This window comes from Phaeodactylibacter xiamenensis (assembly GCF_000759025.1).
GTDB classification, from domain to species: domain Bacteria; phylum Bacteroidota; class Bacteroidia; order Chitinophagales; family Saprospiraceae; genus Phaeodactylibacter; species Phaeodactylibacter xiamenensis.
Genome location: NZ_JPOS01000010.1, coordinates 173014 through 230684, shown reverse-complemented (window position 1 = coordinate 230684; position 57671 = coordinate 173014). Strand labels below are relative to the sequence as shown.

Genomic DNA, 57671 nt, shown 5'->3' with positions numbered 1-57671 from the left:
CGGGTGAATGCCCCGGCAGTGGCTTGGATTAGTGCACCCGGTGAGCCTGCCCTGAAGCCCTTTACCCTTTAGCTCCGCAACTCCTGGCACTGCGGGCAGTAATAAGTCGAGCGCCCCGCCACTTTGTCGCGTTGCAGTTCCGTGCCATCTTTGGGGCAGGTGCCGCCTTTATCGCGGTGGTTCCATAGCCACTCTTCGGGGTAATCCGGGTAGACGGCATCGAGGGCGACGGCTTTCTGGAGGATGGCCTGCATATTTTGGAACATCGCCCGCTGCTCTTCTTCACTCAGTAAGCCTATAACGGAAGCCGGGTGGATGCCCTGCTGCCAGCACACCTCATCCACGTAGAGGTTGCCCATGCCAGCCAGGTACTTTTGGTTGAGCAGGAAGCCTTTGATGGTGCCCTTGCGGCCTTTAGCCATTTCTAAAAAGTCGGCTTCTTTGAGGACAAGGGCATCTTCTCCCAGGTTCTTTTTGGCAATAAAGGCGTCGAGGTCCTCCACATAATGAATGCGCGCCAGTTTGCGGGGACAGTCGAAGCCGAGGCGGCCACCCTCTTCAAAATCGAAGGCAAATCGCTCGTATTTGGGCTGGTCGGCGGGGTCATCGTAATAACGGAAGCGGCCGCTCATCCCAAAGTGGAAGAGGACATGGTCGCCATTGTCCATTTCTGCGAAAAAGTACTTGCCCCGGCGGTAGGACCCGGTGAAGGTGCGGCCCGTCAGCTTTTCGGCGAAAGCCGGCCCACTGATCTCCTTGAGGATGTAGCTCGTATCAATCAGGTCGACCGCCTCAATTTTCTGGTGGAGAGCCACCTGGTCGAAGTGGTTTTTCTTGGCGTTGACTTCTGGTAATTCCGGCATGTTTTTATGGCTTTGAAAATTCGGAACTCCAAAAAGCGGGCAATTGTTGCGATTTTGTACCTTCACAGGCAGAAGTGTAGCTCAGACCACTCTATGAAAGCGATTATTGACCGGTACCGGGACTCCATTATTCAGATTGCCACGCCGTACAGCACGGGCACGGGCTTCCTGCTGCCTGATAAGCAGCTGGTGGTGACCAATAACCACATCGTGCAGGACAATCGCGAGGTGGTGGTCCGGGGCGACCGCCTCCCCAAGCAACTGGCTACGGTGGTCTACGCCGACCCCAGGTATGATCTGGCTTTTTTGCGTATGCAGGACCCCTTTGAGGTGGCGCCCGAATCGGTGACCCTGGGCAATGATGAGGAGCTGACGGAGGGGGATGTTGTCGTGTCCATCGGGCACCCCTTTGGGCTGGAGTTTTCGATCACGCAGGGTATCATTTCCAATGCCAACCGGGAGGTGGAAAATGTGCGTTACCTGCAGCACGATGCGGCCCTCAACCCCGGGAATAGCGGTGGCCCGCTGATTGACCGGCAGGGGACCATTGTCGGGATCAATACGCTAGGCGTGGAACAGGGGGACAACATCGGATTTTCCCTGCCGGTCCGCTACCTGAAGCAGGCGCTGTTGGATTATCAGGCAGCCCTGCCGGGTGTGAAAGCGCGTTGTGAAGCCTGTGATAACGTGGTGGCAGAACAGGAAGTGGAAAACGATCAGTATTGCCCGCACTGTGGGGCGAAGGTATACCTGCCATCGTTTGCGGAAGTGTACGAGCCTGTGGGCGTGGCCGAAAGCATTGAGGAGTTACTGGTGGAAATCGGGCAGGACGTCCGTCTGTCCCGCCGTGGGCCTAACAACTGGGAAATCATTGAGGGCAGCGCCCGGATCAATATCACCTATCACGAAGATACAGGGCTCATTATGGGCGACGCTTATTTGTGTGCCCTGCCAAAGACGGATATCAAGCCCATCTATGAGTTTCTGCTGCGCGAAAATTACGAAACCGAGGGCCTGTCCTTTAGCATCAAAGACCAGGATGTGGTGCTCTCGCTGCTGATTTTCGACCGCTACCTCAACCTGAGCACCGGTATGAAATTGTTCCGCCACCTCTTTGAGCGGGCCGACTATTACGATAACGTGCTGGTCGAGAAATACGGAGCCATATGGCGGAAAGAGGAAGAAAATTAGGCCCTGACCAAACGGAAAGGCCATTAATCAACGTTAGGGTTATTGTTGGCTGTTTTCTGACCGGACTTTGACGTTAGCAGTCATTTAACAGAAAAAATGTTCAACCTTTGCTTAACATTCGCTATTATTGTGATTCATTAGCAAATACATCTACGCGGTTGTCCCAAAAGCGCCGCTTTAACAGCCCTACTCCAGCTTCTGGAATTAAGGAACCGAAAACACCAGTTTAAACAAAGCGATCACAAAGATCTACGATTCAATCACTTTGACTCATTGAAGCAATTTTACAAATAACCGCCTGTATGAAAAATTTCAAGTCGATTCTCGTCACTTGTATGCTGGCCCTGGGCGCACTTTCCATTAGCGCACAGGATATCCACTTCTCACAGTTCTACCTCTCGCCGCTCAATCTGAACCCGGCTATGACTGGTGTGATGAACTGTAATATCCGAATGGTTGCCAACTACCGCAATCAGTGGGCAAGTGTCCTGAGGTCCAATGCTTACAATACGTATTCCTTTTCTTACGATCAGCGTATCCCCGTGGGCCGCTACGATTACTTCGGTATCGGTGGTACTTTCTGGGGCGATGAAGCGGGCGAAGCTAACTTTTCTACCCTGACGGGTAAGCTTTCTGCCTCCTACAGCAAGCGCATGGGCGGTTACCGCAAACAGGCCAACTACCTTGTGGTAGGGGCTGAAGCGGGGGTAGCTCAGCGCAGTATCGACTTCCTTCAGCTACGCTGGGGGCTGCAACACGATGGTTTCGGTGGTTTTGATGGCACTGCTCCGTCCGGAGAAGAGCTGGTCTTTGACCGGGACAACTTCATCTTTGCGGACCTGGCTGCCGGTCTGCTGTGGTTCAGCGTTTTTGACGAGAACAACAGCCTTTATTTTGGCGGTGCCTTCCACCACCTCAACCGTTCCAATCAGTCGTTCAACTCTGATGACGAGGACCTGCTCTACAGCCGCTTTACTTTCCACGCTGGTGGTGAGTTTATGATGGGTCGCCGGTTTGGCCTGGTGCCAGGCGTGATTGTAATGAGTCAGGGGCCTTCTTTCCAGGTGAATGCGGGTACAAGCTTTAAATTCCTGTTAGGCAATGGCAGTTCCAATCAGTCTTTCCAGTTCGGATTGTGGACGCGCGTTTCCAATAAAATCGAGAGCGGTGTGCTGAACGACGCAGCTATTCTTTCCACCCGTTTCGATTACGAAAACTTCAGCCTCGGCTTCAGCTATGATATTAATGTATCACCCCTGCGGGAGGCGAGTAACGCCAACGGCGGCTTCGAGTTCGCCCTGGCGTATAAAATCTGCGGTATCGAACGCCGTGGGGTATACTGTCCGAACTTCTAACCGGACAGTTGCCTGACTCTTGCATGCCAGTAAAATCGCCCCGTGCTACCTAAGCCTGGGGCGATTTTATTTGTAAAGCTTTGCAAAACCCGGTCATCGGCGTTATCTTCGTTGTTGACCTACGATAATAAACCCTTCATCTGCCCCCGGTTTTATCCCATTAACTAATTATATCACGCTTTAAACAGCAGGACTATGTTCGGAGGTAATAACAAGAAAGAAAACACCAATACGAAAAGCAATAGTGCATCAACCGTTTCAAGCGGGCTCAACAGCCTGGTCAAAGGTACGGTTGTGGAAGGTACCGTAAAGTCAGAAAGTGACATCCGCATTGATGGCACGATCAAAGGCAAGCTGGTCTGTGACGCCAAGGTTATCATTGGGCCTACAGGCTATGTTGAAGGCGAAATCCGCTGTCAGAATGCGGTAGTGGAAGGTAAATTTGAAGGTACCCTCGAAGTGAGTGAGCTCCTGAATGTCCGTGAATCTGCGGTAGTCAGTGGTGAAGTATCTACAGAGAAGCTAATTGTGCAGTCTGGCGCAACCTTTAATGTCACGTGCTCTATGGGAGCAGGTACCGCCCGCAGAAACGGCTCCGGCGTTAGACCTGATGGCAAAACTGCAGACCGTAAATCCTCCAGCAACGTAAAAGAAAACAAGGCAGCAGGTGCCCAATCCTAAAAAAGACCAGGACCGTGAAGATGCCCCCCGTAAACAGGTGGATGCCTACCTCAAGTACTCTGGAATGGCCATCCAAATGGGCGTTATCATCCTGATAGGGACGTTCGCCGGGCAGAAACTTGATGCCCGGTTGCAAACCGAACGTCCCTATCTGACGGTCCTTTTGGCTTTACTCTCTATCTTTGCAGCGCTTTACCTTACCCTTAAGGACATTCTTTTCCAAAACAACAAAGATCAGTGACTGCAAAAGCGTTTTATCTCCAACTGGCACTCGTTACCCTCATCGCTGCCGCTACAGCCTTCGGTATCAATACCTTCCCTCAGTTTGCCGATGTACAGCCGATTGCCTGGATTAGCCTGGGTATCTTCGTACTGCTGAGTGTGGTGATGTACTACGCCGGCCGCAAAGCCGCCTTTAGTGATAATAAGCACGACTTCACAAATGTGTCTCTGGGCGTCACTATCGGTAAAATATTTATCGCGATCCTGTTCATTTTGGGGTACAATCAACTTATGCAGCCGGATTCCCGCTTTTTTATCATCCCTTTCTTCCTGATGTACCTGATATACACTATATTCGAGACTTATATTATGATGAAATTAGGCCGATTGAACACACCAACAGACCAAAAAGAATAACTATAGTTCTCCAAGGCAGGATTTGTGCAAAGTTGACGCAGGTATTTTTTTCGCTCGCAAGGCGAAAAACGCAGTCATAGCCTCAGCTACGGCGAGGCTTTTCAACGCAGCGAGCGGAAAAAAGAGCAAGTCAAAATGCATTAATCTCGCCTTGGAGAACTATAAAACCAACAAACAAGAAATATGGTCAACGGCAAAACCTTCCGCGCCACCGTCAATGAAAAACACACCTTTGACGAAATCAAGGGTGAACTGGATATTATTCCTACCGCAGACGGCAACTTCCACATTATTCAGGACAATCTGTCTTACAATGCTGAAGTGCTGGGCACGAACTACAACGAAAAAGTTTTCGAACTGAAGATCAACGGCGTCATCTACGAAGTTAAGCTCGAAGATGAGTACGATCAGCTGGTGAAGCGGCTGGGGTTGTCCGTGGTCACGCATCAGGTCGTGAAAGACATTAACGCACCTATGCCCGGACTGGTCCTGGAAGTAAGTATAGAGGCAGGGCAGGAAGTGGAAGAAGGCACGCCGCTGCTGATACTGGAAGCAATGAAGATGGAGAACGTCATCAAGGCTCCGGGCACAGGCGTGGTCAAAAAAGTCAATGTCTCTAAAGGCGAAGCAGTGGAGAAAAACCACCTGCTGATCGAAATGGAGTAAGTATTTGAGGCTAACCCACAAGCTTCTGTAGTCTTACCGAGCAAATAGCGGCTATTATGCGTTTATATTCTGAGCCTTCTTTTCTAGCTCAAAAAACGTTGTATGCCGGTATCCCGAAGCACACGCACTGTACTACACTACTTCCTGGTCTTCCTGGGGAGTAGTGTGGTATTGTTCCTGCTCTTCACGGGGCTGGTGTACTACCTCGCTGTATCGGATCAGGAGCGGGTGCCGCGCATTATTCAGCAGGTGTCTGAACAGGAACTGGGCGTTCAGACCAACTTTGATCACTATCAGTTCCGGTACTTCGATCACTTCCCATTTCTCTCTTTATCTCTCTACAACCTTACCCTGCGGGACACCGCTTTCGATCAGCACCACCGGGAGCTGCTCCGGATCCGGGAACTTGACCTCGTTTTCCGCCCCTGGTCCCTGTTGCAGCAACAAGTGGAAGTCCGCTCCGTTAGCGTAGACAGTGCCCGCATTCAGCTGTACAAGGATACTTCCGGGTATACCAACCTGGACTTTCTTAAGCAAAAATCCCCGTCCGGCCCTCTGCTGGACAGTGCGCAAATGAGGACTTCTCAGCAGCTGAACGACCTGAGCCTGAATGGCGTGTTTTTCAGCTACGAAGACGACAGCCTGCACAAGCAGCATCGCTTTGTGCTGGAAGAAAGTACCCTGGATTTTGAACAGCAAGACACGCTGCTGCTCGCGCATTTGCAAGGCAGGGCTTTTGCTCATGGGCTTACCTTTAAGCCCCGCAACGGGCCATTTTTAGAAAATCAAGCGGTTGATCTTGACCTAAAAGTGGGAGTTCCCCTTGTCAGTCGCCGTTTACACCTGATGGAAGCCTCCCGAGTGTCAGTTTTGGATAATGACCTACAGGTGCAGGGCTATCTTGAGCCTGGAAAGCCGGGTTTGCTGCACCTCGAAATCCGAACGCCCGGCATTAGCCTGGCTGATGGGCAGCAAATTGTCGCCCAAAATATACGGAAGGCGACAGAGCGGTTTGACGTTCAGGGCGAACTGCCGGTGGAAGTTATTGTTCACGGGCCTACCATTCCGGGGCAGCCCACGCCTCTGGAGGTCCGCATTGATGCCCACGACCTGACGCTTTCAGCTGCCAATATGGACTTTACGGAAGTGCAGCTGCGCGCTCATTTTCAGAATGACTGTGATACGGCCCGCCTCATCACACCCCAAACCGGTTGCCTGAGGGTGGAAGTTGATTCTGCGCTCTTGTTCGGTCAACTCCCGGTGCAGTTCTCTTATTTCAACCACAACCTGCAGTCACCCGAAATCATCCTAAACGGTAGTTTGAGCACACCATTAAAGCGCCTCAAGCCCTACTTATCAGACCCTGGCTGGGACATCAAAGCCGGGCATCTGGAGCTGGGCTTTGAGCTGGAAGGCAATGCCACTGCCCTGATGGACTCCACTGTGGCGAACCCACAGGTACAGCTAAGGGGGTATGGGGAATTGCGGAAAGCTACTTTCTGGCATCGGTCGCTCAATACACCAGTTGAGGATCTGTATACCAGCTTCCGGTTTGATTCCCGGGATTTGGACTTAAGGGGTGGCACGCTGGTATTTGACGATCAGCAAGTGGCCTTTTCGGGCCGTGTACACGATTTGCTCCGACTGGCTTTTCAGAAGCCCGCCCGTTTATGGGCGGATATGCAGTTACAGCTGCCAACAATCCATTTGGAGCAATGGATAGGCGAGTGGCCGGCTTCCGGGAGTACGCAACCGGCAACTCAGGCACCCCCCGGGCAACGCCTGGGGCAGACCATTCAGGAGCTTGCCTCCCGTCTGCAGGGCAGGGTAGCGGTACAGGCGCAGGCGCTCCACTACCGGCAGCTTCGGGCCACAGATATCGCCTTTGAGGCTACTTTGCGCCGATGGTGTGCCGGTGGGCAAGCCTGTGTCGAGATAGACCGCCTTCAGCTAACCGCCTTCGGTGCCGTGCCGCTTAGGGGTAATGCTCATCTTTCCAACCTGAGTGACCCGCGGCTCCGCTTTCAGCTTCAGGCCGATGCGCCTCTGAGTGACCTGCAGCCGCTCATGCCCCAAAAGTTGCTGTCGCTTAAAGCGGGCCATTATCAGCTGCAACTGTCGTACGAAGGCAGCCTGCGCAGTTACGGCAGCCTCAATCAGGCCGTACTGCAAGCTGGCCTTAACGGGCGGGTTCAGCTTCAGGATGCCGCCTTTGACTATTTGCCACAAGGCTATAAATTCGGGGGCGTTAACGCTGCGGTTCACTTTGATGCGTCTCACGTTTACTTGGACTCCCTGCAGGTAAATGTCAATGGCAACCGGGGGCAGGTCCGTGGTCGGATCGATGATGTACTGCCTTTTGTTTTTGGTCAAAACACCCCCCGCCTGCGCGCCAAACTTGAGGTAGACAGCCGGGGGATAGACCTCAATGCTTTTAATTTTATCAGGCAAAACCCGGAAGTGCAGGAGGAAGGCAACACCGTTGGGCGTACCATTGCGCGCGCGCTGCAACGCATAGAAGGAGCGCTGCAGGTCCGGACAGACACTTTGCAGTATCAGTCCCTGCGGCTGTCAAAAGTATATTTTGAAAGCCGTTTTATCGGGGCTTGTGAAGAAGGGGGCAGCTGTGTGGTGCTGGATACAGTACAGGCTGAGCTTTTTGGGAATACGCCTATGCATGCCCGTGCCCGGCTGACCCAATTGCACGACCCCTTCCTTGAGGCTCAGGCAGCGGTGGATATGCCACTTGAAGAGCTGGACCGCATGTTCTCCTCTGCTCAGCTCCGTTTCCGGGGCGGGCGGGCGAGCGTACAGTTTGACTACGCCGGGCAGCCCCACCGGCATGTGGATGTGCAGGAGGCGCTGCTGAAGGCGGACCTCAAAGGGTATGGGCAGATTACCAACGGGCAATTTACCTTCGTGCCCCGGGGCTACGACTTCAAAGCGGTAGACACCCGGTTTTCCTTTGATGGGGCTGATCTGCACCTGGAAGAGGTGGGCCTGCTGCTCAATCAGAACAAAATCAGCGGGCACGGTACCATCTGCAACTTCCTGCCTTTCCTTTTCCTGCCCGACCGTACGCTGAAGGCCAGCTTTGAGGTGCAGAGCCCCCGCTTCAACCTGGACCGGTTCAAAGCACCGGAAAAATTCCAGGTCCAGCAGGCAGAACAAGCCGAGTCGCCAACCGTTATCACCCGGCTGGTCAATGCCGGGCTGGAAAATATTGAGGCCGATTTCCGTATGCAATTTGATACCGTCAATTACCGGGTCTTTGTTGCCCGGGCCGTTGGCGGGCGGGTGGAGATGGGCAAGGGCAGGGTTGCCTTCGATGATGCTGTCATGGATTTGGCAGACGGCACCTTTCGGCTTTCCGGTGAGGTGACCGGTATGGAAGAGAATGCACCGGTGCTCAACCTGCAGGCCGACCTTCAAAACACCGATGTGCGCAAAGCCTTCCGTGCTTTTGACAACTTCGGGCAGTCGGCGCTACGGCATCAGAACCTTGAGGGAAAGCTTACCGCCGGCATCAAATTTCAGGCCCGTGCCAATGCTAATTACGAATTGGATACCAACAGCCTGCGGGGGCACTTCGACCTTTACCTCACCGATGGCGCCCTTTTGGAGCTGCCCGCTTTGGATTCGGTACGCAACCTGCTCTTTGCCCGCCGTGACCTCAGCCACATCGACTTTGCTACCCTGGAGAACCGCTTTCAGCTCAATGGGCAGCTGCTGGGCATTGAGCGTATGGAAGTCCGCTCCTCTGTACTGACTTTCGCCGTTTCGGGCCAGTACGACCTAAGCGATCAACGACGCACAGATATGCTTCTGGAAATCCCCATGGCGAACCTGTTCCGCCGCGACCTCAACCGTGCCGCTTTGGAGCAAATTGAAGAAGGGCTCAGTGGTCCCAACATTCTTCTTCGCCTGATCCCGGATGACCGGGGTGCCGGCTTGCGGGTAAAGTGGGTGTTGTCGAGAGAGTGAATGCTTCCGCCCGGCGCACTTTCCGTCCGACGTAGTTTTACACGTAGTCGGTCCCTTCGCCGGGCGCTCTTAGAGTCGGTCCTTTCGCCCGGCGCCCTGCTCCCGGGCCCAAGTACACCGTTCAAATGCCCCGCTGCAGCTGGTGTAGAGCTTAAGCCTGGTACTTCCCAAGAGCTCTGCCCCAGCTTCTTCCATGGAAACCTGCCGGAGAGCGGGAAGCTCCCCGACAGGAGTCTTTGGCTGCTCGCATAGCGTGTGTACCCTTGACCAGGCACAGCACACCGGGTGAATGCCCTGGCAATGGCTTGGCTTACTGCACCCGGTGAGAAAAAAGTAAAAAAACCTCCGTTTTTTGAGTACAACTCTCCGCCCTCCTGCCTTATTTTACAAACTGAAAGACTGTCATGAAGCGAATCCCTGCAATTATCGTATTTTTATCGGTGCTGGCCGGCTGCCAAAAAGCGGAGGAGGCAACGCCTGCAATCACTGTGGATGCGGCCTTTCAGCCTTACTTTGAACGCTTTGAAGCCGAAGGAGCGCTGCGGGGGCTGCATATTCAGCTGGCTGCCGAGCAGATTGGTGCCGTTTTTTCGGATGAACTGGCTGCCGGGCAGGTGGGTTTATGTACCCAGTACACTTCGGGCATCAGCATCATTGAAATCAGGGCTACGACCTGGTCGGCTGCCGATGACCTGGAGCGGGAACACCTGATCTTCCACGAGCTGGGGCATTGTTATCTGGGCCGGTCGCACGATGATACGAAGGATGCAGCGGGTTTTTGCCTCAGCATCATGCAGAGTGGGGATGGCAGCTGCCGGTACAACTACCGGAACGCCACCCGGGCTGCTTATCTGGACGAACTGTTCGGACAAAACTAAAAAACATGAAAGCACAATACGTCAATTACGATGCAGTGGCCCTGGCCCAGGAGACGGACTTTATCCACTGGGTGCGCCGGGGCGACCATGATGCCGATTGGTCGGAATGGCTTGAAGAGCACCCGGAAGCGAAGCCGGAAGTCGAAAAGGCCCGGGACCTGGTGCTTGCTATGGAATTTGACACGCAGGAGCCCACGCAGGCGCAGGTGGATAAGTTATGGTCCACAATTGATCGCGCCACCCGGGACGAAGCTAAGGTGGTGCCCCTCTGGCAGCGTAGGCGGATGAGTATACTGGCGGCAGTCGTGGCTACGCTGTTGATACTGGCAGGCTGGTGGGCCTTGCCCGAGCCTCCGGAAATACGACTTGTGACCACTACTGCTGACCAGGACATCTACGAACTGCCCGATGGTTCAACGGTGACGCTCAACGCACAGTCCTCCATCTCCTACGAGCCTCAGGAGTGGCTGCGTGCCCGGCATGTCGAATTGAATGGCGAAGGCTTTTTTGATGTAAAGAAAGGTACGCCCTTTATTGTGAAAACACCCTACGGTACGGTCCGTGTGTTGGGTACAAGCTTTAACGTGGAGGCCAGGAAGGGGCGTTTTGCAGCAGCTTGTTACACCGGCTCCGTATATGTTTCCGCTGGCAGCCGATCACAAATGCTTGCGCCTGGCGAAAGAATAGTCGCGATGGGCAATGTGCTGAATACAGATACTTTTGACAAGGACAAGGAAGCCGCCTGGCGCGAGGGCATGCACTACTTTGAGGCCACCAACCTCCAAATGGTATTTGAGGAACTGGAGCGGCAGTTTGAAGTCAAGGTAAAGCTGCCAAAAGACCTGGCCGACCGGGAATACACTGGTTTCTTTGAAAGCGGCGACCTGAATGCTGCACTCGAGGCCATCTGCTGGCCGATGGGCCTGGCCTTTGAGTTGAAAGCCGGGAAGGTCATTATTTCGGATAACTCGTAAATGATTGTATGCAGAAACGGCTTTGGCTGTGTCTATTGTGGCTATCCCTGCTCCCGGCCGCGCTCATCGCGCAGCAACGGGTAACGGAGGACTTCCGGGACCAGCCACTGTCGGAAGTTTTTCAGGTTTTTGAACAGAAGTATGGTCTCTCTATCGCCTACGATGCCGCAGCGGTAGCACCACATACCCTTAGCCTGCAGCTGGAAGGAGAGCCCGTGGTGCAGGCGCTTTACCGCGTGCTTGAGGCCTCGGGTATGGAATACCGCACGCTGGCAGCAGACAAGATCTTAGTAAGGCCCAAAGCGCCTAATCCATCTGAGCCTGTGGAGTCCAATCTGCTCTCAGGTGTCATCCGCGATGCAGCTACGCAGGATCCATTGCCTTTCGCCAGCATCCACTGGGTGGGGCAGGGGATAGGGGATTGTTCGGATACTCAGGGCGCCTTCCGGTTGTCTCTTCCGGAGGTCGATACTCCGATTGTGCTGGAGGTACGCTATATCGGCTACGAAAGCAAGCGCGTCACCTATACTTCGGGGCAGCCGCTGCCCGATCTTTTCTTAAAACCAGCCCAGGTACGCATTCCGGAGATCGTGGTCGTGGAAATGCCCCCGGGCTTGTCTGCCAACGGGCGTGATCAGTTTTACACCATCCGGCCAGGGATGCAGCTTCCTGGGCTGGGCAGTCAACTGGACCCTTTCCGGCAATTGCAACTGCTGCCCGGAGTAGGCGCGCACAATGATTTTTCCTCCGGGCTGCAGGTCCGGGGCGGCATGCCCGATGAAAACCTCATCGTCTGGGATGGGATGATCCTTTACGACATCGACCACTTCTTCGGCATCTTCAGCAGTGTGGATGGGAATCTGCTGGAATCGGTGCGTTTGTACAAAAACAGTTTCCCGGCAGAATATGGCGGCCGAACTGCGAGCATTGTGGAAATGGCCAGCCCGGAAGGCCTTACGGAGCAGGTGACAGGCAGCGCCACCCTTTCCAACCTGATGCTGCAGGGCAATATAGCCGTGCCACTTGGCGACCGGATGAGCCTTACAGGCGGCGGGCGCATGACCCATAGCAACCTGGGCACTTCAAGCCTCTTTCAGGCCTTTAGCCAGCAGCTGGACCTGCCCGGCAGAGAGGATGAATCGCCCCTTTTAGACCGGCTGATCCGGGTGCAGCCTGCGTTTCAATTTCATGATGCGTTTGTGAAGTGGCGGTGGCAGGTGTCCGAAAAGACCACCCTGGAAGCCAACGCTTTCAGCAGCAGCGATACCTATGATTATGAGTACGGCTTTGATTTCCGGCAACGCTTACGCGAAGAGGTCATCCTCAGCCAAAGCCTCGTGGCCGAAAATTCTACCTGGCAAAATCAGGCATGGAGCGGCAGGCTGCAGCACGAATGGAATGATCAGTGGTGGTCTTTGCTGACCATTGGCGGTAGCCGGTACGAAGAGGCCGAGCGTACCACTACCAGTTTTCGGAGGGTGCTGGAGGATACGGTCCGTGCATTTGGCACCGATAATCTGCGGTACAATGACCTGACCGGGCTGCACCTCAACTGGAAAAACACCTGGCAACCCCAATCCGGGGCCACCTACAAGCTGGGCTACCGAATGGAGCATAACGCCACCACCCTGGATTTGGAAAACGACGATCTGCCCATTCGGTCCCGTGCTTCTTCCGGCACACAGTATGCGCTTTACGCTGGCGGTCAGTACGAATCGGGCCCCTGGGACTGGAGCTGGGCGAGCCATCTGACCTGGTACGACCGTACACAGCAACCCTATTTGTCTCCCCGCCTGCGCGCCCGCTACCGGTGGTCAGACCAATGGTCGGCCAATGCCTCCCTGAGCCGTTACCATCAGTTTCTGCGGCGCTACTACCATGAGAACCGCTTTGGGCGCAGCGTAGCCGTTTGGGAACTGGCGAATGAAGCCGCGGTGCCCGTTGCCCATGCCAATCAGGCTACCCTTGGGCTGCAATATGCGGGGGAGGTCCTAAGTTGGGAAGTCGGCGGGTTTTTCAAATACACCGAAGGCAGCCTGCAGCACGCTGCTCTGATCAGTGGGCTGGGCACTGCAGGCGACCCTGGCCCCCGCAACCGGGAATTCCAATTGTTTAGCGGAGACGGCCGGGACTACGGGGCAGAAGTACTCATTCGCAAGACCGGCGACCGGTACAGCAGCTGGCTGTCCTACACCCTGAGCCGCTCCCTGCAACGCTACCCCGCCGCCTTTCAAAACGAATGGTTCCCCACACAGGAAGACCGCCCCCATCAGTTGAGCTGGTACCATGAGTATCGGGTTAATGGCTGGGCATTGAGCGCTACCTATGTCCACGCCAGTGGAGCCCCCTTTCTGGACACCTCCCTGGACGGCTTCCGCAACGAGCGGGAGCAGGGTGCACCGGATTACTATCAGCGCATTGCTGCCTACCACCGGCTGGACCTCAGCGCCGCCTACACTATCCCTTTGAAGGGCAGCGAACTGACCTTCGGTGCCTCCGTCTACAACCTTGCCGATGCGCCCAACACCCTTTACCGGCAACAGTTTTACGGCATCGACCTGCCGGCACCTAACCTGCCCAACCGGACTGCCGTGCTGGGTAATGAGCTGCAGCTGCTGGGGCGGACGTGGAGTGTGTGGGGGCGGTGGGCGTGGTGAGCGTACGAAATTAAAGACATGCCGGAATTCATACCCCCTTTCTCCTTGTCAACATTGCACCTTTGCCATCATTTGCGTATCTTACCAAAAATCCGAACGCGCCTGTTCGCTCCTTTCTCTGAGGTGGATGGTTTACTTCCGCATCAGTACCGCGCTCGCGTTTATTCGGTTGCCCGATAGATATGCCTGTTGCTGCTTTTTGAGGCCTTGTGCTTCAGGAAGACGGAGGCTTTATGCCCTGAATCTGGCACACTTGATGCTTTATTTTCTTAACCGATTAATAATTTACCTATGAAAAATGCAAACTTGAACCTGAAACCACCCTCAAGGAAACGGGTGCTGTTTCTTTCTTTCTTTCTTTCTGTAATATGGTAGTAGCCCAGCAAAGCACCTTCTACCTGGAGACCTGGCAGGCCAGCAAGGGGGAGCAGCCTGCGCTGAGTTTAGACCGGGCCCTGAGCACGCCTTCGCGAATAGGAGGGGTATACACAGTGGGGAGTTCATACAACGAAAGCGGTGGATATTACGACCTGTTAGTGACCCGCTATAATTTAGGGGGGACTATAGCCTATCAGGACACTTTTAACCTTCCTACCCCGGGAAATATTATTGCGGGGGCCATCACGACCAATAGTAGCCTGACAGAGTTGTTCATCACAGGTACCGTTTATAATGGAAGCGCCAATAGCTATGATGTCCTCACGCTAAAATATGATATCAATGGGCAGGTAGACTGGTACAGCACCTACAACGGCATTGGCAATGGGTACGATGGCGGCAGCAGCCTGTTGGTGGACAGTGACACCATATATGTAGGAGGCGCGATAACCGATACCACGGGGTTGTTTGGTGCGCTTTGCATCAAGTATCATGATGGAGGGACGGAAGTCTGGGACCGCACCCTAACGCCCAATAACCGCAACTTAGCGATCGGCACCTTGTCGAAGGATAGCCCTAATGAACTGATGATTGGCGTGGGCGCTGAATTTAATAATGGCACCCACCGAGTTGGCTCTGCTGTGTTGGCTACCTCAGATGGTAGCACGCTGAGCGGGTTTTCCGAAAACAGCCAGGTTGACCTGGACGAGATTACAGGTTTTGCAGCTGATGCCGATCAAAACCTTTACGTTACAGGCTACAGCGATGCGGCTGGCAATGGGGACGATATGGTCACAATGATGCTCAATGACACCCTGGGCCTGGTCTGGGAGTCTGTTTACAATGGGCCTGCCAACGGTGACGACCGCCCTTCCAGCCTGGACATTGATACCTTAGGCAATGTATATGTCGGGGGCTACACAACAGGTTCCAATGGCAGGGACTTTGCAGTGATCAAGTACAATAACAGCGGTACGCAGCAGTGGGCCGCACTGTACGATGGCGCAAGCCATGGCGATGATGAAGCCAAAGCTGTAGTAGCTGGAAAAGATGGACAGGTCTATGCCACTGGCTCTGTAGATACCCTGGGGCAAAAGGACTACCACACCCGCATATTGAAAGCCAGCGACGGCACAACGGAATGGTCTGCCAGCTTCAATGGCTTGCACAGCAAAGATGATGAAGCCACTTCGATATCTTTAGATGGCGAGGGCGGCTTGTCCGTGTTGGGCAAAAACGGGCTGTCTAATGGCTCTACAGAATACATGTTGGTGCGGTATGCTAAAAAACAGCTGACCATACCTCCGGGGGATGGGGCCGCTTCGCCAGCCTTAGCATTCACAGAGCAGCGGGGGCAGCTGACGGATACTTCCGGCACTTCGGTAGAAGGTGTACGCTTCTATAGCACCGGCAGTTATCCGCCTTTATATGTGCAGAACGACACACTAAGCTTTGTGACCGCCAGCGTAGACACGAGCAGCGCTACGCCAGACACCCTGCACCGCGTTGACATTACGTTTTTTGACAGCAAGACTTCCCTGATGAGCGCAGCCGGGCTGGACCAACTGGACAACTACCGGAATTACTATCTGGGGCACATCCCGGAAGGCCGGGCACGGGTCGGGCAGTACGGCCGTGTAGCGGTAACAGACCTATACGATGGCATCAATCTTCAGATGTTTTCAGATAAAAGTGGCATCGTCTATTATTTTGTGATACAGCCAGGAGGGGACCCTGATGACATAAAACTAGATTTTCACGGGCAAGACTCCCTTTATTTGAAAGCGCGCAACCTGTTTGTGGGCACCTCATTAGGAGATTTTAATTTACCAGCTCCTAAAGCTTTCCAGATAGACAGCCTGGGCCAGGAGGTATCCACGGCCTGGAAGCCGGAATATAGTATTGCGGGCAGCCGGGTGAGCTTTAGCAGTACGGGGAGCTATGATAGTACGAAGGTGCTGGTGGTGGAGTTGCGGCGAGAGGAAGTCCCAGGTTCACCAAGCCAGGACTGGATTACTTACTTTGGCGGCAACGATTCTGATGTCATTAATGGCTCCGACACGGACAGTGACGGTAACTTCTATGTAGCCGGAACAACATTCAATCAGGTTTTTCCAGAGGTTGAGGGCGTGCAGGTATTTGGCAGCCCAAATTTCCAGTTTGTGTTCTTTACCAAATTCAAGGCATCTGCTGCATTAGATTACATGACCATTTTCGGTGGTGGCGGCCCGGAAAATGGTTATGATATTTTGGCTTTGGATAAAGTCTATGTGGTAGGAAGGACACTTTCATCTGATTTTCCAGCGACTATCGGAATTCCATCTTTAGTTTCTCAAGGGTTTATTTCTTCGTTCTCTATCAATGACGGGCAGTCCATATCCTCAAAAGTACTGAGCGCTTCCAGCAGCGAGACGGAATTGTATGCTATATCTGGGCAAGATAAAAGTATTTATGTTGGAGGTCAAGCACGTTCTGGTAGTTTTTCTACTACTTCAAACAGCTCTTGGGGGTATCATGACTCATCAAATAGTGGCGGAAGAGACGGGCTGCTTATCGGGCTTGATTCAGACCTTAACACGAGCTGGAGCACCCATTTTGGAGGCAGTGGAGAAGAAAGCATTCAGGATGTTGTCATCACCCCGGATGAAAAACTATTCATTGCCGGGAATACAACTACAATGAGCTACTCTGCGACTTCTTGCAATGTACCAACCGATAGTGGTTTCCCATCTTGCCAACCATCGGGAAGCTCCCAGTTCGCCTTCGCCAATGGGAATTCACCGGCACTGGAAGATGATATTTTCATTGCGGAGTTTGACCCAGAGGGGAATTTAAGCTGGGCTACTTTTATGGGGGGCAGTTTAAGAGAAAAGCTGTTAACGTCCTCAAGCATTGATGTAAACGGCAACAACCTGATCATTCTTGGGGCAAGTGAACAATTGAGTACGATGCAAGCCAATACAGGTGGCGGATTTCAGCAAAGCATTTCAGGTAGAGGTTATTTTGTTGCAGAGTTTGCAAACAGGTCTTTAGTATGGAAAACTAATTACGGATGTATTGAAGGCAGCCCTAATGTTCTAAATCTCTATCAATCTATTGTTTATGGTGCACAAGGGGGAATCTATATCAGTGGGGTATCAGATTGTGCAACGCCTGTTTCGTCAATGGATTATTGCAGTGCTCCCCCTTCTGGTGAGTTTGCGCTCTGCCCGCCATTAGGAGGGACCTTTTATGAAGACAATAGCCAGGGGGGATTTGAATTGTTCTTGACGGCATTTGCAACCGACTATACTATGGAGTTTGCGACTTACTTTGGTGGGAATGAAGATGAGTTCATCACAAGTATAACGAGTATTGAGGACGTCCTGTTTCTAACTGGATTCACGACTAGCACTCAGAGTTTTCCGGTCAGTTTCCCGCAAGATTCCTATGAGCAGGATTACAATGCTGGAGGTACTGAAGGTTTTGTTGGAAGGCTTAATATTGGGGCACTGGTGAACAGTCAAGAGATAGAATCTTCAGCCGAGAGGTTGACTATTTTTCCAAACCCAGCCACTGATTTATTGACGATTAGCTTACCGAAGGATGTAAAGTCACACCAACGCGAAGCATACATATATGATATGGCCGGTAAGCTGGTAATGACTAAGGTTTTAAACCATTTTGAGACAGAAGTATCCATAGGCAACTTACCCTCTGGCTTATATCAAGTAAGGGTAGAAGAGTTCACGGGCAGATTCATCAAAATTTAGACATTGATCACCATATCCTTGGGCAATGGCGAGGACTTAACCTGCCATTGCCCAAGCCAAAATTTAAAATAGCATGCTAAAATATTTCATTCTCTCGATAGTAGGGCTTTTATCTTTAATTCAGACAGAGCAGCTAGATGCCCAGCGCATCTACGGTGCAGAGGTCTATAAAGAAATATTTATCGATAACGTGAAAATTGAAGCCTGGGTATGGCGGCAGGGCGGCTCTAAGCCTTTCATTCTGTATGACTGGGGCGATGGCAGCCCACTGGACTCTATTCACTTGGAGAATAGCTTACCACTCGGCTTCTTCGAAGGGCAAAACTATTATCTGGATATCTATTATGGCGGTCATGATTTTGATACTGCAGGGGTCTACATAATGGGTTTTCGTGACAGTTTTTTGGTAAGCGATATTGTAAACATTGAAGACTCGGGCAATAAACAACTTGAGCTAAGTGACACCGTAGCGTTATATCCCCAGGAAACGGGCAGTTTGGCTGCAAATCAAACGCCCAGGTTTTTTACGCAACAGGGAAATATAAATGTAATTGACGGGAAAGTAGTATTCAACATTGACTTGGAAACAGTAGATTTTCATGTAGAATGTTTTAACGGTGAATTAGCAGATTTCCCTTCTGAGGGCTATAGTGTACCGGAGGCGAGCGATAGCATTTACATGGCCCCTCCGGTAGGAGCAGCTATGATATGGGACGACCCGATCGCTCCTGGCCGTTATGCAGTAGGGATAGTCGTCCGGGAAAGGCGGCAGAGGGAGTTAAATGGAGTTTTGGATACCTTTTTCATGTCCACCACCATGCGCGCGATGACGATGCTGGTGACCGAAGAGTTAATTTTATCCTCCTTGCCCGGAGCTGAATCATTGCCAGCTGTAGTCAGTATCTACCCTAATCCGGCAGCTTCTATGGTCAATATAGATTTTGCAGCGCCTGGACAGTCCGTGGAAGTTGCAATCCTCAATCTGGAAGGTAAAGTGATGCGCCGCCTTGAAGTGGAAGGCAGCTCTGCAGTCAGAACAGAACAGATAGATGTTGCTGACTGGCCATCTGGGGTTTACTTATTGCGCTTGCAGACAGGGTCGGAGCAGGTGGTGCGTAGGTTTGTGGTGGAGTAAGCTGATAAAAGGAGTAGCTTGATTTTGTGACAGCAGCTTTTTAATGGCCTATTTACTTAACCGATTTAATATATTTTTATGGAAAGTTTACGCCTAAAACTCCAACCCATTAGCATGGTGTTGATGATTTCAATATTCTTATCAGGAATTCCCTTATGGGCCCAACAAAGCACCTTCTACCTGGAGACCTGGCAGGCCAGCAAGGGGGAGCAGCCTGCGCTGAGTTTAGACCGGGCCCTGAGCACGCCTTCGCGAATAGGAGGGGTATACACAGTGGGGAGTTCATACAACGAAAGCGGTGGATATTACGACCTGTTAGTGACCCGCTATAATTTAGGGGGGACTATAGCCTATCAGGACACTTTTAACCTTCCTACCCCGGGAAATATTATTGCGGGGGCCATCACGACCAATAGTAGCCTGACAGAGTTGTTCATCACAGGTACCGTTTATAATGGAAGCGCCAATAGCTATGATGTCCTCACGCTAAAATATGATATCAATGGGCAGGTAGACTGGTACAGCACCTACAACGGCATTGGCAATGGGTACGATGGCGGCAGCAGCCTGTTGGTGGACAGTGACACCATATATGTAGGAGGCGCGATAACCGATACCACGGGGTTGTTTGGTGCGCTTTGCATCAAGTATCATGATGGAGGGACGGAAGTCTGGGACCGCACCCTAACGCCCAATAACCGCAACTTAGCGATCGGCACCTTGTCGAAGGGTAGCCCTAATGAACTGATGATTGGCGTGGGCGCTGAATTTAATAATGGCACCCACCGAGTTGGCTCTGCTGTGTTGGCTACCTCAGATGGCAGCACGCTGAGCGGGTTTTCCGAAAACAGCCAGGTTGACCTGGAGGAGATCACAGGGTTTGCAGCGGATGCCGATCAAAACCTTTACGTTACAGGCTACAGCGATGCGGCTGGCAATGGGGACGATATTGTCACGGTGATGCTCGATGACACCCTTGGCCTGGTCTGGGAGTCTATTTACAATGGGTCTGCCAATAGTGACGACCGCCCTTCCAGCCTGGACATTGATTCCTTAGACAATGTATATGTCGGAGGCTATGCAACAGGTTCCAATGGCAGGGACTTTGCAGTGATCAAGTACAATAATAGCGGCACGCAGCAGTGGGCTGCGCTGTACGATGGAGTAAGCCATAGCGATGATGAAGCCAAAGCTGTAGTAGCTGGCAAAGATGGGCTGGTCTATGCCACCGGCTCTGTAGATACCCTGGGGCAAAAGGACTACCACACCCGCATATTGAAAGCCAGCGACGGCACAACGGAATGGTCTGCTAGCTTCAACGGCCTGCACAGCAAAGATGATGAAGCCACTTCGATATCTTTAGATGGCGAGGGCGGCTTGTCCGTGTTGGGCAAAAACGGGCTGTCTAATGGCTCTACAGAATACATGTTGGTGCGGTATGCGAAAAAACAGTTGACCATACCTCCTGGGGATGGGGCCGCTTCGCCAGCCTTAGCATTCACAGAGCAGCGGGGGCAGCTGACGGATACGTCAGGAACATCAGTAGAAGGTGTACGCTTTTACAGCACCGGCAGTTATCCGCCTTTATATGTGCAGAACGACACACTAAGCTTTGTGACCGCCAGCGTAGACACGAGCAGCGCTACGCCAGACACTTTGCACCGCGTTGACATTACGTTTTTTGACAGCAAGACTTCCCTGATGAGCGCAGCCGGGCTGGACAAACTGGACAACTACCGGAATTACTATCTGGGGCACATCCCGGAGGGCCGTGCACGGGTCGGGCAGTACGGCCGGGTAGCCGTAACCGACCTTTATGACGGTATCAACCTGCAGATGTTTGCTGATGAGAGCGGCATAGTGTACTACTTTGTCATAGAGCCGGGCGGGGACCCCAATGACCTAAAGCTTGATTTTCACGGGCAGGACTCCCTTTATTTGAAAGCACGCAACCTGTTTGTGGGCACCTCATTAGGAGATTTTAATCTGCCCGCCCCGAAAGCTTTCCAGATAGACAGCTTGGGCCAGGAGGTATCCACGGCCTGGAAACCGGAATACAGTATTGCGGGCAGCCGGGTGAGCTTTAGCAGTACGGGGAGCTATGACAGTACGAAGGTGCTGGTTGTGGAGTTGCGGCGAGAGGAAGTGGTTTCGGGGAGTTTGGAGGATGATTGGATTACTTACTATGGAGGGAACGCACAAGATGTTGGAATCGATATTGATGTTAGTAACACTGGGGATATTTATGTTCTTACTCGTTCATCAGGTTACTATTTTCCCGGAGTTGGTCAAGGAATTGATGACTTATCTGGTTCAAATGCGGTTGTAGGGAAATTTAGTCAAGAAGGGGAGGAAAAATGGAGTTTTTACTGGGGTGGGGATGGCACTGAAGAGCCCGCTGAAATGGTAATAGATGATAGCGACCAGATTACGGTTGTTGGCGAGACAAGTAGCGATAACCTGCTTTCACGTTTTCCTATAGCTAATAATGAGAATCTAAATAATTCTTGGGACGGTTTTGTTTTTAGAACAAATTCAACAGGAGATGAATTATTATGGTCAAGTTACATTAGCGGTTCATCGACCTTAGACAGAGCACTTGGTGTGGCTGTAGATGGCGAGGGCTCAACATATATAGTTGGACATACAAGTAGTGATATTGAATTCCCAATCATGGACAATGGTAATAGTTCAGCATATAACCAGGATGCGTTTTCTGGAGTTAATGAAGGTTACCTTCTTAAGTTTGACAAAGATTTAGAACAGGTGTGGGGGACCTATTTTGGGGGTACGGGCAGAGAATATTTTTCTGATATAGAAGTAGACCCATCGAGTAATGATATCTACATTCTCGGGGGGACAGGTACTTCCACGGCTGCAAGTGGTACCTTGCCATGCAACGTACCGACAGGAAGTGCTTTAGGTGCATTCCCAGATTGTAACCCAGGAAGTGTCTATTATGATAATACGATAGGAATTGACCCTAACGGCAATATAAAACTTGATTTGGTCTTAGTTCAGTTTTCTAAGGAAGGGGTTTTAAAATGGTCAACATATTTAGGAGGAGGTGAAGACGATTATGCTTATTTCCCTTCAGCTCCACCAGGTACCATAATAAAATCTGGAGATATTTCGATTGATGGGGACGAAATTGCCGTAGTTTGTTTTTCAAACAACGGGAGCCTCTTTTCCGATCACACTCCTGGTACAAATCCAACTCCATTTTTTCAACTCACTTCTGCTGGAGGGCCACTGCTATTTAGATTTGAAAACAAGCTGCTTTCTTGGTCATCTTGTTTTTCTTGTGGTACTACTGAAGGGGCTTTTAATGAGTATTCAATCGATCTGAACGGAGGTTCTTTATATTTTTCATTGCCGTACACTTTTAGCTCGGCAAAAAGTTCATTGAAAGTTTGGAAAGAGAGACAGAAAAAATAAGGGTTTTCTGAGATTTTAAAAATCTTTGCAGAAAACCCTTTCAAAATGTCGTTCTGCAAAGATCTAAAAAATGGTTGATAAAGCATCAATCTGAGGTTCCACAAGGCAACGCCTTGCGTCGATTAACCGTCTTATCTGGTTTATTAGGTGCCTTAATCAAAGGTGGCCGGGCATCTCTATCAGAGTTGGGCCGCCATATGGAAGACCCCACTGACCTGGAAAGTCGGGTCAAGAAGGCCAAGCGTTGGTTGCAAAATAAGTGGACCGATGTCACGGTACACTTTATACCCTACCTTCTTCCGATTCTCCACTCTCTGAGCAAGGCTGGAGAGTTAGTTCTGGCCATCGATGGCTCCTGTGTGGGCAAAGACTGCATGGCGCTGATGGTCAGTGTAATCTGGCGCAGGCGAGCCATTCCCATTTGTTGGGTAGTTCGTAAAGCTCCCAAAGGCCATTTCCCGGAACACATGCACGTGGCCATTATCGGTCAAGTGGCGATGCTTATGGACAGTATCCTGGAACAGGATTGCCGGATTTTCCTGCTGGGAGATGCCGAATTCGACGGCTGCGAGTTGCAACAGTCTTGTTTGGCTCACGGTTGGGAGTACGTGCTAAAAACGGCGAAGGATACTTTGGTAGCCGATCATCCGGACATGGAGAATGCTTCGGCTTTTGGCCATTTGGCCGCAAGTATCGGTCAAAAAAGCTTGTTCCTGCCCCAAATGTATGTGACTAAGCAAGGGTTTGGGCCAGTCAATGTCTTGTTCTGGCATGACCGGACCCGATATGACCGACCTTTGTATCTGTTGACCAGCTTGGAATATGGCCCGCAAGCCGAAACATATTACCGAAAGAGGTATCACATTGAAACCTTTTTCGGCGATATCAAATCTCGCGGATTCCACATTCATAAAACCAGGATTGAAGAGCCTCAAACCTTGTTCAATCTCTTGATCGTGGCTAGCCTGGCTTTCATCATCTGTATCTTGTTCGAGTTTGATGCCCGAACCTCAGCCCAGTTGGGTAAATTCTGCCGTAAAGATCGAATCGATAGCTTGTCCGTGTTTCAGATTGGACTGAGGGCTGTCCGATTTTATGCTAGGCATGCTTTAAATCTTTCTTTCCAATTTTCAAAGAACTTCCCGTAAAATAAAAGTGTACGGCAATGAATTATATTTTAGTGGAGCAACAATTTGTAGTAGCCCACAATTAAGTAGCGACTACTGCATAGTACCAAGTGTTTCTTCTGGAGTATTCCCTATTTGCCCTGCAACAGGAGATGTGTTTTTTCAAGATGATGATATTGAAGACGGAATAATTGGAGAAAGCGAATTTCGTGGAGGGTCCAGAGATGCTTTCTTAAGTGTTTTCAATAGTCAGAATTCATTATCATACTCCACCTATTTAGGAGGTAATAAGAATGATAATATTTCGAGTAGTTTAGTTAAGGAAGGAAGCCTCTATTTTGTGGGCTCTACTGTTAGTGATTTTAATTTCCCAGTATTAGATCCAGGTGACCCTGCCTACTTCGAAGGTGAAAGTCTTAATGATATTCCGACCTTTAACGATGCTTTTTTTGGGAGGATAAATATTCAAGGAGTTCCTGTTTCTGTGGAGGAACAATCGTCAGTTAAAAAGGATTGTATTACGATTTCACCAAACCCTTCCCAAAGTAACATTACAATTTCTATCAATTGTAAAGGAGCTATAAAAGAATGGGAAATAGTAAATGTTGCCGGTCAATTAGTTGCGTCAGGTCGTTTCGAGGGAAATGGCGTGGAAGGTATTGATATTACAGGCTTGCCTTCCGGTATATATGTGTTCTTGGCAAAGGATGATACTGGGTACGGTATGTCTGCAAAGTTCGTAAGGCAATAGCTAAGTTTAGGATTCACTTAACCTGTATTTAAGCAAGTTTTCAATGAGGTTATTTAAAAATGAAATTTGTAATATGACATTGTCGAGAACCTTCGTGGCAGGATAAAATTTACTTTAGATAACCTCATTTTTTTCTTAGGTGTAGGGGCAACGTTCCGCAAATTTTGATTTACCTCTTTAAAAGAAAAAAATGAAAGCATTAATTTCAACTACTTGTATTTGTTTGATTCTAACCAATATTTTAAGCGCTCAGCAAATAATTGATGGTGAACTCAATCGAGCTTCTTTGGGTTACAAAGCAGTAAACGTCAACGTTCACATTGCAGCCCAAGACACTTACATCGAAGACCCAATCATTGATTGGGGAGATGGTACTCAAGACACACTTTTCCCAATGTTGCTTCGAAATGATGGAGATGGGAATTATGTCTCTAATCATACTGGATATCATGAATATCCTGACTCCGGATTTTACACCCTTACAGTTGACAATATAGGTAACTGGGCTCCTGGAATAGCTAATATTGAAAACTCCGGGGAAAAGGAGTTTATTCTTTCGGAATTGGTTTATTCCAAATTGGGAGAAGCGCATATGAATGATGCCCCTCATGGCCTTTTAAGTTTCAATTGGTTGGAGCAAGATGAAAATGGTGTGGTTTATCATGAAATACTTGGTTCGGAGCTCCCTTTTGGGAGCCTTGATTCAATAAGCTATGAATTCGTTCCTGCTACAGAAGAAGGCTACAGCTTTCCGGAAGCTACAAATGAAATCCGTTGTTGTATATACTGGGACAAGCCAATCGAGGAAGGGCTTTATGCCCTAGCTGTGAAAATGAATGGGTGGCTAAATGGTGAAATGGCAGAGTCTCTAACCCGGTATATGACAATCCAGGTTACCCCAGATTTAGTTGTTTCAAATAGCGATCTATTTCCGCTGCTCAATGATTTGGTTATTTTTCCAAACCCATCCAATTCTACTCTTAACCTACAGTTTCAGTTTCCTCAATCCACCCAAGGCAAGCTCCAAATCGAGAACCTGTCCGGTCAAACCCTTCACACCGAAACCCTTGATATAAGACCTACCCTCCAAAGTTGGCAGGTCAATGTGGCGGACTGGCCAAGTGGAGTGTATGTAGTACGTTTGCAGGCAGGGTCGGAGCAGGTGGTGCGGAAGTTTGTGAAGGAGTGAGACATTTACCCTTCCACAAACCCCTCCCATCGCTCCATATAATCAATAAACGCCGGCCCCAGCCCTTCCCGCTCGAGGTGGGCTTTGCTTACCGGCGTAGAAACAGGCCGGAAATCCGGGTTGCGGAGGACCTGCGCCGGGAAGTCGTGGTGGAGAATGGCTGACTTGCCGATGGCAACAAAGTCCATTCCAGCCTCCAGGGTTTGGCGGGCTTCCCGGGCGCCGTGGATTTTGCCGGCGGCGGTGAGGCGTACGGACCGGCGGTCGAGATCGGCGAAGTAGGCGAGGAGGGACTGTCCTGAAAATTCACTGGGCTTGAAGACATCCCAGAGCGAAAGGTCCAGAAAATCAATAGCGCCGCTATCGATCAGTTGCTGACTGAGTGTTTTGACCTCAGTGGGCTCCATGCCGAAGCGCTCGGGCGAAAGCCGTACCCCCAGCAGGAAGCCTTTTCCGCAGGCTGCTCTTATCCCCTGTACAATCTCAAAGAGTAGGCGGGCGCGGTTGTCTAAATCGCCACCGTAGTGGTCTTGCCGCCGGTTGTGTTCCGGACTAAGGAACTGGGTGAGGATATAACCATGAGCTCCGTGGACTTCCACGCCATCGTACCCGGCCTGTTGTGCGCGGCGGGCGGCTGCGATGAAGTCGTCGCGGAGTTGTTCCACTTCGTGGAGGCTCAGTCCCCGGGCACTTTCCTCCGGGCTATCAGATGGGGCGACCGGTGCGTCTCCAATTAGTTCGGCCGGGCAGCGCATCCCGCCATGGTGGAGTTGGACGACGGCCAGGCTGCCGTGCGCCTGTATGCCCGCAGCCAGCCGTTGGTGGCCTTCCAGGTGCTTGTCATGGTAGATGCCTAATTGCCCGGGCCAGCATTTTCCATCAGGCTGTACATTGGAAGCACAGGTCATCACCAGCCCAAACTGCCCTTTGGCACGCATCGTCAGCCAGTGGTATTCATCGTCGGATAGCGTACCGTCTTCGTGGCTTTGTTTGTTAGTCATGGGGGCCAGCATAAACCGGTTTTTCATGGTTTTGCCGCAGGGGAAGGTGAGGGGCGTGCTGAGGGAAACGGAATTGGGCATGAGGGTTTGCTGTTTTTCACTTGAACGTGAAACACCTGAAACGAGAATTTGTGGTGATTCAGGCGGCGATTTTGGAATCGCGGCCTGACTTAGCGTGATACTTTACTTCAATTATTAATACTTAATAAATTTCTGCGTTTCCCGGCCGGCCCTTAACAGGTAAATACCATTAGGCAAATCCGCCACAGGGAGTTGTAAGCCAGAGATACCCGGATTTTTTACCACCGTACGGACCAGCTCGCCGGTCATACGGAAAATATGGACCTCGACAGCCGGTGACGGGGCATCAAAGAACACCCGCAGCTGGTTCCGGACCGGGTTAGGGGAGAGCATGAAACCGTGTTGCGGGCTTGGCACTTCCTCAAAATCATCCTTTGTATGCACAGGTGTCTCCGCACAGTAGTCGATGGCGGGCGTCCCGCCGGGCGTAAGGTTATAAGCCAGGTGTGGCTCGTCAGTTTGGCCGCTTTCTTCCTTTGCGGAATAGGCATGAAGGGTCGCCCCTTCAAAGAATGAGGTAAGGCGCAGACTGAGTAGGCCATCGCCGGCGATTTCGGTATTCACCAGGTCGGTAATGTCGTATTCGACCCAGGCACCGTGGGGTGGGACCGGCATGGTGTCAATAAAGGTGCCCACTGCCGGTTGGTTATTGTAGGTAATCGTTCCTTCGGTCCAGCTGTCGTCGGGTACATAATGCAGGGCATCCAGGGTGGGGCCGGGCGCATCGTTCGCTACATTGAGCCGCAGCCTTACATCATAAACCGGCGTAGGCAGGCTGCTAAGGTCGAACTTGAGGAAGGTGCGCCGGTCATTCCTGTGCCCCTCTCCGTTGTTTTTGATGACGAGGTAGTCTTCTGCCCCAAAATTGGTATCGGAATGCTGATCTCCCCGGACGTAGGCATCTTCGCTGATGTAGAGGGCTGCATCGTAGTCCGGCTGTTCGAACCCGCCGCCGCCGGCCCAGTTTTCGAGCATGGCGTAGAGGTCGCCGTTGCGTTGCGCCGGGGTGGTAATGTTTTCCACGGCCTCTGTTCCCAGCCGGTCTTCGAGTTGTTGCAGGTACAGGCTTCTGGGCAGCACCGGGTTGTTCCAATGTTCCCAGTACCCATCCCCGCTTTGTTCGAGCCCCCGGCAGCCTATGCCCCAGTTTTTGCCACCGGGCGGGCTTTCCACCTTCACTTCTTCGGTGTAGGAAAGGACATTCCAGAACATCGTGGTATTCCCCGCCCAGCCATGGCCAGTGCCGGAGGTGCCCCGGTTTTGCACGCGTATGGCACCGCCCCGGACATTATCAAACAGCAGCCCGGTAGCCCAGCGGTGGTGCGGCCCAATATCGCTATAGGTCTCGGTGCTGTAGTTGTCCAGGAATACGTTAGGGCCAGTCACCCGGGAGCCGGTCACAAAATCATGCCGCCCCTGCATGGTGTAGTTGCGCTGGAACAGATTTCCCAGCCCGTCGCCGATGTTGAAAGCGTACCGCCGCCCACCGCTGATTTCCGACCTGGGTTCTATACAGGCACAATCCTGAATGGTATTGAAGTTGGATTCGCTGGTTATTGAGACGGTACCGTAGCCCAAAAACTGCCCGGTAACATTTTTGACCCAGGAATCGGTTACCCGCTCGAGCTTTACCCCAATCCAGGCATGGTCCTCATCGTAGGGGTTGTCGGGCGCATAGTAAGACCGTATTCTCAGGTTTTCCACTCCACACTGCCTGATGCGCCCCGGCACGGAGGCTTTGTAGATTTCTCCGCCCCCGTACTGTTCTTCAATCACATCAACGATAGGGATATTAATGGTAAGGGTATTTCCGGTAATCCCGGTGATGACCCGCTCGTGGAAAATCGAGTAGGAGGAGGTCGTCCAGCCAATTTCTTCCATACCGATGTCTTCGATCCAGAATGGGTTGGGCGTTCGCCTTAGGGCAATGGTGTCGCCCACAGCATAAGCCGAGGCATCCTCGACTTCAAAATGGTAAGCCCCCAGTGGTACATACGGAGTGGTAATGTCCTGACGGGTGGCACTAATCCGGTCAAAGCCGCTGCCCGTGCCCCGGATGGTGATGAAATCGTGCTGTACGGGCAAATTGGCGTGCAAAACGGTGCCGTCCAGGCCTTGCCCCTCTCCACGGAGCACGACGCCGCTCTCCTCAATAAACAATTGATCTACCTCATAGCAGCCCGACAGCAGGAGGACCGCACCCCGAAAACCATTACTGTCCGGCTCCATGGCCTCCACCTCATCAATGGCGCCCTGAATAGCTTGTGTATCATCGTCTTCGCCCGAGGGCGACAGGGTAATGACCACCGGGACCTCAGGCAGGGCCACACCACCCCCCTTGTAGCCGGCATGAGAAAAGTCCGGGATAATATTCACCGCATCGGTTTGTCCCTCCATCGCAAAGGGGGTGTAACTCAGGGCATCACCGTCCAGCCAAACCAGGCCGGAGGATTGGGCAGTGCCAACGGCGGGCAGGCTCATAAGCCCCACGAGAAGGAGTAAAGTGCAGTAATTGGAAATAAAACGGAATTGCGCGGTTTGTGGCAAGCCAAGGTCTATACTTTTCATTGTGCCTATTTGTTGATATTGAAATACAGGGCTATAAATATAGTCAAAACCTAGGTAACCACGAGCGGCATGGCTTCCTTCTTGCAGGAATTAACACCCCATTTACCTGCAATCTGCTATTTTTGCGCAAAAAGAAAAATGAAGAATACACTCCTTGCCATTTTCCTGCTGCTGAGCACCGCCCTGACCGCCCTTGCGCAGGCGGAGCTGCTTCAATCCGGCCCCATGCTGGGCTATAATGAAATGAAGGAAGTCCTGCTTTGGGTGCAGACCACCGAAGCAGCAGAGGTGCAATTTGACTACTGGCCTGCGGAAGATGCCAAAGACCGGCACAATACCGCTACTTATCAAACCAACGCTGCCGAAGCCTTCACCGCCCGCCTCATTGCTGATGAGGTAGAGCCGGGGATAGACTACGAGTACGAGCTAAAAATCAATGGCAAGACGGTGCGCCGCCCTTACCCGCTGACCTTTTCTGCCCAACCACTGTGGCAGTACCGCACTGACCCGCTTGCCTTTGATGTGGCTATAGGCAGCTGCTTTTACGTCAATGAACCACGCTACGACCGGCCAGGCAATGGCTACGGAGGCGACTATGAGATTTTCGAGGCCATCCACGAGAAGCGCCCGGATGCCATGGTGTGGCTGGGCGACAACACCTATCTGCGGGAAGCAGACTGGTACACCATGACCGGCATTTTCCACCGGCATACCCATACCCGCAGCCTGCCTGAGCTGCAGCCCCTGCTGGCGTCTACGCATCATTATGCCATTTGGGATGACCACGACTTTGGGCCTAATGATTCTGACCGCAGCTTCATCCACAAAGACAAAACCCTGGAGGCCTTCAAGTTATTTTGGGGCAATCCTTCCTACGGGCTGCCGGACACGGACGGCGGTATCACCTCCTACTTTCAGTACCACGATATGGACTTCTTTCTGCTGGACGACCGCTACTTCCGAAGCCCGAATTACCGTAAGTCCGGCAAGGCCACCATCATGGGGGAGGAGCAACTGGAATGGCTAATCGACGCCCTGGTGAAAAGCCGTGCGCCCTTCAAGCTGGTTTGCATTGGCGGGCAGGTGCTGAATACCGCTGCCGTGCACGAGAACTACAGCCATCATCATGCTGAAGAACGCGCCTACCTGCTGCGCCGCATTGCAGAAGAAGGCATCCGTAACGTCGTCTTCCTGACCGGCGACCGCCATCATACCGAAATGAGCCAATACCGCAACAGCGCCGGCTACCGAGTGGCGGATATCACGGTCTCTCCCCTGACCTCCGGAGCAGCCCGCAATGTGGAAGAGGAAAACAAACTCCGCGTGGAAGGCACCCTGGTGACCGAGCGCAACTTTGGCATCTTGCGCTTCGAAGGCCCTCGCAAGGAGCGCAAGCTGACGATCACTGTGTATAATACGGCCGGCGAGGAGCTGTGGTCGCAGGAGCTGGAGTCAGAGTAGGGCTTTGAGGGGCTGTTGAGTCGTTAAAATGTGCAAAAGTGCTGAATCGAAACAGCACTTTTGTTCGTTTTTGCTGAAATGAAACAGTACTTTTATGTATTTTTGCTGTTTTAATACAGCAAAATGGACAGACTTAGAGAAAAGTCAGATCGATTACTGGGTAGTGTACAGCTGGATTTTCAGCGGGACTTGCTTCGCGAAATCAAATGGGATTGGCGTTTGATTTCACTGCTTGGTGCAAGAGGTGTGGGGAAGACCACCCTGCTTTTGCAGCGTATGAAGATGGCGCACGGTATGGACCGGACGGCCCTTTATGCTACCTTGGACGATATCTACTTCACAGACAACCGGTTGGCCGACCTGGCGGATACCTTTTTTAAGACAGGCGGGCGGGTATTGTACCTGGATGAGGTGCACAAATACCCCTCATGGGCGCGGGAAATTAAGAACCTGTATGATACTTATCCGGAGCTGCGCATTGTGTTTACCGGTTCTTCCATTGTGGAATTATTGAAACAAGAGGTCGATCTAAGCCGCCGTGCCCTGCTTTATGAGCTGCATGGCTTGTCCTTTCGCGAGTATTTGCAGCTAAAGGCAGGCGAAAAGTACGGGATCATTGACCTGAAGGATTTGTTGCAGCATCACCGTGAGCTGGCTGCTGAGATTGTAAAGCGCACACCACCCTTTGAATATTTTGGGGGATATCTGGAGTATGGTTATTATCCATTCTTTCTGGAAGGGGAGGCCTTTTATAAGGAAAGGCTGGAGCAGTCTGTTCGGCTCGTCATTGAAAGTGATCTCGATTTCATACCCGGCTACGACCCCCGGAATGCCCGGAAAATTTATCAGTTGTTTTACATTTTGGCATCCAATGTGCCATTCAAGCCCAACGTTTCTAAGTTAAGCGATAAAATAGGCGTGCACCGTAATACGCTGGTGCAATACCTGCATCATTTGCAAAGAGCCCGCCTTATTAATACGCTTTATCCTGCCGGACACAGCATCAGTACCCTGCAGAAGCCGGAAAAAATATTCCTGCAAAATACGAACATCGCCTACGCTATTGCACCGCAGGTGGATCCGGGAAGCTTGCGCGAAACTTTTCTCTTTACGCAGCTTCAGGGCAGGCATCATTTGTCTTTGCCTAAGCGCGGGGATTTCCTCATAGACGATACGGTGACCCTGGAAGTGGGCGGCGCTGGAAAAAGGAAGTCTCAAATCCGGGAGGTCCCAAATGCTTACCTGGCGCTCGATGGCATTGAAACGGGAGAGGATAGCCGCATACCGCTATGGCTGTTTGGGTTTTGCCGGTGATGGGTGCAGGGCAGAAGCAAAGGAAGATGATAAGCATCTAATCGGAAACTTCTACCCATCTCAAAAAATTATCGAAGGGCAATAATACTTCCGCGGTTTCACGGTGTTCTTTTCCCTGAACCCAAGCCCTTTACTATGCGACTAATCTGGCTATACTTTTTTTTGTTTTTGGGAATAGCAGGCTGTAGCCCCACGCCCAATCAGCCTGATGCCAATGATGCTCCCAACCCCACCACCCTCATCAACCAAGCCCGCACCGCTCACGGCAGCAGTAGGGTGGACAGCAGCACCATCACCTTTGATTTCCGGGGGCGGCATTACGTCAGTCAGCGCTCCGGCGGTCGCTTTCAGTACGAACGGCAGTGGGCCGATACCACCGGCACCGCCTACCGGGATGTGCTCACCAACGATGGGCTCTACCGGGAAATCAACGGCGAACGGGTGCCGCTTTCTGCCAAAGACAGCGCTGCTTACGCGGGCTCGGTCAACTCTGTGCTTTACTTCGCGCTGTTGCCCTATGCGCTGAACGACCCGGCCGTGCAAACTGAATACCTGGGCACGGCAACCCTCAAGAACGAGCCTTACCACAAAATCAGAGTCACTTTCCGGGCCGAAGGGGGAGGCGAAGATTATCAGGATGAGTACATCTATTGGTTTCACCGCGACCGGCATACGATGGACTACCTCGCCTACAACTATCAGGTGAATGGAGGGGGTGCCCGTTTCCGGGAAGCCTACAATATCCGCATGGTGGAAGGGCTGCGTGTTGCCGACTACCGCAACTACAAACCGGTGCCCCACAGCATGGAGGTCGCCGTGTTTGACTCCCTGTTTGAGGCCGGGCAAATGGAACAGGTTTCCCTGATCGAAACGGAAAACCTAACTTTGTCCCGATGAAAGTACTGATCGTCCGTTTTTCTTCCATTGGGGATATTGTGCTGACCACGCCGGTGATACGGGCGGTGAAGCAGCAGCTGAATGCCGAGGTGCATTACCTGACCAAGCGTTCCTTCCGGGGTATACTGGCGCACAATCCGTATGTGGACAAGGTTTACACCATTGATAAAAAGGTGAGCGAGGTCAAAGCAGAACTACAGGCCGAAAACTATGACTATGTCCTCGACCTTCACCACAACCTTCGCAGCCGGGAGGTCAAATGGGCACTCCGGGCCAAAGCCTACACATTCGATAAAATCAATCTGGAAAAGTGGCTGATCGTCAACCTGAAGGTCGACCGCCTTCCGGACACGCATATCGTACACCGTTACATGGCTACAGCGGCGCCTCTGGGGGCGGCCTACGATGGTCAGGGCTTGGATTATTTCATACCGGAGGAAGACGAAGTGGCGATGGGCGCACTGCTTTCCACCAACGTCCTGGGGCCGGTAGCTGATGCCCCGGCTTACACCGCTCTTGTCATTGGCGCTGCCCATAACACCAAGCGGCTGCCCACTCATCGGCTCATTGAGCTTTGTCAAATGCTCACCGGGCCGGTCGTTTTGCTCGGCGGCCCGGCTGAGGCTGAGGAGGGGCAAGCCATCGCAGATGCTGGTGGCGGGCATGTGCTCAACACCTGTGGCAAATTCAACCTCAACCAATCCGCCTCCGTAGTGCAGCAGGCCAGCCGGGTCATTACCCACGACACCGGCCTGATGCACATCGCTGCGGCTTTTCGCAAGCCCATTGTTTCGATTTGGGGCAACACCATCCCCGAATTTGGGATGTACCCCTTTTTCCCGGAAGGGGAGGGGCACAACACCACGGTACAGGTCGAAGGCCTAAAGTGCCGCCCCTGCTCCAAAATCGGCTATCAACGCTGCCCCAAAGGGCACTTCCGCTGTATGGAAGACCTTCCGCTGCAGGCTGTGCAGAAGGGCCTGGAAAAAATGGCGTAATGTCTTATATCCGGTCAAATCCATGCGGGTTAAGAGCTAAGTAACGCTCCTTAACACCTATCTTGCCGGGGATTTTATCAATTTGTTCCAGAAATCAATTATCTTTCGGTCTTTGAGTGCAAGTTTGTACTGCCCTTCAGGCAGCACAGGCGGGCACAGGGCCTCAAAATTGACCAAAAACGGGCTCCGTATTCCCAGATGCTGAAGGTACACCCGATGGTGCGACGTTCTAAAAACACTAATACTCTATGAAGCTAGTCAGAACTCTACACTTCTTTCTATTCTTTGCCGTTCTCGGAAGTTTGCAAGCACAAGACCTACACTATACTTTGTTCAACATGTCTCCGCTGTCGCTCAACCCGGCGAATACGGGTGCCTTTCTGGGCACGGTGCGCGTGGGGGGCATTTACCGCGGGCAGTGGTGGGCTGTCGGCGACCGGGGGTACAACACGCCTGGTGGTTATGTTGACGCTCCCATCATCCGGGGGTTCCGTGATCAGGACTGGGTGGGCGTAGGCGCCTATATTTTGCAGGACCGTTCCGGCTCAATCCGCTTTACGACCCGCTCCAATGGTTTGTCTGGTGCTTACCACCTGGGGCTGGATAAGAAAGGAGCGTCTGTGCTGACGCTCGGTGTGCAAATTGGTAGTATTACGCGGAGTTTGCGGTCCAGTGATATCCTTTTGGGTTCTAACTGGGATGCAGGTGAAGGCGAATTCATGTCATATGATGATGGGATTGAAGACCCTGCAATCGGCACTGGTGGCAGTACAGGAACCGGCGGCAATATGAATGCCAACGACAACGACATATCCAACTCTTACCTCGATATCCGTGCCGGCCTGCTGTTCAAACAGAAAATTGATGATTTCGACAACTTCGAAGCAGGGGTCGCCTTTGGGCACCTCAATGTACCAGACTATACTTTTGGCGGCGGTGGCGGCGGTGGCACTGGGCCTATTCCCAACCCTACTCCTGGCAACAACAATACCGAAAGCAGCGACCGCCAGCCTATGCTGATTACCACTCACGCCCGCTATGAATGGGCTTTGAATAATAAATGGTCCGCAGCCCCTACCGTAATGTGGCAAACGATGCGCGGACAGCATGAGATCAACCTGCAGGCCTGGGCTGGGTACGACCTTAAGCCAGAGGATCAGATCAAAGTCCACATGGGCTTAGGCTACCGGGTCGGTGATGCTGCGAAAATCCTCGCCGGGCTGGACTACAAAGACCTGCGGGTTGCTGCTGCATTCGACCTGAACGTGTCTGCATACCGTACTGCGACAGACTTTCAGGGCGCATTTGAAATTGCAGCCTTCTACATCTTCAAGATTTACAAAGAACCGGAAATCAAGCCGGCGATCCTTTGCCCGAAATTCTAATATCATTTAACGTTTTATTAAAAAAGCTGCAACCGGCTTTAGCGTTTACCAAACAAAAAGCAATTGGACAAACTATCCGGAAAGTCTATGAAAAACGCATATTTAATTCTCGGGCTGATTCTTTTTTCTGGCCTTCAAGTGCTGCAGGCCCAGCCCCTGACCAAATCATCTGTAGAACAGAACCTCATCGCAGCCCGCAAGTCCTGGGCGAACCTGGACTACGTGAATGCGCTGGAATACTACGAGGATGCCTATGAGGACAGTGATGAGCGTGCACTGATTGATACGATTGCCATCCTGCAGTTCAAGGTGCGCGACTACCGCTCGGCAGAGCGTTGGTTCAGCCGTTTGCTGCGCCGTGACAAGGAAGAGGAATTCACTAAGTACCGCTATACCTACGGGCAGTTGCTGAAGATGAACGAAAAATATACAGAAGCAATTGAGGAATTTCAGCTGTTCCTCGCATCTAATCCCGGAGATAGCCTGGAAACTCTGGCAAAGAACGAAATCTCCGGCGCTGAGCTGGCCCTGGAGCTTCCCCAAAACCTTAAAGGCGTGACGGTGGAAAATGCGGGCCGTGACCTTAACGACAAGGTGTCTGAATACACGCCAACCCTAAGCAGCAATGGTAAGGAAATTTACTTCGCCACTTTTGATGCAGATGATGTCATCTACGTGGATGAGGAGAACATGGAAGAGACCTACGCCATGATTTACCGCTCTACCCTGGATGATACTGATTGGTCGAAGCCTCAGGAACTGGGTGGCGAAATCAACCGCCCCGGTTTCCACAACAGCAACGTACGCCTGTCCCCGGACGGCAGCACCATGTACTTCACCCGTGCCAAGCTGCAGGGCAACACCGTCTCCGAAAGTAAAATCTACTTTAGCAAAGGCGGAGGCGACTCCTGGTCAGGCGCACAGGAACTGAAAGGTGTGAACGGCGATTACATTGCAAAGCACCCTACACCGGGAGAACTTTACGGCAAGCGTGTCCTTTTCTTTGCTTCTGATATGGAAGGCGGCTACGGTGGCTTTGACCTGTACTACGCTACCCTCATTGGCGAAGGCGAATACAGCGCCCCGGTCAACATGGGGGATGTCATCAATACTCCTGGCGATGAAGAAACACCTTACTACCGGGAAGGGACCCTCTACTTTGCCTCCACCGGCCACCCTGGCCTGGGCGGGTTTGATCATTTCTACTCCACATGGGATGGGGAGAAGTGGAGCCCGGTCCTGAATATGGGCCGTGGCTACAATACAAGCGTAGACGACTATGGCTTCACGCTGGATGAAGAAGGCTACTTTGGTGTACTGACCTCCAACCGTGCCGGCGGACGTTCCGCTTATGGCCGTACCTGCTGTGACGATATCTACACGGTAAATATTGCCCGTATTGTGGTCGACCTGATGGTTGGCACATTTACGGCGGATAAAAAACCGCTGACAAGTAGCACCGTCTACCTGGTCCCCACGACAAACGATAAGATGGGCACCCCAAATGCTCAAAACTCCGGCGATAAAAGTAATGTCGTAGGTTTTGACCTGGCTTTGGAGACCCCCTATATGCTGATCGGCACCCACCCTGATTACTATCCGGATACGGTGACGCTGAATACGGTTGGCGTTAAAGAATCCACTTCACTGGAGCACCGCTTCTACCTGGAGCCTAAGCCTGTGCCTCCGCCGGAGCCTGAATTCGACACACTCGATATCAATGAGCCCATTGTTTTGGAGAACATTCTGTACGACTTTGATAGTGACCGGATTCGGGAGGAGGCGGAAAGCGACCTGCGCGCTGTTCTTGAAATTCTGAATGACTATCCGGAAATGGTCATTGAGCTGAGTTCTCATACAGACAGTCAGGGGGGGGACGATTACAACAAAGACCTTTCCCAGCGCCGTGCTGAATCTGCCCGCCGCTGGCTGGTCCGTGAAGGGATAGACCGCGACCGTATCGTGGCCAAAGGCTATGGCGAGAGCCAACCACAAACCGTTAACGCACGAGCCGCTGCCTTAGCCGATTTCCTGAACGAAGGGGATGTGCTGACTCCGGAGTTCATTGATGCTTTGGAAACCCAAGAGCAAAAGGAAAGAGCGTATGAATTAAACCGTCGTACCGAGTTTAAAATTCTGGAAGGCCCGACCTTCATTACAATTAAGCGGATACAGAAGAAAGAAACTACCAAGGAAGCACCGGACCGCGGCAGTTTGCCTGGCGGCAAGCCTGAGATGAAGTTTGTGAAGGAGTTTGTGGATTTCGGTCAGGTACGCAAAGGCGAGCAAAAAGAGTACACTTTTGTATTCTACAACGCTGGTGATGCGCCTTTTACTATTGATCTGATCTCTGCCTGCGACTGCACCAAAGTGGTCAATGACCTCACTGGTGAAACCTTTGAGCCTGGTGAGAAAGGCCGGCTCGAGATCATTTTTGATAGCTCGGAAAAAGACGAATCTGAAGTCATCGATATTGATATTTTCCTGGCGGAGTCTGATGAAAACGGCACTCCCCTCATGAAGACCGTTCAATATAAGTTTGAGCTGGTGAAATAAAAGTAACGCAACAAGCTTTTGCTTTAAGAGTGGCAGGTACCCGATGGTGTGGTGCCTGCCACTTTTATTTTACCTTTGTGGGATGATGCAAGACATAATGAAGGAAGCAGGCGTACTGAGCTGGGTAGACTGGGCAGCGACTATAACAGCCCTCTTCTATATCGTATTGGCCGCACGGGAGAAGGTTTGGTGCTGGTTTTGGGGCATCATCAGCTGTAGCTTGTGGGCGTATGCATCCTATGCTTTTTACGAGCTTTACCTGGATGCCATTTTGCAGGTATTCTACGTTGTTATGGGTTTTGTCGGGATTTACAACTGGCGTTACGGAGGCGAGGGGAGCACAAAGGCCCCGATTCGGCGCTTATCCTGGAAGGAGCATCTGCCATATCTGGCAGGAGGGACTTTGCTGTCTATTGCATTTGGTTATTTCTTTGATCAGTATACTCCTGCTGCGGCGACCTACTGGGACGCCTTTACCACGGTGTTTTCGATACTTGCCACTCTGTTGCTCGTTCAGCGTTACCTCGACAACTGGGCATATTGGGTGGTGATCGACACCATATATATAGGGTTGTATTTCAGCCGGGAAGCCTATTTGTTTAGTCTGCTGATGGTTGTTTATACGGCAATCGCTGTTGTAGCCTGGGCAAGCTGGCAAAAATCCTGGGAGAAACAGCACAGCCATGAACAAATCGAAAACTCGATAAGTCTATAGGGCAAAAGATTTAGTGTTTTTGATCACACAGGAAGATATGTGGCTCTTGCTGGCAGGAAGACTGCTGTGAGTCAATTTGTAACCTATTGATAATAAAGGGGATAGCTAATTTATTTAGAACAAATCTAAATAATTGCCTTAAATAAACTAAAGCAAATGTCAGCTTCTTCTTTATGGTAAAAGGTTCCTATATTTGCGGTGTTTTTGAAAAGCCTGTAAGTAATTTTAGGGTAGAAAAAACTACCTCATTAATGAATAAATAAGAATGAAACAAACAGTAAGCAAAGGCATTCTGCTCATTCTGGCGATGGGCGCCTACACAACTAGCTGGGCGCAGGCAGGGTCCGGAGGTAATGGATTTGGTTCCGTGCTGACCTATTCCCTGATCGCTATCGCTGTGCTGATTTTCTTCTTCCTCATCATTCAGGTGTCCAACAACTTGCTGGCTATTGAAGCCAAGCAGCTGGGCATTGACGAGGATAGCGGTGAAGTTGGTACTGGAAATGATGGTTTCCTTGGCCGCTTGTTTAAGCCTAAAAAGCCTGCCTTCCTGGACGAAGATACTCCGGTGACGTACCTGCGCCGTGGTCATGACATCGCGCTGGAAGGTGAAGCTGAGCTTAAGCTTGACGAATCTGTACAAGCGATGACTTTCGCTGTGCAGCCTACCAACTTCCTGGGTATCTCTCCAATTCCTAAAATGGTAGTGGAAGAAGGTGCAGAGGTTAAGGCAGGCGATCACTTGTTTTTCGATAAGAACCGCCCCGAAATGAAGTGGGTGGCACCGGTCAGCGGTGAGGTGATTGCTATTGAGCGTGGCGCCAAGCGTGCCATTACTGCAGTGACTATTCTTGCAGACAAGGAGCAGCAGTACCGGGAGCTGTCTGCTTTTGATCTGGACAACAGCAACCGTGATCAGCTGGTAGAGTATCTGCTGGATGCGGGTGCCTGGACGCTCTTCCGTCAGCGCCCGTTCAATGTGGTTGCGGATTACAACGAGGTGCCCCGGGATATTTACATCTCGACTTTTGATACGGCTCCGCTTGCGCCGAATCTCGACTTTATTGTTGAGGGGCAGGAAGCTGCTTTTCAGAAGGGCCTTGATGTATTGGCTAAGCTGACGAGCGGAAGTGTCTATCTCGGCCTGAATGCAGGCGGTGATACTGCTCCTGCCAAAGCTTTTACAGAAGCCAGAGGCGTGAAGCAACGCTGGTTCCATGGTAAGCACCCTGCCGGTAACGTAGGTGTGCAAATCCACCACACCAAGCCGATCAGCCTTAGTGCCAAGGTTTGGACGCTGGGTGTGCAGGAGGTGCTCACGCTGGGCAAAATCTTCACTGAGCAACGTTACAACGCAGAACGCGTGGTGGCGCTGACTGGGGCAGAGCTTAAAAAGCCGCTTTACGTCAAGACCAAAGTGGGCGCCAAAATTGAGGACCTGCTGAAGGATAACCTGGCGAACGACCATGTGCGTTTTATCTCCGGTGATGTGCTTTCTGGTAAGCGCAAGGAACTCAACGGTTTCCTCGATTTCTATGATGACCAAATCACGGTCGTGGAAGAGGGAGACGACTACGCTCTCTTCGGTTGGTTGCTGCCGAGTTTCAATACGCCAAGTATTTCCACTACTTTCCCATCGGCACTGGTGCCGGATATGAAGTTCAAAGCCGAGACCAATACGCATGGTGAGCGCCGCGCTTTTGTGGTGACCGGTAACTATGAAAGTGTATTACCGATGGACCTTTACCCTCAGGAACTCATGAAGTCGATTCTCATCGGCGACTTTGAGAAGATGGAGGGGCTGGGGCTGCCTGAACTCGTTGAAGAGGATGTGGCACTTTGTGAATTTGTATGTGTTTCCAAGCAACCGGTGCAGCAGATCCTGCGTCAGGGGCTGGACACTATGCGCGAACAAGCCTAAGCATTAGTTAACTTGAATTGAAAATCTCACGATAATAGAGATATGAAAAACGCATTATTAAAAGTACTCAAGAACATCGAGCCGGATAAGGAAAAGTCTCCGCTTTTGCACACGGTTTATGATGGCTTCTTCACTTTTGCCTTCACGCCTAACTTTACAACTAAGGATGGTGTCCACATCCGCGATGGTATGGACCTGAAGCGGCAGATGGTACACGTTGTACTGGCTTTGCAGGTCCTCTACCTGTTTGGTACTTACAATATTGGGCATCAGCACTTTGTGGCACTGGGTGAGTACACCGGCTTCCTGCAGGGCGTTCACCTCAAGCTGATCTACGGTTTGATCAAGATCATCCCGATCTTCGTAGTGACGCACGTAGTAGGCCTGGGTATTGAATTCTATTATGCCTACAAGAAAGGGCACGGTATTGAAGAGGGTTTCCTCGTCTCCGGTGCACTGATTCCGCTCATTATGCCACCGGATATTCCACTGTGGATCCTGGCAGTATCCGTAGCTTTTGCCGTATGGATTGGCAAAGAAGCTTTCGGTGGTACGGGTATGAATATTCTCAACATAGCCCTGCTGGCGCGTGTATTCGTCTTTTTCGCTTACCCAACCTACATCTCAGGTGATGAGGTGTGGATTGCAGGTATCGAGAAGGCTGCCGAAGGCGGTTACTTCGGTCAGGCCTACGGTGCAGTGTATGGCTTTTTTGACAACATCTTCGCAAGCCTCGGGCTCGCCACCTTTGGTGCCGGAGGTTCAGCTGTAGTGGATGGCTACACGGGGGCAACGCCACTGGCTATTGCCTCTAAAGAAGGCTGGGATGCTGTAACACAGACCTATACGACCGGGCAAATGCTCTGGGGTACGATCCCGGGTTCTATTGGCGAAAGCTCTAAGCCACTCATTATCGTTGGAGCTTTGTTCCTGATCATTACGAAGATTGCGGACTGGAAGATCATGGTCTCCATGGTCTTTGGTGCAGCGGTAATGGCGTTATTGCTCAACGCATGGGGCGCAACCGAATTCATGGAAGTTCCCTGGTACTATCAGTTCTACATGGGTAGCTTCCTGTTTGCTATGGCATTTATGGCAACGGATCCGGTTACGGCTTCGTCTACAGCAACAGGTAAGTGGATTTACGGTTTCCTCATTGGTTTCGTCGGTATGATCGTACGGGTGCTCAACCCGGCTTATCCGGAAGGGTGGATGCTGGCGATTCTGTTCATGAACGTTTTTGCTCCACTAATCGACCACTACGTACTGCAGGCCAATATCAACCGCCGTGCAAAACGGATCAAAGCCACAATGAAGTCAGAAACACCAGATGCGCCGGCACCTGCTACCGCTCCGGCACAAGCTTAATGTTTCTCTAAACCAAAAGAATAAGTACTCATGGAGTCAACAAAATATGTAGTCATATTCATCCTCATTCTTACCGCAACGGTAGCGGTTAGCCTTACCGGATTACGAGAGGCGACCAAAGCACAGTCGGCTACGAATGAGGACATCTTTAACAAGCGTGCCATCCTGACGGCAGTGCAGGACTACCTGCCAAACGGCCAAAAAGTGGCAGACCTCTCAGATGAACAGGTCCTCGAACTGTTTGCGGAGATGGAGCAGCCGGTTGTAGATATGGAAGGTAACATCATTGAGGGTGTGAAAGCTGAAAGTATCGATATGGCAAAAGAACGGAAAAAGCCGGAAGCAGAACGCCGCCTGCCTGTTTACGTTTATGAGCAGGATGGACAGAAGTTTTACATCCTTTCTGTTCGTGGAAACGGGCTGTGGGATGAGATCTGGGGCAGTGTTGCACTGAAAAGCGACCTCAATACCATCGCAGGAGCTACCTTTGACCACAAGGGTGAAACGCCTGGCCTTGGTGCAGAAATCAAGGACAATCCTTCGTTTGCCGCGCAGTTTGAGGGCAAGGAAATTTACGAAGCAGATGGAGACTATGTTTCTATCAAAGTGCGTAAAGGTGGTGCCCGCGACCCTAAGCACGAAGTGGATGGTATCTCTGGTGCTACCGTTACTGCTGACGGCGTGAGCGAAATGCTCTACCGCGGCCTGCAGTACTATCAGCCTTACATAGATAAGGTAAAGCAAGAGAGCTTCCTGCTGAATTAATCAAAAATCTAAACCGGTGGGCTTTGGCTCACCGCCTCACATAAAAACAAGAAAACAATGGCTGAGACTGCTGTAAAAGAGAAAGAGTCGGTATTTCAGTTTGGCAAAAAAGAGCGCAAGCTGCTCACCGACCCACTCAACGACAACAACCCAATCACCGTGCAGGTACTGGGCATTTGTTCTGCCCTGGCGGTAACCTCTCTGGTTTACCCTTCACTCGTGATGGCCATTGCGGTAATTTTCGTTACTGCTTTTTCCAGCTTGTTCACTTCGCTGTTGCGGAATTACATTCCCAAGTCGGTACGTATGATTGTTCAGCTGGTCATTATCGCCTCGTTGGTGACGGTGGTGGAGCTGACCCTGAAGTACCTGAACTATCCGGTCTACAAGCAATTGTCTGTTTATATCGGTCTGATCATCACCAACTGTATCGTAATGGGCCGCCTGGAAGCTTTCTCCATGGCAAACAAGCCGTGGCGTTCTTTCCTCGATGGTGTGGGCAATGGCCTGGGCTACGGTGTGATTCTGGTGGCAGTAGGTGTGGTGCGTGAACTGTTTGGCAAAGGCAGCCTGTTTGCCGGTAGCCCGATTGAGCTGAAAATTATTGGCCCAACTGCTGATTACCTGGTGAATACGACAGACAGCATGCTGTTTGGCTGGTACGCCAATAACAACCTGATGGTACTGCCGGCTTCGGCTATGTTTATCATCGGCATCATGATCTGGATTCAGCGTAGCTACAACACCAAACTCGTTGATGTATCCTAATTCACCAAACGCAAACCATTAACAAAGAGTAACAATGGAATTTCTAAATACTTTTCTCAAAGCGGCTTTCATCGAGAACCTGGTCCTGGCTTACTTCCTGGGCATGTGTTCTTACCTGGCCGTGTCAAAGAGTGTGCAAACGGCGTTTGGTCTTGGACTGGCCGTAATTTTCGTACTGGGTATCACGATGCCGATCAACTGGCTGATCAGCGAGTACCTGCTGAGCGAGTCAGGATTGCTGGGCATTGACCTCACGTTCCTGCGCTTTATCCTCTTCATTGCAGTAATCGCCTCAATGGTGCAGCTGGTAGAAATGGTGGTGGAGAAGTACTCCCCATCACTTTACAGCGCCCTGGGAATTTTCCTCCCGCTGATTACGGTAAATTGTGCCATCCTTGGTGGTTCCCTCTTTATGGTATCCCGGGAGTACAATCTGTCTAATGCAGTAGCGTTCGGCTTGGGCGGTGGCTTCGGCTGGTTCCTGGCGATCATCGCGATTGCTGCCATCCGTGAGAAAATCCGCTACTCCAATGTGCCGCCTGCACTGCGTGGCCTGGGTATGGCTTTCATCCTGACCGGGCTGATGGGTATCGCCTTTATGAGCCTTATGGGTATTGACCCGGCCGCTTTCACCACTAATGGCTAAGCCATTGGCTGGACTGACGGTACGATGACAACAACTTTCAAAAGCTGTAGTTATCTTTAGGACTGTCAGGAGTTCAATTTAACAGATACAAAACCTAAGATAGAATGACCACGATCGTATTTGCTGTAGTTGTGTTCAGCCTTGTGATTCTGGCACTGTCTTTCATGTTGATCGCTGCGCGTAAGCGTCTTGTCCCTCAGGGTGACGTTAAGATCATCGTGAATGGCGATGAAGAGAATCCAATGCTGGTAAAGCCAGGATCGTCCCTGTTGGGCGCCCTGTCTGATAAAAGCATATTCCTGCCTTCCGCTTGCGGTGGAGGTGGCACTTGTGCCATGTGTGAATGCCACATAGACGAAGGTGGGGGAGATGTCCTGCCTACTGAACTTAACCACCTTACCCGCCGGGAAGTAGCTGAAAACAAGCGCCTTGCATGTCAGGTGAAGGTCCGTCAGGATATGCGTATCCGCATCCCTGAAGAAATCTTTGGTATTAAGAAGTGGGAATGTGAAGTGGTCTCTAACTACAACGTTGCTTCTTTTATTAAGGAGTTCGTCGTTCGCCTTCCTGAAGGAGAAACACTTGATTTCGAATCGGGTGGATACATTCAGATTGATGTGCCTAAAGTAGAGGTTAATTTCAAGGATTTTGACATCACCGCTCACCCGCGGATGACTGATAAAGCTCCTGATGAGTATCAGGAAGAGTGGGACAACTTCAAGATGTGGGACCTCAAAATGAAGAATGATGAGGAACAGTTCCGCGCCTACTCTATGGCCAACCACCCGGCAGAGGGCAACATCGTGATGCTGAATATCCGTATTGCGACACCGCCATGGGACCGTAAAAATAATACCTGGATGCAGGTTAATCCTGGTGTTTGCTCTTCTTACGTTTTCAATCAGAAGCCAGGCGATAAGGTAGTGGTCTCTGGTCCTTACGGCGAGTTCTTTATCAAGCCGACTAAAAAGGAAATGGTCTATATCGGTGGTGGTGCAGGAATGGCACCGCTGCGGTCGCACATCTTCCACCTTTTCCACACGCTAAAGACAAAAGACCGTAAAGTATCTTACTGGTACGGTGGCCGTTCCAAGCGCGAGCTCTTCTACACGCAGGACTTCCGCGAAATTGAGCAGGAGTATGATAACTTCAGCTACCATATCGCCCTTTCTGATACTAAAGTGGCTAACGAGGTAGATAAGTGGAAAGTCAAAGAAGACATTAACGATAAATCAGGTGACGGCTACCTCGGCTTCATCCACCAGGTGCTATATGATAACTACCTGAAGGACCATCCGGAGCCGGAAGAAATTGAGTACTACCTTTGTGGTCCGCCGCTCATGCTGCAGGCTGCAATGAAAATGCTTGATGACCTTGGTGTACCTGAGGAGAACATCGCATTTGACGACTTCGGAAGCTAAACCGAAGGCACCACGATAAAAAATAAAGCCGCTTCCAAAGGGAGCGGCTTTTTTGCGTTAAGTGCCTGTTGTAAATTTAGGTAAAGGGGAATGACAGATGAAGATATTGCTGTAAGGGCAGGATTATTCCGCTAAGCTCCATGTACTTCGTGCTCGAACCTGCACGGAGTGGTTTTGCCCGGAGGCTAGTCCCATAATCTCCACCCCCGAGACGGGAGGGCGCGGCTGCCAGTTTCGCCACCTCACAGTATTGAGAAAACAAAAGCGCTGCATTTAGCGCCTTGATTGCTGTAAGGGCAGGACTCGAACCTGCACGGAGTGGTTTTGCCCGGGGGCTAGTCCCATAATCTCCACCCCCGAGACGGGAGGGCGCGGCTGCCAGTTTCGCCACCTCACAGTATTGAGAAAGACCAAAGCGCTGCATTTAGCGCCTGAATTGCTGTAAGGGCAGGATTCGAACCTGCACGGAGTGGTTTTGCCCGGGGGCTAATCCCATAATCTCCACCCCCGAGACGGGAGGGCGCGGCTGCCAGTTTCGCCACCTCACAGTATTGAGAAAAACCAAAGCGCTGCATTTAGCGCCTGAATTGCTGTAAGGGCAGGATTCGAACCTGCACGGAGTGGTTTTGCCCGGGGGCTAGTCCCATAATCTCCACCCCCGAGACGGGAGGGCGCGGCTGCCAGTTTCGCCACCTCACAGTATTGAGAAAAACCAAAGCGCTGCATTTAGCGCCTGAATTGCTGTAAGGGCAGGATTCGAACCTGCACGGAGTGGTTTTGCCCGGGGGCTAATCCCATAATCTCCACCCCCGAGACGGGAGGGCGCGGCTGCCAGTTTCGCCACCTCACAGTATTTTTGAAAATTTGCAACGCTTTTGCTGCTTTCGATAATACAAATCTAAGGTAAGCTTTGTTTTATTGCAAATTTGATAAGAAAAAATAAAAATAAATAGAACGGAATCAAAATTAAGCGGGCTTTATTGGTAATATGCCAATAAAGCCCGCGATATGTGGTGAGTTTTTGAAAATTTCAAAAGAAGAGGACAAGCTTTGGTGTTTTATAAGGTAAAAGTGTCTTTTCGTTGCATAAAATGTAAAGCTGGACGGTTGTGGCTAGCCCACGGCTACGGATTGCATTAAAAAGGCACAGATCAAAGCTCCGTAAGTACCCAACGCATACCCCAGCACCGCCATTAGTACACCCACAGGGGCAAGAGCCGGGCTGAAGGCAGAAGCTACAATTGGCGCAGAAGCGGCACCGCCCACGTTCGCCTGACTGCCCACCGCTACGAAGAAGAAAGGAGCCCGGATGATTTTGGCCGTTATGAGCAGCGTCGATACGTGAATGAGCATCCAAACGATACCGATAGCAAAAAGCCCCAGGTTTTGAAGCACCTCGCCCAGGTTCATTTTCATACCTATAGTTGCTACCAGGATGTAGATGAACACACTACCCCAGCGTGAAGCCCCAACGCCCTCCAGTTTTCTGGCATTGGAAAAGGATAACACCAGGCCCATGGTAGTGGCAATAACAATCAGCCAGAAGAATCCTGACATGAGGGAGTTCATCCGGGCGGCTTCCAGCGCTGCTTTGAATTGGCTGACCCAGGGTACGATTACATCAGCGCCCCAGTGTGCCAGTGCGACTCCTCCGAAGCTTACTGCGAGCAACACAAAGGTCTCCGTAGTGGAAGGAATCTTTGCCACACTCGCCTGATAGTCAGAAACGCGCTGCTTGAGGTCGGTGATAGCGCTATTGTCTGCTTTGAGGCGGCGGTCCAGCTTATCCGAAATGCTGGCCCCGTAGAGCAGGAAGCCCATCCAGATATTGGCTACCACAACGTCCACCACAATCATGGAAGCAAAGAGGTTGTCTTTTACATCAAAAATCTCTTTCATGGCCGTTTGGTTGGCACCACCGCCGATCCAGCTACCTGCTACCGTAGACAATCCCCGCCAGAGCTCGTCGTTCGTGACCGGGATGAGGTCAGGGAAGACATTAACGATGAGCAGCAGTGCAATAGGGCCGCCGAGTATAATGCCAAAGGTAGCTGCTACAAACATGATAAGTGCCTTTGGGCCAAGGTTCAAAATGCCCTTGAAGTCAATACCCAGGCACAACAGCACCAGACTGGCTGGCAGCAGATAGCGGGAAGCTACAAAGTAAAGCTGTGATTTAACCACGAACTTTTTCAGGTCTTCCTTCGGGATATTTTGATCGGTAATAATCTGTTTGAGGGTGCTCCAGCTGGCATTTTCTGTGAGGTTGGGGGCAATACCGCTGTCACGGAAGTGCTCTGCCATAGCCCCAAGATCATACCACGAAGGAGCAATCAGCCCAAGTGGCCAGTGTAGCAAGGCTGGGAGGAAGTAACACAGCAAAAGCGGGGGCACGTAGGTATAGAATTTCTTCCAGCCCGGTTTTTCGCTGGCAGAAGTCACAAAAACCAGGGCCAGCACACTGATGAGCAGCCCGAGAATCACCGCATCGTTGGTAAAGAAAGGTTGTGTCATTTTTCGTTGGATGTTCGTTGGCCTAAATATACCAATTTCCATCTCCCTGCGTAAATCGTATCTTGCAGGCAAAAATCCGGTATGGAGGATCAGGACTTTATGAGCGTTGCCATAGCACTGGCCAAGGCAGGGGTGGAGCAAGGCCTGGGTGGCCCCTTTGGTGCGGTGGTGGTTAAAGATGGCGTCATTATCGGCAGGGGGCAAAACCGGGTGCTGGCTGATGCAGACCCTACTGCTCACGCTGAGGTGGTGGCAATCCGGGATGCCTGTGCGCACCTGGGCAGTTTTCAGCTTGACGGCTGTACCCTGTACACTTCCTGCGAGCCCTGCCCCATGTGCCTGGGCGCTATCTACTGGGCACGTCCGGCCCGTATGGTCTATGCCTGTACGCGGCACGATGCAAGCGCAGTAGGCTTTGATGACGGAATGATTTACGAAGAGCTTAACCGGCCCATGGAAGAGCGCCGTATTCCCACACAGCAGTGCATGCGCAATGAAAGCCTGAAAGCTATGGAGCTTTGGGCCCGCAAAACTGATAAAACCGAATACTAATGATGAACTTCACTGTAGATGGCAAACGGATAGCGCTCGTGCTGGGCGTAGTGATTGCCAATATCGTGCTCGATCAGGTTACCAAAAGCATGGCCCGGGAGCAACTCATGGGCGCCGGGCAGATTTCCTACCTGGGCGATTTCTTCCGCCTCTCCTTTGTAGAGAACCGGGGGGCTTTCCTCAGCCTTGGTGCTGATATGTCGGAGCAACTGCGGTATTGGGGGCTGAAAGTCCTGCCTGTTCTGCTTCTGATCGGGCTGCTGGGGTATACACTGTTCTCCCCAAATTTGACCAAGCTGCAAATCCTAGCCTTTGCCTTTATCCTGGGCGGCGGCATCAGTAATGTGTACGACCGGCTTCTCTACAATCAGGTTGTCGATTTTATGAATATGGGCTTCCCCAACCTGCGCACCGGCATTTTTAATTTTGCCGATGTCTCTATTATGGTGGGGCTGGGGCTGATGCTGCCGGAGTTGTTCCGGCGGCCTTCGGAAAAGTAGAAGGCCTTTTCTTTTCAGCTTTCTTTAGAAGGGTTAGACGTCCGTCCCGCTTCCGGTAAGCCCCAGTGATAGCGGACCGCTACGATGCGAAGGGCAATGATGAACAGTACGGTGCTCATCACGCTGTAGTCGTAGGGCAGACCAGTCTGCCGGAGGATGAGGAAAAGCACTGCACCTGCCAGACAAGCCGTGGCGTAAATCTCACTTCTGAAAATCAGCGGCTCCACATTGCAAAGCGTATCACGAATGACCCCGCCGAATACGGCAGACACCGTGCCCATCATCACGGCGATGACCGGCGATATACCAAAGTCAAGCGTTTTGGTCAGCCCTAAAATGGTAAACAAGCCAATCCCGATGGTGTCGAATAGAAACATCGTACGCCTAAGCTTGTAGATATAAGGCTGGAAAAGATAACCAAAGGAAGCCCCGCAACCGATGGCGATAAGGTAGTTGAGGTCCTGCATCCAGCCCACCGGCGTCGCTCCGATGAGCATGTCCCGCACACTGCCGCCACCTACCGCGGTGATAAAAGCGATGACAAACCCGCCAAACAGGTCAAACCGCTTATTGGCTGCCGTTAGCATTCCGCTAATGGCAAAGACAAAAGTCCCCACGATATCCAGTGCGTAAATCAGGTCCATGCTTGATGCCTTTGCGGCAAATGTACAGCCATTTGATAAAAGTCATCATGTGGCTTTGATTATTATCATCGCAACTAAGGTGGGTGAAGTCTACATTTGGGGTAGTGAAAATACCTAACCATTATGATGTCCTTAAGCCAAGCCACAATGAGTACAAGCAAAAGCCAAAAAATAGAACCTTTCCAGATTCGGCAGGGGATGCTTGCCCTGGAGCTGGGAAGTACGGACAACAAAACCCTGGAGTACCTGGACTTTCTGACAGGTCAGGTGCCTACCGGGGCGATTTATTTCCTGCATGTGCTGCCTCGGTTTGATGTGCTGAATTCTATGCTGGGCCGCGAAGCGGAGGGCATGATCAGCAATTACGAGATCAACGATGAGGTAGTGACAAAGATGGACCGGGAGATTCGTGCCCGGATGAGCACGCACGAAGGCATGCATGTGGAATTCGATGTCAAGGAAGGCTCCCCATTAGAGCAACTGCTGGAAGATGCCAAGGATGTGAACGCTGACTTGGTCATCATCGGGCAGAAGAGCGGAGTGAGCCGGCACGGGATTTTGGCCAAGAACCTGGCCCGCCGCGCACCTGGCAACACCCTGATCGTACCCGATCGTTCCAAGGTACAGCTCAAGCGTATCCTGGTACCGATTGACTTCTCGCCGCATTCCATCAACGCTATGCGCAATGCGCTGGCCCTGAACGAAAGCCTGGAAACACCCGCTGAAATTGTTGCGGTCAACATCTACGAGATGCCCAACCTCAGCGTATACAAAATTCAGCGCACCCGGGCACAGTTCGAAAAAATGCTGCGGAAAGACCACGAAGAAGCCTTCGAAGCTTTTCTGAACACGCATTTCCCGGACCAAAAAGAGCAAATCCGCATCGAGCTCATCATGCAGGAAGCACCGGGCATCGCCCAGTACCTGATGGAGTTTGCTACAGCAGAGGAGGCGGATATGATCGTCATGGGCGCCAAAGGGCACTCCAAAGTCGAATTGCTCCTGCTCGGTAGCGTCACAGAAAAGCTGCTGGCTATTAATGAGCACATTCCGACCCTTGTGGTCAAGTAAGATACCATACCATACCCTAACCAGGTATTAAGAATCTATTTAGTGAGGTTAGTTTTTCGGGAGGCCGCCAAAATCAGATTTTGGCGGCCCTTTCCCTCAGCCTCAGCCAAATTCAACCAAATCAGGCGCAGCCCGGCTGTGCAGCAAAAGTCAATGCCATGATCATTTCTGATAGCAAAACCATACGTGATATTCAGGCCGAATTCCACCGGACTTTCCCGGGGTTGAAAATTGAATTTTACAAACAGGCGCACGAGTCTGGTCAGGGCTCGCCGGTCAAAGAGCGGATTGATGCGGACCTGAAGCTTAAGTTTGTGCGGGAGGTACATAATAAAGAGGATTTCGAAATCGACCCATCTATGACCGTGGCTTCCTTCGAGCAGCTTATGGCGGACCGTTTCGGGCTCAACGTACAAGTCTTCCGCAAATCCGGCAACCTGTGGATGCAAACTACCTCTACAGACCACTGGGCACTGCGGGAACAAAACCGTAAAGGTGCCTCCTCTGAAAGTCACTACAACGAAAAGCACAACGTATGATCACATCAACGGTCGCAGTAAGCGATATTATGACCAGAAATGTTCTTTTTGCGAAGCCCGGGCAGGCCTTTGCCGAAATAGCCCGCCTTTTTGCAGAAATGGACATCCACCACCTGCCTGTCACCGATGAGGATGGCAAGCTGATTGGTATCATCAGTGCTAATGATGTGATGCGTGGTTTTAGCCGCCGGCTTTTCAACAGCCCCGACGGCTCGATTCCCCTTGATCAATCTTTGACCGTTGCTGACCTGATGACGAGCAACCCGGTCTATTTAACGCCGGCCAATTCCATTCAAAAAGCCGCAGAATTATTTGCGCGCCACCGCATTCAGTGCCTCCCGGTAGTGGAAGGCACCAAGGTGGCAGGCATTATCACGACTCGCGACCTGGTGAAACATTTCGCCGGTATCTAAGATTAAATTGGCTTTTGCGACTAGGATGAGGGGCGGCTGCCATTGATTGGTGGCTGCCCTTTTCTATCGGGTATATTCCCAACATAGTCTTAGCCCTCCAGCCTTTCCTAACCTAATACCAAATCCCTGGCATTGGCCAATGCTTTGTCCAAACCATTGGCATCTTTACCGCCCGCAGAAGCAAAGAACGGCTGTCCGCCTCCGCCACCTTTGATAGCCTTGGCCAGCTCCCGGATCATATTCCCGGCATGCAGGCCGTGGCTTTCCGTCAATGATTTGCTAATGACGATGGTGAGCTGTGGCTTGCTGTTGGCTACTGCTCCAAAGATGATGAAGGCATTGCCCAGCTCCTCCTCCAGTTGGTAGGCGAGGGTTTTTATCGCATTGGCATCATCAAGTGGCAGTTTGGCGCTGAGGAAATTGACCTCGCCAATGGTTTCCACCTTTTCCTTCAGCCCGCCTTTGAGGGCATTGGCTTGTTCGGTGCGCAGACGCTCCACCTCTTTTTTTAGGGCTTTGTTTTCATCCTGAAGGGCGGCCACACTTTTGGCGACATCCTTTGGGCTTTTCAGCAGTTGGCGCACGTCCTGCAGGGCGTCCAGTTCCTTTTGGATGTAGGTCGCCGCGTGGTCGGCTGTAACCGCTTCGATACGGCGTACCCCGGCAGCAACGGCGCTTTCAGACAATATTTTGAAGAGGCCGATCTCACCAGTGGCAGCTACATGCGTACCTCCGCAAAGCTCCCGGGAGAAATCGCGGTCGAAGGTGATGATGCGGACGTTCTCTCCATACTTTTCACCGAATAGCATTAGCGCACCGGAGGCTTTGGCCTCTTCGATAGGCACCTCACGTTCTTCTTCCAGCTGAATGTTGCGGCGTATTTGCGCATTAACGCGGTCTTCCACCTGCTGTACTTCCCCGGCTGTCATACTTTGGAAATGGGAAAAGTCGAAGCGCAGGCGTTTGTCGTCTACGTTCTGCCCTTTCTGCAGTGCATGCTCGCCCAGGATTTCGTGCAGGGCAGCGTGCATAAGGTGTACGGCGGAGTGGTTGCTCGCGGTAGCCTGCCGCCTGATCGTATTCACCTCGGCACGTACCGGCGCTTCCATATCCTCTGGGAAGGCTTTGACGATGTGAATGATCAGCTCGTTTTCCTTTTGGGTATCAATGACCGGCACCTTCTCTTCCCCGAAGAAGAGCAGGCCGGTATCCCCTGCCTGTCCGCCACTCTCTGCGTAGAAAGGGGTGCGGTTCAGGACCACCTGGAATTGTTTCTTCTGCTTGATATCGACAGTTCGGTATTTGAGAACGTGAGCGTCCTCTACCGTCAGGTGGTCATAACCTACAAACTCCACCTCTTCGCCATCGCGGACGATATGCCAGTCGCCTACTTTTTTGTGAGCATCAGCGCGGGCGCGGGCTTTTTGGGCTGCGAGTGCGGCTTCGAAGCCAGCTTCATCCACTTTTAGGTCCCGCTCCTCAGCCATCAGGCGGGTAAGGTCGATGGGGAAACCGTAGGTATCGTAAAGGCTGAAGGCATCTTCTCCATGAATGACACCGTCTTTGGGTTCAATGCTTTCGAAGCGGCTGATACCTTTTTCGAGGGTATTCAGGAAGGTCTTTTCTTCTGCTTCAATGATTTTAGCAATCTGCCCCTGCTGCGCTTTAAGTTCGGGGAAAAAAGTACCCATTTCGGCCACCATTACCGGCAGTAGCTGATGGATCATTGGGGCATTCACATCGAGGAAGGAATAGTAGTACCGTACCGCCCGGCGTAGGATGCGCCGGATAACGTAGCCCGCCCCGGTATTGCTTGGCAACTGCCCGTCGGCAATAGTGAAGGCCACAGCCCGCAGGTGGTCGGCCACCACCCGCATCGCCATGTCTGATTTGGCGTCCGGGGTAAAGCTGCCACCGTATTTTTTGCCGGTCAGTGCTTCGATTTTGCGGATGATGGGGGTGAAGACATCTGTATCGTAGGTGACTGTCTTGCCCTGCAGCACCATGCAGAGGCGCTCAAAGCCCATGCCGGTATCGACATGAGAGGCTTTCAGTTTTTCCAGTGAGCCATCGGCCTTTCGGTTGAACTGAATGAAGACGTTGTTCCAGATTTCGATGACTTCCGGGTGGTCCATATTCACCAGGTCCCGGCCCGGTACTTCTGCCTTGCGGGCATCGCTGCGCAGATCGATGTGGATTTCGGAGCAGGGGCCACAGGGACCTGTATCGCCCATCTCCCAGAAGTTATCTTTTTTATTGCCGTAGAGGATGTGGTCCTCCGGCAGGTATTCCAGCCAGAAAGACTTGGCCTCCTCATCGGCGGGCAGCCCCTCTTCCTCGTCGCCCCCAAAGACGGTGGCGTAGAGGTTCTCTTTGGGGATGTTGTAGACCTCGGTTAGCAGTTCCCATGACCATGCGATGGCTTCCTTTTTGAAATAATCGCCGAAGGACCAGTTGCCCAGCATTTCGAACATCGTGTGGTGAGTGCCATCGCGGCCCACATCTTCGAGGTCGTTGTGCTTACCAGACACCCGCATACACTTTTGGGTATCCGCAATACGCGGCACTTCGGGCGTTTGGTTGCCCAGGAAGTAATCTTTGAACTGATTCATCCCGGCATTAGTAAACATCAGGGTCGGGTCATCCTTGCTGACGATAGGAGCTGAAGGGACAATTTTATGCCCTTTCGATTCAAAAAAATCCAGAAAAGCCTGTCTGATCTCTTGTGCGGTCATGTATTTCTTGCTTTTGAAGGGGCGAAGATAGCAGTAAGTCTGCAGTTTTGGAAAGCTCCGAACGGCTATTTATTGCAGGAAAAGGAAATGTTAAATATTCTTAAATAGTAAGGATTTCCTAAGTTGTTTGCGCATATTTGTGAATCGGTAAAACCGAATCCTACCCATGAACAGGATGAACAATCCTCTGATTACCCAATTTGCTATATACACTCAACCCCATTTACCCTTCGAGACATGTATTTTGCATGGATTGAGTTTCATTATTTTGTAAACACATGGGTCAAGGTTTCGTTTTTTGATTACAAAAAGTGCAAAAGTAGTTTGCTACGTTTTGTAATGCCAAAAGTGGCAGTTACATTTGGCGCTGCCCGGTAAAAGCTGAACCGGGAACTGAGAACGAACACAAGCTACGTTAAGCCACTTTTGGAGGGAACACAAAGTGTGCTTGCGGGGGGAACCTAAATTTCAGTAACTATTTACTCAAAAAAGTGCCGGCATGGCATTGGATTTGACAACTGACTTTTGGTTTCATTTGGCTAAGACATAACACGCATGGGAAAAGAAAAATTTGTTTACAACACGCAGACGCTCCGATACGAAAAAGTAGAGGAGACGACGACGCAGAAAGTGTTGAGATGGCTAGGGTTTACTTGTGCAGTCGTTGTTGCTGCATTTTTCCTCAAAGTAGCAGCTGATAAATGGCTGCCTTCCCCACAGGAACGGGCGCTCCGGCAGGAGATCAAGTTCATGGAGGAAAATTACAAGGAACTGCAGGAAGAATTGGGACAGCTTCGTACTGTCCTCAATGGCGTACAGGAGCGCGATGCTTATGCGCACCGCATGGTCTTCGGAATGGACCCTATCGATGATGGGGTTTGGGAAGGCGGCGTTGGCGGTCACGATAAGTACGAGAACCTTCGTCAGTTTTCTACAGGAGATCTTATGGCTGAAGTTTCTCAGGATGTGGACATGCTGAAGCGTCAGCTCGACCTTCAGTCCCGCTCCCTCGATACTATCCTTAATATGGCTAAAGAGAAGGAAAAAATGCTTGCCGCTATTCCTTCTATCAAGCCTGTCCGTTCTGATAAGCTGGCACGCAAGGTTGGCTTGCTTTCTGGTTTTGGACGGCGCATCCATCCGATCTACAAAATACCCAAGATGCACTATGGTATCGACTTTACAGCACCAAAAGGTACTCCAATTCAGGCTACCGGTGCAGGTAAAGTGATCAAAGCCGGGCGGGGCACCGGATACGGCAACCGGGTGATCATTGACCACGGCTACGGATATCAAACGCTCTATGCGCACATGAAGCGCATTGATGTCAAGGAGGGCGATATGGTGGTACGCGGTGATCAGATCGGTCTGGTGGGCAATACAGGCGCATCTACAGCGCCTCACTGCCACTATGAAGTTACGGTGAATGGCGAAAAAGTCAACCCTATTCACTATTGTATGGATGGATTGACGCCTGAGGAGTATCAGGAGCTGGTCCGTGCGGCGGAAATGCCAAACCAATCATTTGATTAAACAATCAGGAAAATATACTTAATGGCACGATTATCATCTGGCCGCAAAAAAGGCTTCCGTTCAGGAGGTCTTTTTTGCTTTGCACCACATCAGATTATGACACTGCTCGCTTTTTTGATGCTGAGCAGCTGTCAGGCAGAAGCGAATACGAATGCAGAAAGCAGGGCTACCTTGGCCAAGGTGGTTCAGGATACGATACCGGCGGATACCGCACAGGCTGTGCAGGCACCTGTTGCGCCATCCACCTATACCTTTGTTGGGGTAGGGGATATGATGCTCGGTACCAATTATCCGTCAGCCTCCTATCTGCCCCCACAGGGCGGCGCAACGATGCTGGCGCATGTGGAAGATTTGCTCAGGGATGCCGATGTCACCTTCGGCAACCTGGAGGGCACTATCCTGGATGAGGGCGGCACCGCCAAGCGCTGCAACAACCCGAAAGCCTGCTATGTGTTCCGCTCTCCGGAGAGCTACGCGGAGCACTTTCAAAAGGCGGGTTTCGACTTCCTCAGTATTGCCAATAACCACTCCGGCGACTTTGGGCTGACGGGCCGTAATCGCACCAAGGCAGTACTGGATGAGGTGGGTATTGCCTATGCTGGTCTGGCTGGCTCAGACGAGTACGCTATCATTGAGCGGAACGGGCTCAAGGTGGGCATGGCGGCTTTTGCGCCCAACTCAGGCACGGTAAGCATTCACAACTACGCCAAAGCCCGGGAAATCGTGGGCAAACTCGAAGCCGAATGCGATGTGGTCATCGTTTCCTTCCATGGGGGAGCGGAAGGCGCCAAGCATCAGCATGTTCCACGCGCCCGCGAGACCTACTACGGTGAGAACCGCGGCAACGTATACGAATTTGCCCACGCTATGGTGGATGCCGGTGCGGATATCATCTTTGGGCATGGGCCTCATGTGACCCGTGCGATGGAGCTGTACAATGACCGTCTGATTTGCTACAGCCTCGGTAACTTTTGCACCTATGGCCGCTTCAACCTTCGGGGAGAAGCCGGGATTGCCCCTCTGGTGCAAGTCGAGGTGGATGCGGAAGGGAAGTTTGTGGGCGGCAAAGTTACGCCGGTCTACCAAAGCTACAACCACGGCCCTAAAGTAGACGCCCAAAACCGGGCGATCAAGACCCTGCAGCGCCTCAACGCCGCAGACTTCCCCGAGTCGCCTCTGATTCTGGGTGAAGACGGCACGCTGAGCAAAAAACAATAATGCCCGGTATGGAAAACCTGCCCCTGTCTGATGGCAGCCGGCTGGCCTATGACTGGCAGCCCGATGGAGACGGTGCCCCGCTGGTCTTCCTCAACGGTATTCTGATGAACCTGCGGTCCTGGAAGGGGCAATCCGGCCCGCTTTCCAAAATATACCCTTGCCTGTTGCATGACTTCCGGGGGCAATTGTACAGCAGTAAAGTGTTTCCGGAAGACTGGTCAATGGCAGGCCACCTTGCCGACTTAAAGGCTTTGCTGGATGCATTGGAGCTGGAGCGCTGCCATCTTATTGGAACGTCCTACGGAGGCGAGGTAGGGCTACTGTTTGCGAAAGCCTTTCCGGAGCGGGTGCAGTCCCTTTCTGTTATTGCATCCGTGCCCTGGTCTGATGCGCTGCTTAAGCGTCAGGTCCGGCTTTGGCGCGACCTGG

44 protein-coding genes and 4 tRNA genes (2 of these 48 only partly in view) are annotated in these 57671 nt (G+C 51.6%); 38 read left to right on the top strand and 10 right to left on the bottom strand.

Annotated elements, in window-relative coordinates:
* Positions 1-32 carry the 3' portion of a hypothetical protein gene (locus tag IX84_RS03340; RefSeq protein ID WP_044216517.1) on the top strand. 181 nt of this gene lie to the left of the window's left edge, so 32 of the gene's 213 nt are visible here — the last part of the coding sequence; the start codon falls outside the window, past its left edge; its stop codon occupies positions 30-32.
* 36 nt (positions 33-68) lie between these two features.
* On the opposite strand, the gene IX84_RS03335 is transcribed toward IX84_RS03340, so the two are convergent.
* Entirely contained in the window at positions 69-863 is a 795-nt protein-coding gene (locus IX84_RS03335) for an Fpg/Nei family DNA glycosylase (protein ID WP_044216516.1), read from the bottom strand.
* 93 nt (positions 864-956) lie between these two features.
* Here IX84_RS03335 and IX84_RS03330 point away from each other — a divergent pair, with 93 nt between their 5' ends.
* The 16 genes from IX84_RS03330 (at position 957) to IX84_RS03255 (ending at position 25658) form a co-directional block, all read left to right on the top strand.
* Entirely contained in the window at positions 957-2054 is a 1098-nt protein-coding gene (locus IX84_RS03330) for a trypsin-like peptidase domain-containing protein (RefSeq protein WP_044216514.1), read from the top strand.
* Between the two features lie 302 nt (positions 2055-2356).
* Positions 2357-3409, top strand: coding sequence for a PorP/SprF family type IX secretion system membrane protein (locus IX84_RS03325; protein WP_044216512.1), 1053 nt, complete (start codon positions 2357-2359; stop codon positions 3407-3409).
* Positions 3410-3604: 195 nt separating this feature from the next.
* Positions 3605-4090, top strand: coding sequence for a bactofilin family protein (locus IX84_RS03320; protein ID WP_044216511.1), 486 nt, complete (start codon positions 3605-3607; stop codon positions 4088-4090).
* On the top strand, positions 4077-4331 hold the full coding sequence (locus IX84_RS03315) for an AtpZ/AtpI family protein (protein ID WP_044216510.1): 255 nt from the start codon (positions 4077-4079) through the stop codon (positions 4329-4331). Before IX84_RS03320 ends, IX84_RS03315 begins: the two co-directional genes overlap by 14 nt.
* Positions 4328-4729 (top strand): hypothetical protein, encoded by a 402-nt coding sequence (locus IX84_RS03310; protein ID WP_044216509.1) that lies wholly within the window; start codon positions 4328-4330, stop codon positions 4727-4729. Before IX84_RS03315 ends, IX84_RS03310 begins: the two co-directional genes overlap by 4 nt.
* Before the next feature lie 183 nt (positions 4730-4912).
* Positions 4913-5395, top strand: a complete 483-nt coding sequence (locus IX84_RS03305; protein WP_044216508.1) for a biotin/lipoyl-containing protein — start codon at positions 4913-4915, stop codon at positions 5393-5395.
* Positions 5396-5497: 102 nt separating this feature from the next.
* Entirely contained in the window at positions 5498-9379 is a 3882-nt protein-coding gene (locus tag IX84_RS03300) for an AsmA family protein (RefSeq protein ID WP_044216507.1), read from the top strand.
* A gap of 404 nt (positions 9380-9783) precedes the next feature.
* Entirely contained in the window at positions 9784-10257 is a 474-nt protein-coding gene (locus IX84_RS03295) for a putative metallopeptidase (RefSeq protein WP_044216505.1), read from the top strand.
* A 5-nt stretch (positions 10258-10262) separates the two neighbouring features.
* Positions 10263-11231: a FecR family protein gene (locus IX84_RS30635; RefSeq protein ID WP_052515732.1), complete on the top strand. Its 969-nt coding sequence runs from the start codon at positions 10263-10265 to the stop codon at positions 11229-11231.
* An 8-nt stretch (positions 11232-11239) separates the two neighbouring features.
* Positions 11240-13888, top strand: coding sequence for a TonB-dependent receptor (locus IX84_RS03285; protein WP_081968588.1), 2649 nt, complete (start codon positions 11240-11242; stop codon positions 13886-13888).
* Between the two features lie 368 nt (positions 13889-14256).
* On the top strand, positions 14257-18018 hold the full coding sequence (locus tag IX84_RS03280; protein WP_044216501.1) for a DUF7948 domain-containing protein: 3762 nt from the start codon (positions 14257-14259) through the stop codon (positions 18016-18018).
* Positions 18019-18091: 73 nt separating this feature from the next.
* Positions 18092-19153, top strand: coding sequence for a T9SS type A sorting domain-containing protein (locus tag IX84_RS03275; protein WP_044216500.1), 1062 nt, complete (start codon positions 18092-18094; stop codon positions 19151-19153).
* 78 nt (positions 19154-19231) lie between these two features.
* Positions 19232-22591: a DUF7948 domain-containing protein gene (locus tag IX84_RS03270; protein WP_152604902.1), complete on the top strand. Its 3360-nt coding sequence runs from the start codon at positions 19232-19234 to the stop codon at positions 22589-22591.
* A 74-nt stretch (positions 22592-22665) separates the two neighbouring features.
* Positions 22666-23739, top strand: a complete 1074-nt coding sequence (locus IX84_RS03265; RefSeq protein ID WP_044216496.1) for a transposase — start codon at positions 22666-22668, stop codon at positions 23737-23739.
* Between the two features lie 7 nt (positions 23740-23746).
* The gene (locus tag IX84_RS03260; protein WP_160213640.1) at positions 23747-24469 is read left to right on the top strand and encodes a T9SS type A sorting domain-containing protein; all 723 of its coding nucleotides are present in this window, start codon (positions 23747-23749) and stop codon (positions 24467-24469) included.
* 190 nt (positions 24470-24659) lie between these two features.
* Positions 24660-25658, top strand: a complete 999-nt coding sequence (locus IX84_RS03255) for a T9SS type A sorting domain-containing protein (protein ID WP_044216493.1) — start codon at positions 24660-24662, stop codon at positions 25656-25658.
* Between the two features lie 5 nt (positions 25659-25663).
* Here the strand turns inward: IX84_RS03255 and IX84_RS03250 are convergent, their stop codons facing one another.
* Both IX84_RS03250 and IX84_RS30630 read right to left on the bottom strand, forming a co-directional pair.
* Positions 25664-26740: an NADH:flavin oxidoreductase gene (locus IX84_RS03250; RefSeq protein WP_044216492.1), complete on the bottom strand. Its 1077-nt coding sequence runs from the start codon at positions 26738-26740 to the stop codon at positions 25664-25666.
* Positions 26741-26854: 114 nt separating this feature from the next.
* The gene (locus IX84_RS30630) at positions 26855-29308 is read right to left on the bottom strand and encodes a CBM96 family carbohydrate-binding protein (protein WP_052515731.1); all 2454 of its coding nucleotides are present in this window, start codon (positions 29306-29308) and stop codon (positions 26855-26857) included.
* 138 nt (positions 29309-29446) lie between these two features.
* Between IX84_RS30630 and IX84_RS03240 the strand changes: the two genes are divergently transcribed.
* The 13 genes from IX84_RS03240 to nqrF all read left to right on the top strand — a co-directional run bounded on the left by IX84_RS03240 (position 29447) and on the right by nqrF (position 45523).
* Positions 29447-30769, top strand: a complete 1323-nt coding sequence (locus tag IX84_RS03240; protein ID WP_044216491.1) for an alkaline phosphatase D family protein — start codon at positions 29447-29449, stop codon at positions 30767-30769.
* A gap of 123 nt (positions 30770-30892) precedes the next feature.
* The gene (locus IX84_RS03235) at positions 30893-32083 is read left to right on the top strand and encodes an ATP-binding protein (protein ID WP_044216489.1); all 1191 of its coding nucleotides are present in this window, start codon (positions 30893-30895) and stop codon (positions 32081-32083) included.
* Positions 32084-32218: 135 nt separating this feature from the next.
* The gene (locus IX84_RS03230; protein ID WP_044216488.1) at positions 32219-32980 is read left to right on the top strand and encodes a DUF6503 family protein; all 762 of its coding nucleotides are present in this window, start codon (positions 32219-32221) and stop codon (positions 32978-32980) included.
* Positions 32977-33978 (top strand): glycosyltransferase family 9 protein, encoded by a 1002-nt coding sequence (locus tag IX84_RS03225; RefSeq protein ID WP_044216483.1) that lies wholly within the window; start codon positions 32977-32979, stop codon positions 33976-33978. The genes IX84_RS03230 and IX84_RS03225 overlap by 4 nt, the downstream gene beginning before the upstream one ends.
* Positions 33979-34226: 248 nt before the next feature.
* On the top strand, positions 34227-35363 hold the full coding sequence (locus IX84_RS30625) for a PorP/SprF family type IX secretion system membrane protein (RefSeq protein ID WP_052515729.1): 1137 nt from the start codon (positions 34227-34229) through the stop codon (positions 35361-35363).
* An 87-nt stretch (positions 35364-35450) separates the two neighbouring features.
* The gene (locus IX84_RS03215) at positions 35451-37919 is read left to right on the top strand and encodes an OmpA family protein (RefSeq protein WP_044216481.1); all 2469 of its coding nucleotides are present in this window, start codon (positions 35451-35453) and stop codon (positions 37917-37919) included.
* A gap of 82 nt (positions 37920-38001) precedes the next feature.
* Positions 38002-38634, top strand: a complete 633-nt coding sequence (gene pnuC / locus IX84_RS03210; protein WP_160213638.1) for a nicotinamide riboside transporter PnuC — start codon at positions 38002-38004, stop codon at positions 38632-38634.
* A gap of 265 nt (positions 38635-38899) precedes the next feature.
* Positions 38900-40555: a Na(+)-translocating NADH-quinone reductase subunit A gene (locus tag IX84_RS03205; protein ID WP_052515728.1), complete on the top strand. Its 1656-nt coding sequence runs from the start codon at positions 38900-38902 to the stop codon at positions 40553-40555.
* 42 nt (positions 40556-40597) lie between these two features.
* The gene (locus IX84_RS03200; RefSeq protein WP_044216478.1) at positions 40598-41923 is read left to right on the top strand and encodes an NADH:ubiquinone reductase (Na(+)-transporting) subunit B; all 1326 of its coding nucleotides are present in this window, start codon (positions 40598-40600) and stop codon (positions 41921-41923) included.
* A 30-nt stretch (positions 41924-41953) separates the two neighbouring features.
* Complete coding sequence (nqrC, locus tag IX84_RS03195) at positions 41954-42688, top strand: NADH:ubiquinone reductase (Na(+)-transporting) subunit C (RefSeq protein ID WP_044216476.1); 735 nt, start codon at positions 41954-41956, stop codon at positions 42686-42688.
* Positions 42689-42745: 57 nt separating this feature from the next.
* Positions 42746-43456, top strand: coding sequence for an NADH:ubiquinone reductase (Na(+)-transporting) subunit D (locus tag IX84_RS03190; protein WP_044148960.1), 711 nt, complete (start codon positions 42746-42748; stop codon positions 43454-43456).
* A 34-nt stretch (positions 43457-43490) separates the two neighbouring features.
* Complete coding sequence (gene nqrE / locus IX84_RS03185; RefSeq protein WP_044148961.1) at positions 43491-44102, top strand: NADH:ubiquinone reductase (Na(+)-transporting) subunit E; 612 nt, start codon at positions 43491-43493, stop codon at positions 44100-44102.
* A gap of 104 nt (positions 44103-44206) precedes the next feature.
* A complete protein-coding gene (nqrF, locus tag IX84_RS03180; protein ID WP_044216474.1) occupies positions 44207-45523 on the top strand; it encodes an NADH:ubiquinone reductase (Na(+)-transporting) subunit F in 1317 nt (438 codons plus the stop codon).
* A 288-nt stretch (positions 45524-45811) separates the two neighbouring features.
* Here the strand turns inward: nqrF and IX84_RS32790 are convergent.
* From IX84_RS32790 to IX84_RS03170, 5 genes are all read right to left on the bottom strand, one after another.
* Positions 45812-45920, bottom strand: a tRNA-Asp gene (locus tag IX84_RS32790).
* Between the two features lie 42 nt (positions 45921-45962).
* Positions 45963-46071: transfer RNA gene (locus IX84_RS32785), tRNA-Asp, on the bottom strand.
* Positions 46072-46113: 42 nt separating this feature from the next.
* Positions 46114-46222 (bottom strand) — tRNA-Asp (locus IX84_RS32780).
* Positions 46223-46264: 42 nt separating this feature from the next.
* Positions 46265-46373: transfer RNA gene (locus IX84_RS32775), tRNA-Asp, on the bottom strand.
* A gap of 263 nt (positions 46374-46636) precedes the next feature.
* A complete protein-coding gene (locus IX84_RS03170) occupies positions 46637-48037 on the bottom strand; it encodes a DUF819 family protein (protein ID WP_044216471.1) in 1401 nt (466 codons plus the stop codon).
* 81 nt (positions 48038-48118) lie between these two features.
* Between IX84_RS03170 and IX84_RS03165 the strand changes: the two genes are divergently transcribed.
* Both IX84_RS03165 and lspA read left to right on the top strand, forming a co-directional pair.
* Positions 48119-48589 carry a nucleoside deaminase gene (locus IX84_RS03165; RefSeq protein ID WP_044216469.1) on the top strand — a complete coding sequence of 157 codons (471 nt, stop codon included), beginning with the start codon at positions 48119-48121 and terminating at the stop codon, positions 48587-48589.
* A complete protein-coding gene (gene lspA / locus IX84_RS03160) occupies positions 48589-49089 on the top strand; it encodes a signal peptidase II (protein ID WP_052515727.1) in 501 nt (166 codons plus the stop codon). The genes IX84_RS03165 and lspA overlap by 1 nt, the downstream gene beginning before the upstream one ends.
* A gap of 14 nt (positions 49090-49103) precedes the next feature.
* Here lspA and IX84_RS03155 read toward each other — a convergent pair whose 3' ends face one another.
* Positions 49104-49733, bottom strand: a complete 630-nt coding sequence (locus tag IX84_RS03155; protein ID WP_044216468.1) for a trimeric intracellular cation channel family protein — start codon at positions 49731-49733, stop codon at positions 49104-49106.
* A 147-nt stretch (positions 49734-49880) separates the two neighbouring features.
* Between IX84_RS03155 and IX84_RS03150 the strand changes: the two genes are divergently transcribed.
* The 3 genes from IX84_RS03150 (at position 49881) to IX84_RS03140 (ending at position 51756) form a co-directional block, all read left to right on the top strand.
* Positions 49881-50804 (top strand): universal stress protein, encoded by a 924-nt coding sequence (locus IX84_RS03150; RefSeq protein ID WP_160213637.1) that lies wholly within the window; start codon positions 49881-49883, stop codon positions 50802-50804.
* Positions 50805-50962: 158 nt separating this feature from the next.
* The gene (locus IX84_RS03145) at positions 50963-51343 is read left to right on the top strand and encodes a hypothetical protein (protein ID WP_152604901.1); all 381 of its coding nucleotides are present in this window, start codon (positions 50963-50965) and stop codon (positions 51341-51343) included.
* Positions 51340-51756: a CBS domain-containing protein gene (locus IX84_RS03140; protein ID WP_044216464.1), complete on the top strand. Its 417-nt coding sequence runs from the start codon at positions 51340-51342 to the stop codon at positions 51754-51756. The genes IX84_RS03145 and IX84_RS03140 overlap by 4 nt, the downstream gene beginning before the upstream one ends.
* A gap of 107 nt (positions 51757-51863) precedes the next feature.
* Here the strand turns inward: IX84_RS03140 and alaS are convergent, their stop codons facing one another.
* The gene (alaS, locus tag IX84_RS03135; RefSeq protein WP_044216463.1) at positions 51864-54491 is read right to left on the bottom strand and encodes an alanine--tRNA ligase; all 2628 of its coding nucleotides are present in this window, start codon (positions 54489-54491) and stop codon (positions 51864-51866) included.
* 555 nt (positions 54492-55046) lie between these two features.
* On the opposite strand from alaS, the gene IX84_RS03130 reads away from it, so the two are divergent.
* The 3 genes in view from IX84_RS03130 to IX84_RS03120 are tightly spaced (at most 21 nt apart) and all read left to right on the top strand, a layout consistent with a single transcriptional unit that may run on beyond the window.
* Entirely contained in the window at positions 55047-56024 is a 978-nt protein-coding gene (locus IX84_RS03130) for a M23 family metallopeptidase (RefSeq protein WP_044216462.1), read from the top strand.
* Between the two features lie 21 nt (positions 56025-56045).
* Positions 56046-57242 carry a CapA family protein gene (locus IX84_RS03125; protein WP_202965199.1) on the top strand — a complete coding sequence of 399 codons (1197 nt, stop codon included), beginning with the start codon at positions 56046-56048 and terminating at the stop codon, positions 57240-57242.
* Between the two features lie 8 nt (positions 57243-57250).
* On the top strand, positions 57251-57671 hold the 5' portion of the coding sequence (locus tag IX84_RS03120; protein WP_160213635.1) for an alpha/beta fold hydrolase. 389 nt of this gene lie beyond the right edge of the window; the window shows 421 of its 810 coding nt (coding positions 1-421); it begins with the start codon at positions 57251-57253; its stop codon lies off the right edge, out of view.

Bases quoted from the DNA above. Each gene is read 5' to 3' on its own strand.
- IX84_RS03335 (WP_044216516.1), bottom strand. From the start codon at position 863: ATGCCGGAATTACCAGAAGTCAACGCCAAGAAAAACCACTTCGACCAG.
- IX84_RS03330 (WP_044216514.1), top strand. From the start codon at position 957: ATGAAAGCGATTATTGACCGGTACCGGGACTCCATTATTCAGATTGCC.
- IX84_RS03325 (WP_044216512.1), top strand. From the start codon at position 2,357: ATGAAAAATTTCAAGTCGATTCTCGTCACTTGTATGCTGGCCCTGGGC.
- IX84_RS03320 (WP_044216511.1), top strand. From the start codon at position 3,605: ATGTTCGGAGGTAATAACAAGAAAGAAAACACCAATACGAAAAGCAAT.
- IX84_RS03305 (WP_044216508.1), top strand. From the start codon at position 4,913: ATGGTCAACGGCAAAACCTTCCGCGCCACCGTCAATGAAAAACACACC.
- IX84_RS03300 (WP_044216507.1), top strand. From the start codon at position 5,498: ATGCCGGTATCCCGAAGCACACGCACTGTACTACACTACTTCCTGGTC.
- IX84_RS03295 (WP_044216505.1), top strand. From the start codon at position 9,784: ATGAAGCGAATCCCTGCAATTATCGTATTTTTATCGGTGCTGGCCGGC.
- IX84_RS30635 (WP_052515732.1), top strand. From the start codon at position 10,263: ATGAAAGCACAATACGTCAATTACGATGCAGTGGCCCTGGCCCAGGAG.
- IX84_RS03285 (WP_081968588.1), top strand. From the start codon at position 11,240: ATGCAGAAACGGCTTTGGCTGTGTCTATTGTGGCTATCCCTGCTCCCG.
- IX84_RS03280 (WP_044216501.1), top strand. From the start codon at position 14,257: ATGGTAGTAGCCCAGCAAAGCACCTTCTACCTGGAGACCTGGCAGGCC.
- IX84_RS03275 (WP_044216500.1), top strand. From the start codon at position 18,092: ATGCTAAAATATTTCATTCTCTCGATAGTAGGGCTTTTATCTTTAATT.
- IX84_RS03270 (WP_152604902.1), top strand. From the start codon at position 19,232: ATGGAAAGTTTACGCCTAAAACTCCAACCCATTAGCATGGTGTTGATG.
- IX84_RS03255 (WP_044216493.1), top strand. From the start codon at position 24,660: ATGAAAGCATTAATTTCAACTACTTGTATTTGTTTGATTCTAACCAAT.
- IX84_RS03250 (WP_044216492.1), bottom strand. From the start codon at position 26,740: ATGCCCAATTCCGTTTCCCTCAGCACGCCCCTCACCTTCCCCTGCGGC.
- IX84_RS30630 (WP_052515731.1), bottom strand. From the start codon at position 29,308: ATGAAAAGTATAGACCTTGGCTTGCCACAAACCGCGCAATTCCGTTTT.
- IX84_RS03240 (WP_044216491.1), top strand. From the start codon at position 29,447: ATGAAGAATACACTCCTTGCCATTTTCCTGCTGCTGAGCACCGCCCTG.
- IX84_RS03235 (WP_044216489.1), top strand. From the start codon at position 30,893: ATGGACAGACTTAGAGAAAAGTCAGATCGATTACTGGGTAGTGTACAG.
- IX84_RS03230 (WP_044216488.1), top strand. From the start codon at position 32,219: ATGCGACTAATCTGGCTATACTTTTTTTTGTTTTTGGGAATAGCAGGC.
- IX84_RS03225 (WP_044216483.1), top strand. From the start codon at position 32,977: ATGAAAGTACTGATCGTCCGTTTTTCTTCCATTGGGGATATTGTGCTG.
- IX84_RS30625 (WP_052515729.1), top strand. From the start codon at position 34,227: ATGAAGCTAGTCAGAACTCTACACTTCTTTCTATTCTTTGCCGTTCTC.
- IX84_RS03215 (WP_044216481.1), top strand. From the start codon at position 35,451: ATGAAAAACGCATATTTAATTCTCGGGCTGATTCTTTTTTCTGGCCTT.
- pnuC (WP_160213638.1), top strand. From the start codon at position 38,002: ATGATGCAAGACATAATGAAGGAAGCAGGCGTACTGAGCTGGGTAGAC.
- IX84_RS03205 (WP_052515728.1), top strand. From the start codon at position 38,900: ATGAAACAAACAGTAAGCAAAGGCATTCTGCTCATTCTGGCGATGGGC.
- IX84_RS03200 (WP_044216478.1), top strand. From the start codon at position 40,598: ATGAAAAACGCATTATTAAAAGTACTCAAGAACATCGAGCCGGATAAG.
- nqrC (WP_044216476.1), top strand. From the start codon at position 41,954: ATGGAGTCAACAAAATATGTAGTCATATTCATCCTCATTCTTACCGCA.
- IX84_RS03190 (WP_044148960.1), top strand. From the start codon at position 42,746: ATGGCTGAGACTGCTGTAAAAGAGAAAGAGTCGGTATTTCAGTTTGGC.
- nqrE (WP_044148961.1), top strand. From the start codon at position 43,491: ATGGAATTTCTAAATACTTTTCTCAAAGCGGCTTTCATCGAGAACCTG.
- nqrF (WP_044216474.1), top strand. From the start codon at position 44,207: ATGACCACGATCGTATTTGCTGTAGTTGTGTTCAGCCTTGTGATTCTG.
- IX84_RS03170 (WP_044216471.1), bottom strand. From the start codon at position 48,037: ATGACACAACCTTTCTTTACCAACGATGCGGTGATTCTCGGGCTGCTC.
- IX84_RS03165 (WP_044216469.1), top strand. From the start codon at position 48,119: ATGGAGGATCAGGACTTTATGAGCGTTGCCATAGCACTGGCCAAGGCA.
- lspA (WP_052515727.1), top strand. From the start codon at position 48,589: ATGATGAACTTCACTGTAGATGGCAAACGGATAGCGCTCGTGCTGGGC.
- IX84_RS03155 (WP_044216468.1), bottom strand. From the start codon at position 49,733: ATGGACCTGATTTACGCACTGGATATCGTGGGGACTTTTGTCTTTGCC.
- IX84_RS03150 (WP_160213637.1), top strand. From the start codon at position 49,881: ATGAGTACAAGCAAAAGCCAAAAAATAGAACCTTTCCAGATTCGGCAG.
- IX84_RS03145 (WP_152604901.1), top strand. From the start codon at position 50,963: ATGATCATTTCTGATAGCAAAACCATACGTGATATTCAGGCCGAATTC.
- IX84_RS03140 (WP_044216464.1), top strand. From the start codon at position 51,340: ATGATCACATCAACGGTCGCAGTAAGCGATATTATGACCAGAAATGTT.
- alaS (WP_044216463.1), bottom strand. From the start codon at position 54,491: ATGACCGCACAAGAGATCAGACAGGCTTTTCTGGATTTTTTTGAATCG.
- IX84_RS03130 (WP_044216462.1), top strand. From the start codon at position 55,047: ATGGGAAAAGAAAAATTTGTTTACAACACGCAGACGCTCCGATACGAA.
- IX84_RS03125 (WP_202965199.1), top strand. From the start codon at position 56,046: ATGGCACGATTATCATCTGGCCGCAAAAAAGGCTTCCGTTCAGGAGGT.